A 55672-nucleotide genomic window follows, 5' to 3' on the forward strand; every position below is an offset into this window, starting at 1 on the left:
TTCAGGGCTATGATCATCTTCTGAAACATCCAGCATCGGATTGCTTTCAAGCGCTTCCTGAATCTCCTGCTGCAGATCCAGTGTCGAGAGTTGCAGCAATTTGATCGCCTGCTGAAGCTGCGGCGTCATTGTTAGCTGCTGACCAATTTTTAACTGAAGCGCTTGTTTCATATGAGATCTGATGTGATTCCGTTACTACTAATAATTCGCCTGATTCAGTATAGGATCAGAGTCGGAACTGATCACCCAGATAGGCATCTCGTACCGCAGGGCAGGCCAGTATTGTTTCCGGTGTACCGCTAGCCAGAATGGTTCCTTCGCTTACGATGTAAGCTTTTTCACAGATATCCAGAGTTTCCCTTACATTGTGGTCGGTAATCAAGATACCGATGCCGCGATCCTGCAAATGTTTAACGGTTTGCTTGATATCATTGACCGAAATCGGGTCAACGCCGGCAAAAGGTTCGTCCAGCAGAATAAATGAAGGTTCCATCGCTAATGCCCGGGCGATCTCGACCCGGCGACGCTCGCCCCCGGAAAGAGCCATACCCATGCTATCCCGAATATGGGTGATATGAAACTCTTCCAGTAACTCCTGCATCTTTTCCTGCTGTTGAGAGCGGTTAAGATCCTTGCGGTTTTCCAGGATAGCCAGGAGGTTGTCTTTCACGCTGAGCTTGCGGAAAATGGAGGCTTCCTGCGGCAGATAGCCGATGCCGCGCTTGGCCCGGCCATGCATAGGCAGTTTCGTGATCGCTTGCTCGTCAATCAACACCGAGCCTTTGTCAGCCTGTACCAGTCCTACGATCATATAGAAGCAGGTGGTTTTTCCGGCGCCGTTTGGTCCCAGCAGGCCAACAATTTCACCACGCTCTATGGAAAGTGAAACATCACGGATAACCTGCCGGCCCTTGTAGCTTTTTGCCAGGTTGCGGGCTTCCAGCTTACTCATTCCGTTTCCTTCTTCTTCGGCTGAATCACCATCTGGATGCGGCCGCCGCTGGCGGTTTCATCCTTGTCGCCAAAGGCGTCAACAATGGAACGTTTCAGGTCGTAGACGATTTTCTCGCCGCTAAAGGTGTCCTTATCGTTAATCACCTTGGCTTTCTCAGTGACGGTCAACAGATCCTTCTCAACCATATACAGGATAGTAGAGCCATAGGCATCGCTATAGGGGCCGCCTTTGCTGGTTTGCTGACGAAAATGGGCAGGCTCGCCTTTGGCTTTGATGCTCTCGACGCCGTCATTGCCGCGCTGGAGCTCTAGGGTCTCCCCCTCGATCAATATGCTTCCCTGTTTGATAATCACATTGCCACGGTAGATGGTGTGGCCGCTGGCTTCGTCAATCATGGCGCTGTTGGCGCTGATATGGATCGGCTGGTTGCGGTCATCCGGCAGGGCGCTGGCGCCCAGGCTCAGGCTGCAGAGCAGGATAAAAGCCAGGCCTTTGATAGATCTGTTAATCACGATAGATTCCCCGAACGTTAGAGAGCAGCCTGAGCTGACTGCTGTGCAGGTTTGCTTCCATACCAACGCTTCGCATGATGTTCTTGCCGACGGTGAACGTAACCTTCTGGTCAGTCTCCGCCAGGTCTTTTTCTGTATGGTATCGCAGTATCTCGGTGGTCATCAGGGCTGGTTGCTGGGCATTACGGTTATCCAGTACTCGTACATCCCCTGCCAGCATGATCAGGCCCCGGTCATCGCTCAGCTCGCCATGCAGTGAGGTGAGCACGATGGTCGAGCTGTCTTCCCGGATAAGAACGATATTGGGCTCATCCATCAGGCTCTGCCGGGCATAGGGGTCGTGCTCGATACGGGTAGCGACCATGGTCTCCGTAAGCGTGCCCTGGGCATTGAACTGACGAATGTCAGCCTGGTTTATAAAGGCATCTCTGGCCTGTCCAAGCGCTTCGGGTGGTGGCAGCCGGCGCTCGCTGGGCGCGGTGCCAAAGCCCCAGTAGAGCAGGATCGGCACCAGTACCAGTGCAGCCAGGAAGAGGCGAATGCGAGACTGCATATCAGAGGTAGCTTTCCTGAATGGCGCGGAGTTTTCCCTGAGCTTCCAGTATCAGTTCGCAGAATTCCCGTCCTGCACCACTGCCGCCCGTGCGACTGCTACACCAATCGGCATGTTCGATCACCAGTGGATGGCCGTTCGGGACAGTCGCGCCGAAGCTGACTGCGCGAATAGCAGAAAGATCGGGCCAGTCATCACCGATATAGGCGGTGCTTTCTGCGCTGTGGCCACTGCGTTGCCAGAGCTCCTGCAATGCGGTCAGCTTATCTTCGCGTCCCTGTTCCAGGTAGGTGATACCGAGCGACTTGGCTCTCAGTTCAACCTGAGGGGAGCGGCGTCCGGTAATAATTGCTGTTTCAATGCCGGCCTGCTGCAACAGTTTGATGCCAAGTCCATCTAGGGTATTAAACTGCTTCACTTCCTGGCCATCCGGCAGGAACAGCAGCTGACCGCTGGTCAGGATTCCGTCTACATCGAATACGGCGAGGCGCACAGGCAGTGCTTTCTGGCGAAGTTCCGGTGTCAGGTCGAATTTCCAGCTGCTCATTAAATCACCCCGGCTTTTAGCAGATCATGCATATTCAGGGCGCCAACTGGCTGCCTGTTCTGGTTTAGTACCAGCAACGCATTGATCTTGTGACTTTCCATGATCTGCAGGCACTCCGCAGCCAGTATGCCGGCGTCATTGATGGTGGTGCAGTTAGCGGTCATCACCTGTTCGATCGGTGTGTTCTTCAGGCTGACTTCGTGGTCGAGGGCACGGCGCAGGTCGCCGTCGGTGAAGATGCCGGTGATGGCGCCACTATCATCAACCACCGCGGTCATGCCCAGGCGCTTATTGGTCACTTCCAGCAGGGCTTCTCGAAGCGGAGTCCCCTGTTTGACCACCGGAACCTCGTCGCCGCTGTGCATAATATCTTCTACTTTAAGCAGCAGGCGACGGCCCAGGCTACCGCCCGGGTGGGAAAATGCGAAGTCTTCAGGGCCAAAGCCGCGTGCTTCAAGCAAGGCGATGGCCAGCGCATCTCCCAGCACCAGCTGTGCCGTGGTGCTGGAAGTAGGTGCCAGGTTCAGTGGGCAGGCTTCGTTTTCCACACCGATATGCAGGCTGGCGTCGGCGGCCTTGGCAAGTGTCGATTCCTCGCGGGCGGTGATGCTGATTAATGGCGCATTCATACGCTTGATCAGGGGCAGTATGGTTACCACCTCAGATGTTTCGCCGGAATTTGAGAGGGCAAGCACAACATCATTCTTAGTGAACATGCCGAGGTCGCCGTGGCTGGCCTCTCCCGGATGGACAAAGAAAGCCGGTGTGCCGGTACTGGCCAGCGTGGCAGCAATTTTCTTGCCGATATGACCGGATTTACCCATGCCGGTCACAATGATTCGTCCCTGACACTGATGCATCAGCTCGCAGGCGTGAACGAAGTCACCGTTGAGGTGTTCTTCGAGGTTCTGCACCGCTTCCGCTTCCAGTTTGATGGTTCGGCGACCGGATTTAAGGTAGTCGTTTTCTGTCTTCATTCGATATCGTGTCAGTAGAATCGGGTTTTTGTATAAACGTTAAATGGCCATATTGTATAGCAGCACCAAATAGCCTGCATACAGTGTCGCCAGAATTCCACCTTCATATCGACTGACGGAAGGCGGGCGCTGCCAGAGAGCGAACAGCAACAGCAGTACCGTCAGGGCCAGCATGACGGCATAGTCGCGCCAGATCACAATGCTGTCGAATTCAACGGTACCGAACAGTCCCGGTACAGCCATGACAGCAACCAGGTTGAATATATTGGAGCCAACCACGTTACCAATGGCAATATCATGCTGTTTCTTCAGAGCGCTGGCGACGCTGGCTGCCAGCTCTGGCAGGCTGGTGCCGATTGCAACGATAGTGAGTCCGATAATCAGCTCGCTGACCCCCAGTGACAGGGCGATCTCTGTAGCTCCCCATACCAGCAGGCGAGAGCTGCCCGCTAGCACGGTAAGACCGACAAGCAGCAATAAAGTTGCCTTGCCGCTGCTCATTTCCGGAATTTCATCCTCATCCTCAGCAATCGCATCGCCCGGGTCGGCATTACGCTGAAAGCGGCCAAAAAGGTAAAGGCTGACAATCAGGGCCAGTAGCAGGATAACTGAATCGAGTAGCCCGAGTGACAGGTTAAAGAGCAAAGCTCCCGCCAGCAGTGTTATGGCCAGTAGCAGCGGCATCTCTTTGCGCAGTACGCCCGATTTGACGGGCAGCGGGGCAATCAGGGCGGTAATCCCCAGTACCATTGCGATGTTGGCGATGTTAGATCCCAGTGCGTTGCCGACTGCCAGGGAGCCTGCCCCGGTCGAGGCGGCCATCACAGAAACCAGTATTTCCGGTGCAGAGGTGCCGAAGGATACTATGGTCAGGCCGATCAGCATGGGAGACATGCCCAGATTACGGGCGGTGGCGGCTGCGCCATTTACAAATTGGTCGGCACTCCAGACCAGTAGAATCAGTCCGGCGAGTAGGGCAAGAATAGGAAGTAGCATGGAATCGCTTTGTCGTGGTTTCTAAAGGCGCATATTAAAGCAGAATGCGATTTCAGTTTGAATCAGTCTTGATGATGCAACGAGGAAAAGGCCGGCTACGGCCTCTGTTTTTTGAATGATGTTAAGGTAGGATTAAGTGTTGCATATTTCTTGATCGCTGCAGTATTCCCGTTTTACTGGCGTGGTGGTATAGTCTCGCCTCTCAAAAATGCCGCAAGAGTCGTTAAAGAGAACATCCGGTCTCGGCTATGCTCTCTGTTTTTCCTATGAATCGTTTTGACGACGTAATCATTGATATCAAGCAGTTATCTTTTTCCCGAGGGGAACGTGCTATCTACCGAAACGTAGATATCCAGATTCCGCGTGGAAAAATTACTGCCATTATGGGGCCTTCAGGTACCGGTAAAACAACACTGCTGAAAATTATTGGCGGTCAGTTGCAGCCGGATGGTGGGCAGGTGCTGGTGGACGGGCAGGATGTCCCGCGTCTGGGGCGCAAGGATCTGTTCGATCTGCGCGAAAGGATGGGGATGCTGTTCCAGAGTGGCGCGCTGTTTACCGATATGTCGGTATTCGAAAATGTTGCTTTCCCGCTGCGCGTACATACGGACCTCTCTGAAGAGATGATCCGGGATGTGGTGCTGATGAAGCTGCATGCCGTCGGTCTGCGTGGTGCCCGTGACCTGATGCCCAGTGAGTTGTCGGGCGGAATGGCCCGTCGTGTCGCTCTGGCGAGGGCGATCGCGCTGGATCCTGATATCCTGATGTACGACGAGCCTTTCGCCGGACAGGACCCGATCGCAATGGGAGTCCTGGTCAATCTGATTAAGCGGCTTAACCAGGCGCTGAACCATACCAGTATCATTGTTTCACATGATATTCAGGAAACGATTGGTATAGCTGACTATGTTTACCTGATCGCTGATGCTGAAGTCATCGCTCAGGGAACACCGGAAGAGCTGACCCGTTTCAGTTCGACCAAGGTCAAACAGTTTATTGAAGGATTGCCGGATGGCCCTGTGCCATTCCATTTTCCGGCCGATGATTACCAGGCCGACCTGTTGCAAGGTAGCTGACTATGTTCGACTTACTGGCGTCTCTCGGGCGCTTTGGCCTGCATAAACTGGCGGCATTCGGCCAGGCAGGTATTATCCTGATGCAGTCTATTATTGCTCGGCCTGCGCCTCTGCAGATGCTGCCGTTGCTGGTGCGTCAGATCTATTTTGTCGGTGTGCTCTCGCTGATTATTATCATTGTCTCCGGACTCTTTATCGGTATGGTGCTGGGCCTTCAGGGCTATACCATACTGGTGGACTATGGTTCGGAGCAGGCTGTGGGCCAGATGGTGGCCCTGAGTCTGGTGCGGGAGATGGCGCCGGTCGTAACAGCGTTGCTGTTTGCCGGGCGGGCTGGATCTGCGCTGACCGCAGAGATTGGTCTGATGAAGGCAACGGAACAGCTTTCCAGCCTTGAGATGATTGGTGTCGATCCTCTGCGACGTATCGTGGCGCCGCGCTTCTGGGCCGGTTTCATCTGCCTGCCGGTTCTGGCAACAATATTTTCACTGGTTGGTGTCACGGGTGGTGCGCTGGTCGGTGTTGAATGGCTTGGCATATACGAAGGATCGTTCTGGTCCAATATGCAAAATTCGGTCGATTTCTACGACGACATTGTGAACGGGCTTATTAAAGCCGTGGTGTTCGGTTTTGTCGTGACCTGGATCGCCGTTTTTCAGGGTTATGATTGTGTGCCGACTTCTGAGGGAATCAGTCAGGCTACAACCAGAACCGTCGTTTACAGCTCGCTTTCCGTGCTGGGACTGGACTTTATTTTGACTGCTTTGATGTTTGGAGACCTCTGATATGCGCCTGAGGATTATGGAAATTAGTGTAGGGGCATTTTTGCTGATCGGAATATTGGCACTGATGACGCTGGCACTGAATGTAAGCGGACTCAATCTGGCTGAGAGTAAGTCAACCTATAAGATCTATGCCCGCTTTGAGAATATCGGTGGGCTGACGCCGCGAGCCAAGGTGACGATGGCCGGTGTGGTTATCGGCCAGGTCAGCAGCATCACTCTGGATAAAGAGCGCTTTGTTGCGGTCGTGGGAATGGATATCCATGACGATGTCGACTACCTCTCCAGCGACAGCTCCGTAGCGATCCTGACCGCCGGTCTGTTGGGCGAACAGTATATTGGCGTGACGGTCGGTGCGGATGAAGAGGTTATGAGTGCGGGCGATTTCTTTGAAGACACCCAATCTGCATTGGTTCTTGAGGAACTTATCAGCAAGTTTCTTTTCAATGAGGTTGGTGGATAACGACAGGAAACCTATATGAACAAATTTCTAAAGCTGGTATGCGCAATTGTACTGACCTTCTCGACGGCCGCTCAGGCGTCCTGGGAGGAGGCGAGTCAGGTTATCGATAAGACCTCTAATGAGATGCTGGCGCTGATGGCGCAGGATGGCCTTATGGGCGAGGACAACCTGCCTAAGCTGGTCGATGAGGTGGATGGTCTGCTGGTCGAGATAATCGACTTCGACTACGTTTCCCGTGCGGTGATGGGTAAGTACTTCCGTCAGGCAAACGATGCGCAGAAGGCGCAGTTCAGTAAAGTCTTCAAGACAACTTTGCTGAAAACCTACGCTAAGGGGCTGTCCAGTTTCCAGATTGAACGTTTTGAACTGGTCGCGCCACGCAAGCAGAGCCCTAAGCCGAACAAGCAGGTGGTTACTGTCTTTGTATTTGATGCCAAAGGTACCAAGTACACGGTTCACTACTATATGTTGCAGCGTAATGGCCAGTGGCAGCTGACCAATGTCAACCTGGACGGTCTTAACCTCCGCCAGACATTCCGCAGCCAGTTTGCTGACCTTGTACAGCGCTCTAAAGGCGACATCCAGGGCGCTATCGATGCCTGGCAGGATCATGTCACTAACAAGGCTGATGACCATGCCTGAGGCCCGTGCGACACGGGTCAGTGATCGTTGTCTGAAGCTGGAAGGGGATCTGACGTTTAATCAGATTATGGCTGTTAAGGTCGCCAGCGAGTCTTTGTTACTGAAGATGGACAATCAGATTGAAGTCGACTTTTCCGGTGTGACCAGAACCGACAGCTCTGCGCTGTCGTTCTGGCTGTGCTGTCTGCGCAGCGCAGACAGCAGTGGCCGCAGCCTGATCGCGAAGGCCGTTCCGGAGGAGCTTCTTGACGTTGCCCGGCTGGTTGGCCTGGGGCACTATTTCGGAGAAACAGCATAGGCGACGCATTGCGTCGCCTTTTTTTGCCTCATACGGTATCATTGGCCGCTTATATGTGCCTGCATCCAGCCCGCCGTGTGAAACCATCATTGCAATGTGTCGATCAGTCAGCAGTATCTCCTATGCTGTGGCTGCAATAGCGGTGGATGTTCAGGACAGTTTGTTAGTTAACGGGAGTCTCGCATGCAGGCAGAAGACGTAAAACGCATTATCGAGTCGGAACTGGAAGGTTGCGAGGTTATCACCGCAGGCGAAGGTTGCGACTTTCAGGTTACGGTGATCGGTGATGTATTTGAGGGCCTACGCCCGGTACAGAAACAGCAGAAAGTTTATGGTTGCCTGAACGAATATATTGCCAATGGCACCATCCACGCGCTGACGATCAAGACCTACACGCCGGAGCAGTGGGCTGCACTGCAGAGCAACTGAAACCTTTCAGGGCCTGATAAATTTCGATGGATAAACTTATTATCTCCGGCGGCGTGCAGCTGAACGGTGAAGTCCGGATCTCCGGCGCAAAAAATGCCGCACTTCCGATCCTTGCGGCGACCTTGCTGGCTGATGAGCCTGTCACGATTCGTAACCTGCCTCACCTGAACGATATCACTACCATGCTGGAGCTGTTGCGTCGCATGGGTGTGGAACTGGTGATTGACGAGAAGCTGAGCGTAGAGCTGGATGCTTCGACCATCAAGGAACTCTGTGCGCCGTACGAGCTGGTTAAAACCATGCGCGCTTCTATTCTGGTGCTGGGGCCTATGGTCGCTCACTTTGGTGAGGCTGAAGTCTCCCTGCCGGGAGGCTGTGCGATCGGTTCGCGGCCGGTGAATTTCCATATCCAGGGCCTGCAGGCAATGGGGGCGGATGTTCAGGTTGAGGGTGGTTATATCAGGGCTAAGGTCAATGGCCGTCTGAAGGGGGCCCGGGTCTTCTTCGATGTGGTAACCGTGACCGGTACTGAGAACATCCTGATGGCCGCGACGCTGGCAGAGGGCCAGACCGTTATCGAGAACGCAGCGCGCGAGCCTGAAGTGGTTGACCTGGCCGAGTGCCTGATCGCCATGGGGGCCGATATCAGCGGTCATGGTACGGATACCATCGTCATCAACGGTGTCGAGAAACTGCACGGCTGTTCCTATTCGGTACAGCCGGACCGTATTGAAAGCGGCACTTACCTGACCGCCGTCGCCGCTACCGGCGGTAAGGTTAAGCTGAAGAACACCCGCGCCGATATTATGGAAGCCGTGTTGCAGAAGCTGACCGAGGCCGGCGCCGATATTAAAACCGGTGATGACTGGATTGAGCTGGATATGCATGGCAAGCGGCCAAAGGCCGTTAACCTGACCACTGCGCCTCATCCGGCTTTCCCGACGGATATGCAGGCTCAGTTCTCTGCCATGAACGCCATTGCAGATGGCGTCGGTATTATTAAAGAAACCATCTTTGAAAACCGCTTTATGCACATGCAGGAGATGCTGCGCATGGGTGCCGATATTGATATCGACGGTAACACGGCGGTGATCAAGGGGATGGATACTCTGCAGGGCGCACCGGTTATGGCAACCGATCTGCGTGCCTCCGCCAGTCTGGTTATTGCCGCACTGGTGGCTCAGGGGGATACAACGATTGATCGCATCTACCACATAGACCGCGGTTATGAATGTATCGAAGAAAAACTGCAGCTTTTGGGTGCACGCATCAAGCGCGTTCCCGGTTGATTACAGGTAGTAAAGAAGAATGAAGCAGCAACTCACCATTGCTCTGTCGAAAGGGCGTATCCTCAAAGAAACTCTGCCGCTGTTGGCTGCCGCGAATATTGTGCCGGCTGAGGATATCCATAGCAGCCGTAAACTGATCTTCGATACCAACCATGACAACATTAAACTGGTTGTGATTCGTGCTACCGATGTACCTACCTACGTAGAGTATGGCGGTGCCGATATGGGTATCGCCGGTAAGGACGTACTGCTGGAGCATGGTGCTGAGGGGCTGTATGAGCCGCTGGATCTGGAAATCGCCAAGTGCAAGCTGATGGTTGCCGGTCCAAAAGATGCGCAGCCGGTTGAAGGGCGCATGAAGGTAGCCACCAAGTTCGTAAATGTCACCCGTGACTACTTTGCCCGTCAGGGCTGTCAGGTCGATATTATCAAGCTCTATGGTGCGATGGAGCTGGCGCCACTGATGGGACTGGCGGATCGTATCGTCGATATCGTAGATACCGGTAATACGCTGCGTGCTAACGGTCTGGAGCCGATGGAAGAGATGGCTGATATCAGTTCCCGCCTGGTGGTTGGTCATGCATCGATGAAGATGAAGCATCGTCAGATCCAGCCGATCCTTGACCAGCTGGCGATTGCCATCGCCGCGCGTCGGGAGGGTGAGCAATGAGCCGGAACCAAATCCTGAAGCTGAATTCGGCTCAGGAGGACTTCGCCCGGCAGCTGGATCAGCTGCTGGCATGGGAGTCTGTCTCTGATGAAAAGGTTAACCTGATCGTTAACGAGATTCTGGCGGCGGTAAAACAGCGTGGTGATGAAGCGGTGGTCGAATATACCAATCGCTTTGATCGCCTGTCTGCTGAGGCGATGGCTGATCTCGAGATGTCGTCTGAGCGATTGCAGCAGGCGCTGGAAAACCTGCCACAGGAGCAGCGACAGGCACTGGAAACAGCGGCCGAGCGTATCCGTATCTACCATGAAAAGCAGAAATCGGATTCCTGGCAATACACTGAAGCCGACGGCACTATGCTGGGGCAGAAGGTTACGCCAATGGATCGGGTCGGGCTGTATGTGCCGGGTGGCAAAGCCTCGTATCCGTCTTCGGTGCTGATGAACGCTATGCCCGCCAAAGTGGCAGGTGTCGCAGAGATCATCATGGTGGTGCCGACACCGGATGGCGAGGTGAATGAACTGGTACTGGCTGCAGCTGCGCTGGCGGGTGTGGATCGTGTTTTCTGCATCGGTGGTGCTCAGGCGGTGGCGGCACTGGCCTATGGTACTGAGACTGTGCCTAAGGTCGATAAGATTGTCGGTCCGGGCAATATCTTTGTCGCCACAGCCAAGCGCGCCGTATTCGGCGCTGTGGGTATCGATATGATTGCCGGACCATCGGAAATTCTGGTGGTCTGCGACGGTCAGACTGATCCCGACTGGATCGCCATGGATCTGTTCTCACAGGCGGAACATGATGAGGATGCCCAGTCGATCCTGCTCTCCCCTGATGCCGCGTTCATTGATGCGGTGGAAGCCAGCATCAATAAGCTGCTGCCGACCATGGAACGTGAAGGCATTATTGAGGTTTCTCTGCGAGAGCGTGCCGCACTGATCAAAGTCGCCGACCTGGATGAAGCGATGGAGGTGACAAACCGCATTGCACCTGAGCATCTGGAGCTTTCAGTCGAAGACCCGGAAGCGCTGGTGCCGCAGGTACGTCATGCCGGCGCGATTTTCATGGGGCGCTATACCGCTGAGGCTCTGGGTGATTACTGTGCTGGCCCGAACCATGTATTGCCTACGTCCGGCACTGCCCGTTTTTCATCACCACTGGGGGTTTATGACTTCCAGAAGCGTTCTTCACTGATTATGTTTTCGGCTGATGGCGCTTCAGAAATGGGTAAAGTCGCATCGGTTCTGGCACGTGGTGAAAGCCTGACGGCACACGCCCGTTCTGCGGAATACCGCATTAAGAAGTAATCCGCAGGCGTTGCGGATGAACTAAAAAAGGCTCCTGATGGAGCCTTTTTTGTTGCCTGGAAATGGCTTGGTCAGTCTCAGTTTCGGCTGCGGGGGCGCTCGCCAATGGTGACATTAATCCTTACCGGCGTACCGTTGCGCAGCAGTGAGATAGCGATCTGGGTGCCAGGGGCGTATTTGGCGATGCGGTTCATCGAGCTGCGGCCATCGGCAATAGGCTGGTCATCGACGGCGATCATAATGTCACCCGGCTGGATGCCTGCCAGGTGGGCGGGCCCGTCCCTGAAAATACCCGCAATAATCAGCCCCTGCATTTTGTTCAGGTTGAAGGACTCAGCCAGTCCGGGCGTCATCTCCTGAATCTCAATACCAAGCCAGCCACGGATAACCCGGCCATGTTCGATCAGGTCCTGCATTACTTTCTTCGACAGGTCTGAAGGGATTGCGAAACCGATGCCCTGCGAACCGCCGGATTTAGAGAAAATCGCCGTATTGATGCCGATCAGGTTGCCGTAGGCGTCGATCAGGGCGCCACCGGAGTTGCCCGGATTGATCGCCGCATCGGTCTGAATAAAGTCTTCGTAGGTATTGATGCCAAGGCTGTTGCGCCCCGTCGCGCTGATAATGCCCATCGTCACGGTCTGGCCGACGCCAAACGGGTTGCCGATTGCCAGTACGACATCGCCGACCTGCATCTGGTCAGACGAGGTGAGGGTTATGCTGGGCAGGTCCTGCAGGTTTATCTTGAGGACTGCCAGATCGGTCTCCGGGTCGGTACCTATCACCTCGGCCATGGCCTCGCGACCATCCCGCAGGGCCACGACGATACTGTCTGCGCCGGAAATAACATGGTTGTTTGTCGCGATATGGCCCTCAGGGGAAAGAATCACGCCGGAGCCAAGGCTTGACTGGATGCGCTCGCGCTGAGGCTGGTTTTCCAGATCGAAGAAATTGCGAAAGAACGGATCGCTGTACAGCGGGTGGGTTTTCTGGCGAACCACCGTCCGGGTATAAATGTTGACTACCGCAGGCGCGGCACTGCTGACCGCGTCGGCATAGGAAACCGGGCCGGACGAACGACTAAAGGCAGGGGCTGACGGCTGGCTGGTTTCTTTGAACTCAACGGTTGTAACCTGCGGGCTCAGGATATCAGGAAAAAACCGTAACAAAACCACCGCCGCGATCACACCGGTCAGCACCGGCCAGAGCAAAAAGGATAACTTTCGCATATATAGTTTGGCTGAAGACTAGGACGGGAATTAGAATTATACGGATAGTTCTAACGATTTGTGAATGAAAAAGCATTGATATGTCAGTAAAAACAGAAGAACTGATCGCTGCTCTGGATAACCTGCTGGAGCCGGGACAGTTTCGCGATTACGCGCCAAACGGGCTTCAGGTTGAAGGATGTCCGGAAGTGAAGCGACTGGTGTCCGGAGTGACTGCATCGCAGGCACTACTGGATGCTGCGGTAGAGTGGGAAGCGGATGCGATACTGGTGCATCATGGCTATTTCTGGAAAGGCGAAGACGCCTGTATCCGGGGAATTAAGCGAAAGCGCCTGAAGACCCTGCTGGACCATGATATCAACCTGCTTGCCTATCACCTGCCACTGGATGCCCATGCAACCCTTGGCAACAATGCCCGGCTGGGTGACCTGCTGGGACTTAAGGTAACCGGTGGCCTTGAAGTGGGAAATCCGCGCAGTATTGGCCTGGTCGGTGAGCTTGAAACTGCATTGACCGCGCAGCAACTGACACAACGGATCGCCACTGTATTGGGGCGGGAGCCGCTGCATATAGATGGTGGTCCCGAGCTGATCCGGACGTTGGGCTGGTGTAGCGGCGGTGCCCAGGGTTATATCGAAAAGGCGGTGGCGCTGGGGCTGGATGCATTTATCTCCGGCGAAGTATCAGAACCGACATTTCACAGCGCGCAGGAGAACGGAATTCACTATTTTGCTGCCGGCCATCACGCGACCGAGCGCTATGGTGCAAAGGCGGTGGGTGAATATCTGGCCGAGGCGTTTGCACTGGAGCATCGTTTTATCGATATTCCGAACCCGGTGTAAATGAATGAAAAAAGCCCCCGCTCAGTACTTAACTTCATTCCCGGGGGATGGCGTTAAGTGCGGAGCGGAGGCTATTTAACGAAAGCCTCAGGCTTGCTGCTGAGGTTTCTCGGTCTCTTTCAGCTCTGCCAGCGATGCCGGTTCCTGCGCAGTGCTCTCTTCTTCGGCTTCCTCTTTCAGGCCAAAGGTCTCGGACAGGGTGCCTTCTTCATCCGGTTTCTTTGGTGCATAGTCGCGCGGAGCTTCAGGTGATCCCGCAGCCTCATCGCTTGCTGTCGGCTCTGCGATGGTCTCGGCGACGACACTTTCCTGTTCTTCTGACTCCGGCAGTGCAGGCTGCATCGCGGCGGCCAGTGCTTTGCTGGCGGCGGGATCTTTGCACAACTCGCCGGCGCTCTGGGCCAGGTGCTTATGTACGGCGGCGTAGCTGCTGGTCAGGTCGTTAACCAGATCAGCCGTCTGTACGAAATTGGCGGAGACCTGCTCTTTATAGGTTTCCAGCTCGTGGCGGGCTTCATTCAACTGATCTGTCAGTTCCTGCTGCTGGTTGCTCTGGCCTCCGGAGCGGCCAAGCATAAATCCGATAGCTGCACCGACAGCCAGTGCAATAAGGGCGATTAGCCAAACGCTACTTTCTTCCACTTCTTTTCCTCTACATCCTGCTATAGAGATCCGGATACTGGCCGGACCATGTGTACACTCTGGGCCTTTGTGGCGCAGAGCTGATGGCGCTTTCCGGGTTCATCTGAACCGGCGGGGTTATGGTGCCTCAAACTCCGGATACTACAGGGTTGCGCACCTTTCACGGCCCCATAGGATAATGCAAAAAAACGGGAAAGCCTAAGCTTTCCCGAGTTGTACTTTGTTGTGTATCAATTTTTGAGTCTCCGGGGGTGTAACGCTAGCCATAGAGTCCATCCTTGCGAGGCCGGATCAGAATAGCGCTGTAGCGCACCAGAAACAGGATCCAGGCCAGTGACCATAATGTGCCCGCCAAGTGAAGCCCGGTCAGGTAGGGTAATGGCAGCCAGCTGATACTGACTCGCACTGCTGCAGCGGCGAACATCAGCAGGAAGGCAACCAGTACTACCGGTGTGACCTCCAGCGGTCGGGCGGTATGGCCCAGGGACACCCGTGCCATCATGCCCAGTGTCAGGCAGCCGATCGCCCCGGCGGCAAAGGCGTGGATGGCAATGGAGCCTGACAGCAGACTCGCCGCGGCAAGGGCTGAGAGGCTAAAGCCGAGTGCCAGAAAGGCATAGCCAAGGTGGAGTATCCACACCAACGGGACTTTGAACAGGCGGGCATGGAACCAGCCGGCAAGGCGTATCCAGTGCACGGCTGCAGCCAGTGCGCCGGTTACCACCATCAGGCTGTTCCAGTGCGTGAACTGTGCCACCAGCCAGATAACGGTGACCGGGATGACCGCTTTTTCGATCAGCGGAAAGCGGGTGCAGCTGACCTGTCCCAGCCCCCTTTCGGTAAAGAAGGGGATAACCCGGCCGCCGAGAATAGCGATCACCATCGCAGTGAGGTACAGCGCCAGATGCAGTCCGTTGATCGCGGTTGATTCGGTTACGCCGAGCAGTTCCAGGTGCACCAGCAGGTTGGCCAGGAAAAATGCCGCTAAAATTGGAATAAAGACCAGATTGCGATAGTTGCGCGACTTCAGAATGGGAATTGCCAGTGCGACGGCGACCACCGGGCTGAAGGCAAGATCAACGGCAGCGATCAGCCAGTGAGGTGTTGCGGGAACAAACGGCAATAGCCGGCCCAGCAGCCATAGCACGGTCAGTGCAATCAGTGACTTGCCGAAGGGGGTCTGTACTGAAGTCCAGGTCCGGGCGGCGGTTAGCAGGAAACCACTGATAATGGCAAAGGTATAGCCCAGCAGCATTTCATGACCATGCCAGTAAACACCGTAGCCATAGTAGGGCGGTTGGGTTCCGTTACTGTAACTGACCAGCCAGTACAGCATCATCACGGCCGCAGAGAGTGCCCCCAGCAAGAAAAAGGGTCTGAAGCCCAGATTAAAGAGTGCAAAAGGCCCGGTTTTGCGGGGTTCCTGTAATTGAATCATGGCGGTGACCTCCGGCCATTCAGGTGGCGGTGTATACTGTCGAGTCAGTGGGTGGTTGTATTATGTATAAAAAATACATCTTAATAAAGTTGTTATTGCTGCTCTTTTCTACGCCGCTATTGGCCTGGATCAATATCACCGATGACAGCGGCCGGCAAATCCGCCTGGAACAGCCGGCGAAGCGGATTGTCAGCCTGGCTCCCCATATTACCGAGAACCTGTTCCGTATCGGTGCCGGGCGCACGCTGGTTGCCGTCGTGGAGTACAGTGACTACCCATTGGTTGCGACGCAGATTGAGCGGGTGGGCAGTTTTAACAAGGTTGATCTGGAGCGCGTCGCCGAGCTGAAACCGGACCTGGTGGTGGCATGGGGGGAGGGGACTCCCGCGCACCAGCTATCCCGGCTGGAGCAGCTGGGAATCAAGGTATTACGTGAATCTCCCCGCAGTTTCAATGATATTGCCGCATCCCTGACACGGCTTGGTTCGGCGACCGGGTTTGAGCTCAATGCCCGACGCCAGGTTTCCCAGATGGAGCAGCGACTGGGCGTGTTACGGCGTCGCTACCGTGATGCCAGCCCGGTAAAACTGTTTTACCAACTGTGGCAACAGCCCCTGATCACCCTCAACCGGCAGCAGCTGATTCATCAGATGATCGAGCTCTGTGGGGCGGTAAACCCCTTTGCCGACCGGATTGAGATGGCGCCACGGATCGGCCTGGAGGGAGTGGTCGAAGCGAATCCCGATCTGATCGTCGCCGGATTGCAGAAGCGTAAACGCAGGATTGGGATTGATGAAAACTGGCGTAACTACTGGGCTCCCTGGCATCAGATTACGGCGGTGAGAGAGGATCTGCTGTTCTCTATTCCGGCAGACCTGACACACAGGCCCACCATGCGGGCACTGGATGGAGTGGAGCAGATGTGCAAAATGGTAGATCAGGCACGAAGTACACTGGCAGTGAGGCATTGATGAAACAATTGATTTTAGGAGGCGCGCGTTCCGGTAAGAGCCGTCTGGCTCAGGAGCGGGCTTCAGGCTGTGGCGCAGAGGTGATCTATATCGCGACAGCGACCGCAGGTGAGGACAGCAGTATGGCGCAGCGCATCGAGCGCCATCGTCAGAACCGGCCGCAAGTCTGGCAGGTGATTGAAGAGCCGCTCTATCTTGCGGATCAGTTACGGGAGCAGGCATCGGAGGGGCGGGTTATCCTGGTGGACTGCCTTACCCTGTGGCTGACCAACCTGTTGCTGAAGGATCGTCAGTTGATGGCTGAGCAGGTCGACAAGCTGCAGCGGCAGCTGCCTGAGCTGCCGGGACAGATTATCCTGGTAAGCAATGAAGTCGGCTTAGGCATTGTGCCGATGGGAGAGCTTAGCCGTACCTTCCAGGATGAAACCGGATTACTGCACCAGCGCCTGGCAGAACTCTGTGACAAGGTAACTCTGACTGTTGCCGGGCTGCCGCTGGAACTGAAAGGGGCAGACTTGTGATTGCCGCAGCGCTGGACAATCCGCGCTGGATTGAAGAGGCGGTGCAGCGGCCGGACAGCCGGGCTACTGAGGCTGCCCTGGAGCGGCAGCAACAGCTGACCAAGCCTGCCGGATCTCTTGGCCGGCTGGAGGCCGTGGCTGTGCAGCTGGCGGGTATGCAGGGATGCAGCAAGCCTCAGATCGAGCGGCTGAATGTGACGGTGTTCGCGGCGGATCACGGCATCGCTGCGGACGGTGTATCGGCTTATCCACAGGAAGTCACCGCTCAGATGGTGGCTAACTTCGCCAGCGGTGGTGCCGCTGTGACAGTACTGGCCAGGCATCTGGGCGCCGAGTTTGAAGTGGTCAATCTGGGGACTGTTGCAAAAGTGCCGGTCAGCGAAGGCGTGATCGATCGGATGATCGCCCCGGCAACGGCCAACTTCTGTCAGCAGCAGGCTATGACCACGATACAGCTGCAACAGGCGCTGGCGGTAGGAGCCGAACGGATCGATCGGCTGGCCGGGCAACGACCTGACCTGTTTATCGCCGGTGAAATGGGAATCGGCAATACCAGTGCGGCGACCGCGATTGCTGCCGCCCTGATGCAACGTAAGGCGCTAGAGTTGACCGGGCCGGGCACCGGCCTGAACCGGCTCCAGATACAGTCTAAGGCGCAGAAGATTCAGCAGGCGATCGACCTGCATGCCGTTGCAGCCGATAGGCCGCTGGAGGCTCTGAGCCGGATGGGCGGGTTCGAGATTGCTGCGATGGTTGGCGCTTACCTGCGCTGCGGGCAGCAGGCTATCCCGGTGCTGGTGGATGGTTTTATCAGTTCGGTGGCCGCACTGGTCGCCTGCCTGCTGCAACCTGATCTGCGCAGCTGGATGCTGTTTGGCCATCAGTCCGCCGAGCCGGGGCATAGGCTGGTGCTTGAGGCGCTTGATGCGGAGCCATTGCTGCAGCTGGATATGCGCCTGGGCGAGGGAAGCGGTGCCGTGCTGGCAGTGGACCTGTTGCGGGCGGCCTGTCGCTTACATGCCGAGATGGCGACCTTTGCTGAGGCAGGTGTATCGGACAGGGCAGAATGAAATCATTGACGATTGACCTTATGCGGCATGGAGAGCCAGCTCAGCGTGGCCTCTATCTCGGGCAGACGGATCTGGCATTGTCGGCAGCCGGACGGGCGCGGGCAGCTCAGGTACTGAGGCAAGCCGAAGGCTGGCAGGAGATATACAGTTCGCCGCTGCAGCGATGTCGGGAGAGTGCGGCGGAGGCTGCGCAGCGGCTGGGCGTTAAACTCAGTGTCGAACAACGCCTGCAGGAGTATGGCTTTGGTCAGTGGGATGGATTAGCAATCGAAGATATCTATCAGCGTGATGCCGCAGCCGTAAACGCATTCTGGCAGGATCCGGTGAATGCGCCACCGCCGCAGGCTGAGTCACTGGACGGGTTTCGCAATCGGGTTGTTGCCTGTCTGGAAAGCTGCCTGGCAGAAACCGATGCTGAGCAGGGGGAGCGGCATATTCTCTGGCTTTGTCACGGTGGGGTTATCCGGGCACTCATTGCAGACTGCCTTGGAATCCCTCCTGCCAACTGGCAGAAGATCACCATCGATTACTGCAGCCTGAGTCGTATTCGCTTCTTTGCCGATGGCGAACAATACTGGTCACAGCTGGAGTATGTTAACCTTCAGCGTTTTTGATTTAAGCCCCACTAAATAACAGGTTTATCAGCCCGAAAGGACAGTGCTTCAGGTGAAGGTCACAGATACCCTGCAACGGATACACTCCAAACTGGATCGGCTTGGCGATCTGCCGGTTTTCAGTGCCACGGTAAACCGTATTAATCAGGTCAGCAATTCGCAAGAAAGCGATGCGATGGCGCTGGCAATGGCGATTATGCGCGATGTCAGCCTGTCCGCACGCCTGCTGCGCCTGGCCAATGCGCCGCTGTTCAATCGCGGGCAGGGAAATATCAGTCATGTATCACGGGCCGTGGTGGTGCTGGGGTTTGATCGTATCCGAAACCTCTGCGTCACGCTGAAACTGGTCGAAGGCTTTCATCAGCAGCAGCCCGACCTGAATGTTCCCGGGATGCTGATGCGGGCATTTCTCAATGCCAATCTCGCCAGTGAGTTTATGCAGCGGGGTAAGCACCGGGGTGATGCCGAGGCGGCCTATATCAATGGTTTGCTGTATGGGCTTGGGGAGATAGTGGTCGCTTACTGTCTGCCGGATGATTACCGCAGAATGCAGCAGCATCGTGCAGCCAAAAAGCACAGCTGGGCGCATATTCAGCGTGAAGTGCTCGGGGCGGAGCTGTCTGATATTGGTCAGGAGCTGGCGCGTAGCTGGGGCTATCCATCCTCGGTTGCCAAGGCGATGCGTGAGCCGGATCAGGGATCTCACGCGCCTTCAGAGCAGGTGGCCGGGCTGGGCTATCATCTACTGGAGCAGCTGTACGGTTTTGATGAGCGGGATGAGTATCCGTTTGCTGAGACCATGAGCGAGTTGATGGACTGCACCGGCCTGGAAGAAAGTGATATTAATGAGGTGCTGGTTCAGGGCTTCAGGCAGGCGGGGCAGGTCGCTAAAGACTGTGGCTTACAGACCCGTCGCATGATCCCGCGCTTTGTCGATGGTGCCGGTGACGACAAGAATGAGTTGATCCGTCAGCTGGCCTTTACCACCCGTATGCAGCTCGATGCCGATGGTCCGGTGAATGATAGCTTCAGTGAAATGCCGCAGTCGGGGCCGCCTGCGACGGACGGTAATGAGCATGCCCGGCACCAGCTGGAAGCGCTGCAGGAGATCAATGAGATGATCGCCAGCAATGCGCCGGTACAGGAGATTTTGCGTAAGGTGGTGAATGCCCTGCAGCAGTTTACAGGCTTCGACCGGGTAATCTTCTGTCTGCTGGCTCCGGATGCCAAAGCGATGTCAGTACGACTGGGGCGGGGGGAGCACCTTAAAATGCTGGAACGATACTTCAACCGGCGCAGTAACGGCGGCCGCGATGATCTGTTCTTCAGGCTGGTCGAGCGTGGGGCAAACCTGCTGGTGGCCGATCTGGATGAAGAGGGCTGGCGCGAGCGCCTGCCGACGAATTATCTCAGCCTTTGTCGCAGTCAGGGCTTTGTAGCTTCACCGCTGAAATCGGGTAAGCGGACGATCGGTATGATCTATGCGGACAAACTGGCAGGAAACCAGGGAATATCTGCCGGTGAATTCAGGACCTTTAACCAGTTCGTCAGCCAGGTTCACTTTTCCCTGTCCCATCGTGCCCGCGATGTGGCGAAGGGGCCCGCAGGCTAAGCTGCAGCTTGGCTGGCTGGCCGTGCTGCGGTTGCGGCACGGCCAGTCAGGTTATTCGGTCAGTCCCTTGACGAAAGACTTGGTGCCTTCCCAGGCTTTCTTACCTGCATCGACGGCGGTATCGGCGCCTTTCTCGGCGGAGCAGGCGGCCCGTTCGGCAACGCACTTGGAGTTGCAGCCGGCTTCTGCCATCTCATCGCTCAGATGCTTTACCTTACACTGGGCTTCACAGAAAGTTTGTTTTGTAGAGCAGTCCGCGATTGCGCTGCCGGAAAAAATAAACAGAGACAACAGTAAGTAACGCATTCAGTATCGCCAATCCAAACGTTGGTTTAAAAATCAGATCGTTTAGTATACCGAATCAGCTGCGTTTATCACGCGGCCTCCACAGGACTTCGTCACCGCCATTATGGCGGGCGATGATGCGGCAGCAGACAAATAGCAGGTCTGACAGGCGATTCAGATAGGCAAGCGCCTCCGGGTTGATCTTCTCGCGGTCGGCGACTGCCGCGAGGCGGCGCTCTGCCCGGCGGCACAGGGTTCGGGTGACATGGCACTGGGCTGCGGCGGGGCTACCTCCGGGCAGGATAAACTCTTTCAGGGCCGGTAGTTGCTGATTCAGAGCATCGAGCTCCCGCTCCAGTTCAGTGGTCATCTCTGCGCAAATTACCCGGTAGCCTTCATCCGCCACGGCCAGTTCGCCGCCGAGATCAAACAGTTCATGCTGGCGCTGCATCAGCATCTGCTGTAGATCCCGTTGATCATCCAGTTGGCTCAGGAGTAAGCCCAGCTGGCTGTTGAGTTCATCCACGGTGCCGAGCGCTTCAATGCGTGCAGAGGTTTTGCTGACCCGGTTGCCGTTTGCCAGTGCCGTTGTTCCTTTGTCGCCTCCGCGTGTGTATATGCGGGTGAGTCGATTGCTCATAATGCCAGTCCTGTCGAAGTTTGGACTCAGCTTAGTTGAGGGGAGAACTGCAAGTCTATATCGCCGTGGAGGCTGGTTATCCAGGGTTGAATGAGAGTGCCGGGAAATGAGAGGGCAGCAATAAGGCGCTGCACAGCAACGCCTTGATCTGGTGTTAAAGCCGGAGTCGCTTTAGTTATCGAAATGCTCGGCAAAGTGGCGCAGGCCGTGGGCCAGCGACTCAACTTTATCGGCGGCCTTTTCCATCTCTTCCAGCACCGCGGTGGAGATTGCAGACTCAATCAGCAGTGACAGTTCATCAAAGTGTGCCTCACCGACACTGGCCACCTGTTCAGGGCTCAGTCTGGCTTTGAAGCTGGAAACGACGTTCTGGGCGTGGGCGGTTTGTTTCATAGTCATTGTTTATTCCCTCAAACTGGTTAAGCGTTGTTCGGTAAAAGCAGGTGCTCGTCGCGTTCATGTACATCCCGAGCATTGCCGACAATCAGTGGATCCGGAGTGATATCCAGTTCCGGATTCTTGTTCGGATACGGCATCGAAGACAGGATATAGCGCATGGCATTGATACGGGCACGCTTCTTATCGTTGGATTTGATAACAGTCCAGGGCGCGTCCGCTGTATCGGTATAAAAGAACATCGATTCTTTGGCTTCGGTGTAATTATCCCACTTATCCAGTGAGGCCAGGTCGATAGGTGACAGCTTCCACTGTTTCAGAGGGTCGGTGCGACGGGCCTGGAAGCGACGGAACTGTTCTTCACGGCTAACCGAGAACCAGAACTTGAACAGGCGAATGCCGCTGCGCGTCAGCATACGCTCGAGATCAGGTGTCTGGCGCATAAACTCCAGATACTCGGCAGGCGAGCAGAAGTTCATGACTTTCTCGACGCCGGCGCGGTTGTACCAGGAGCGGTCAAACATCACGATCTCGCCGGCCGTTGGCAGGTGCTGAACATAGCGCTGGAAGTACCATTGGCCCTTTTCCATATCGGTTGGCTTTTCAAGCGCTACAACCTTTGCTCCACGCGGATTGAGGTGTTCCATAAAGCGCTTGATCGTGCCGCCTTTACCAGCGGCGTCACGGCCCTCAAAGATAATGACCACTCGCTGTCCGGTATCGCGCACCCAGCTCTGCATCTTCAGCAGTTCAATCTGCAGCTCTTTCTTCCGCGCTTCATACTCCGCACGGGAGATTTTGTTGTCGTAAGGATAGTCTCCCTCACCGTCCGGCAGGCTCAGGTCGGGCTGGGTAGCTGCAGCGCTTGTTTCTGTTGCAGGGTTCGCGGCTATGGCCTCTTCTCGCGGGGAGATATCAACGATATTTTGGTCCAGGCTCATTAAGCGGCTCCTTTGCTTAGTTGGTTTTAACCTGAATTATCCTCCTTTCCCTGGCGGCAATGATGATCTGAATCAGGAAGCAGGCCGGTCGTGCCAAATGACTCTGTTTCCGCTTGTTTAGTCCTGATAAGATCCTTCGATTTTTTTGATTGCAGCCAGCAATGCCCGGTTATGGGGCACCTCGATTCCCAATTCCGTCGCCTGCCGACAAAGGTAGCCGGTAATGTAGTCGATCTCGGTATGGCGCTGATGCCGGGTGTCCTGCAGCATGGATGAATAGTTGGCAGCTGTCAGCTGTGCCACTTCCAGGGCTTTGGGATACAAACCATCGGGAAACAGTTTCAGGCCAAGCGCAGAGCTGACCTGATCGACCTCTTTGCAGACTGATTCCATCTGCGCAGATTTGACCGGGTCTGTGGCCAGGTCGCCATTCTGACAGCCGAGCAGTGCTGTCAGGGGGTTGATAGCGCAGTTGATCGCCAGCTTGCGCCACAGGCTCAGGTTAATATCCGGATCTGGCAGTATCTGCAGCTCTGCAGGGAGATATTCAGGCAGCCGGGCTGATGTTTGATTCTCGTCCAGTGTTCCGATCAGTGTTGATCCCCGTCCTGCCCAGACTACATCAAAAGGTGCGCGTAGCCAGGCGCCATCGGTCGTTGTTCCTGCCCTGATGCGCAGTGCCGGAAGGTGTGCCGCGATCTGTTGCTGAATACCCATGCCGTTTTGCAAAATCAACAGTTCAGCCGCATCATCCAGCTTCGGGCTGATGCTTGCCAGGGCTTCCAGGCTGTCGCAGGCCTTGGTGCACAGCAGCAGACGGTGGATCGTGCCACAGCACGCAGGGGTGACGGCCGCAGCAGGATGCCGGGTCGATTGTTCGCCCTCTGTCAGCTGGACTAGACCTTGTTGGCTGAACTGTGCCAGCCGCGCTTCGTTACGCAGTATCAGTGTGACCTGATGGCCGGCCTGCTGCAGCTTTGCCGCCCAGAGGCAGCCGATCGCTCCGGCTCCCAGAATATGCCACTGTTGATTCATAGGATCTGTTCTCATGTAGGACGCTGTCGGCATCATACCCTATCGCCTGCGCTATATAAGGTGAAATGGGGGCGTTGCTCGGCTAAAATCCGGCCAGGCTAATGTTTTATAAGGAGAGCGCAATGCCATCTTTCGACGTTGTATCTGAACTGGATATGCACGAAGTAACAAACGCAGTGGATCAGGCGAACCGCGAGATTCAGAACCGTTACGATTTTAAAGGTGTTGATGCCCGTATCGAGCGCAACGATGAACAGCTGGTGATGCATGCGGAAGTGGATTTTCAGCTGAACCAGATGCTGGAGCTGCTGAGTGGCCGTCTGACCGCCCGTAAGATCGATATCCGCTGCATGGAGATCAAGGATGTCGAAATGTCCAATCTGAGGGCGCGTCAGGTAATCGTGTTGCGTCAGGGGCTGGATCAGGCGATGTGCAAGAAAGTTACCAAGCTGATCAAAGATTCCAAGGTTAAGGTACAGACTCAGATTCAGGGCGAGCAGGTACGTGTCACCGGTAAGAAACGTGATGACCTGCAGCAGGCGATCGCGATGCTGCGTGAAGCGGATCTGGAACTGCCATTGCAGTTCAACAATTTCCGCGACTGAGCCGCTGTTCCGGGGCTGACATGGCGGTCAGTCCCTTTCCTTCCCCTGCGGCTCCGGGCCGCTCCCTCTGCTGGCCTGAACTGTTATTCTGCGCCGCTATCTAATTTGTTCTGATGTTCCCGCTGTGCTGTTAAGCTGGTGGCCATATGCACTTTGGCACCGTTAGCGCTCAGAGTGAGCACTGAAAAGAGGATGTTATGAACGAAGCTGCGGATAGAGATCTGACTGCCGGAGATGCAGCGAAACCGGCTGCGAACAGTGACCGTTCAGGCTGGATGGCTTCGGTTTTAAACCGCAGAACACTGATCTGCGCCTTTACCGGTTTTGCCTCCGGTATGCCGCTCTATGTATTGTTCCAGTTACTGCCGGCCTTCCTGCGGGAGCAGGGAGTGGGGTTAAAAGAGATCGGCCTGTTTGCGCTGGTGACCTTTCCCTATACCTGGAAGTTTATCTGGGCCCCGTTTATGGACAGCTACCGTTTGCCGTTTCTTGGGCGACGCCGTGGCTGGATGCTGCTGACTCAGTTGTTATTGCTGGGCTCTATAGCCACCCTGGGGATGTTCGATCCACAACAGTCTATCGGCGTGATCGCCTATCTGGCGCTGGCAGTGGCTTTCTTCAGCGCCAGTCAGGATATAGTGCTGGATGCCTATCGACGGGAACTGCTGCCGGATGAGGAGCTGGGCTGGGGTAACTCGGTGCATGTACAGGCTTACCGTATCTCCGGACTGGTGCCGGGGGCATTGGGACTGATTCTGGCGGATATACTGCCGTGGCAAACCGTGTTTGTCGTCATCGCCGCCTTTATGGTGCTGGGCATCGCGATGACTTTGGTGATCAAGGAGCCTGTCACGACAACCCCGCTGCCCACGTCACTGCGAGCAGCGGTGACAGAGCCTTTTGTCGATTTCCTGCGCCGTAATGGCTGGAAACCGGCCTTAATGGCACTGAGCTTTATGTTCCTTTATAAGCTTGGCGACAATATGGCGACCGCACTGTCGACGCCGTTCTATATCGATCTGGGTTTCGAACTCACTGAGATCGGCATTATTGCCAAGACCTCAGCCCTCTGGGCCTCGATTGTCGGTGGAGTACTGGGCGGCCTGTGGATGATCAGGCTGGGAATTAACCGTGCCCTGTGGATATTCGGCGTGGTGCAGGTGATCACTATCCTTGGCTTTGCCGCGCTGGCGGAGATTGGTCCGGATAAGCTGGCGCTGGCGGTGGTGATCAGCCTGGAGTATCTCGGAGTGGGCCTGGGAACGGCCGCCTTTACCGCCTTTATCGCCCGCTCGACCAGCGTCGCCTTTGCCGCGACACAGTTTGCCCTGTTTACCGCGCTGGCGGCCTTGCCTCGCACTTTTGCCAATGCCACTACCGGTTATATGGTGGAAGCTGTGGGCTGGACCGACTTCTTCCTGATATGTGCCGTGTTGTCGCTACCGGGGATGTTACTACTGGTAAAGCTGGCACCCTGGGGAGCTAGGCAGGGAGACTAGCGCAGGGAAGCGAAAGGCATATACAAAAAGAGACAGGCAAGCCTGTCTCTTTTTCGACTCAACGCTGTTGAATCAGATGCGCAGTGCGCCATCAACCTCAATGCAGCGGCCGTTGATGTAATCGTTTTCCATGATGAACGTTACCGTGGAAGCGATCTCCTCCGGCTTACCCAGGCGTTTGGCCGGGATGCCGGCAGCAATCTTGTCCAGGGCTTCCGGTTTCATGCTCATAACCATTTCAGTGCCGATGTAGCCCGGAGCAATGGAGGCTGCACGGATACCGTAGCGCGACAGTTCCTTAGCCCAGGTAACGGCCATGGCCTGCACGCCGGCTTTAGTAGCGGTGTAGTTGGTCTGGCCCATGTTTCCGTTGCGGGAGATGGAGGAGATGTTGATGATGCAGCCTTCAACGCCCAGATCGATCATCTTGGCAGCGGCTTCGCGACCGCAAAGGAAGGTACCGGTCAGGTTAACGTCCATCACCAGCTGCCACTGGTCCAGTGTCATCTTCTTGGTGACTTTGCCGGTCTCACGATCGACTTTCAGGAACAGACCATCGCGGGTAATACCGGCATTGTTGACCAGGCCGTTTACCGTTCCAAAATCTGCCACGACGTCATTAAACAATTTCTCGACATCGCCTTCGACGGAAACGTTGCACTCATAAGTGCGGGCTTCAACGCCTTTCTCTGCACAGAGTCCTGCCGTTTCGCTCAGGCCTTCCTGATCCAGATCTACCAGTGCCAGCTTGGCACCTTTGTCAGCCAGTTCCAGCGCCATTGCGCGGCCAAGACCCCGGCCACCGCCGGTGATGACGATCACTTTATCATTTAGTTGCATCGTGGATTACCTTAAAAATCTTTATGGAATTATTATTGTGCATTGCGTCATTGTGCGTATGCAAAATCTATCTCCAACCGCAAATAATGTCCAACCTAAAGCACCAATTGTAAGCAAATTGTCATGAATATATTGTAATAAAACCGGCGAAAGTGCTGGTAAAACAAGGTTAAGTTGCTGAAATCTATCCATAAATCCTTGTCTGGTTTGGGTGGGTGAAAATTGTGCTACTTTAGTCTTGTGTGCTGCACAATTGTGCATGTTGCACGATGAAGCCAATGATGGCGACGCTCAGCCTGGGCAATGGAAGCTGGTATGATGGGCTGGAGTGGTCATGGCCGTGTCGCTGGAGAGGGCGGTAAAGTGGCTTTTTAGTTGTCAGCAAAGGTAGGATTACCTCAGGCACTTGTAATCAGAGGTTGTTAATGCGCTTTCTTTTTTTGTTATTCATCATTGTTCCTATTATTGAGATAACCGTACTTCTGAAGGTAGGTGAGCTGATCGGTGGCTGGTATACCGTGGGGCTGGTTCTGCTTTCAGCCTTTATCGGCGTCAATATGCTGCGCTATCAGGGGCTTTCTACCCTGGCCCGGGCACAGCAGCGAATGGCGATGGGGGAGATGCCGGGGCAGGAGATGATCGAAGGTATTGTGTTGGCTGTCGGTGGCGCCTTGCTGGTTACTCCGGGATTTGTCACCGATGTGATTGGTTTCAGTTGTCTGATTCCGTTTACCCGCCAGGGCTTTGTCAGGTTACTGATGAGTCGTTTCACCATGGTAACAATGCAGCAAAACCAGAATCCGTTTGGCGCCTCGCCATTTGATGCCCCGGGGGCATCGCCGTTTGATCAGGCAGGCCAGCCGCCTTTCCATGATGATAAGCCTGCAGGCGGCGGAGACGTGATTGACGGCGAGTACAAGCGTAAGGATTAAGTCCCGAATACAGCTCACAGCAGAACAAAAGCGGCGCTGATGCGCCGCTTTTTGTCGTTTTGGGGCAGAAACAAAAAAATCTTAATTTTTTTTAGACTTTAGGTGTTGAAAAGAATTTGGCTGCCCCAACCTATGCAAACATCCGATGAGGCAATGGTCGCCTCCTCTAGTTACCTAAAACAATATGTTTTTCGATCAGATAAGATCAGGAGAATAACCAGATGAAAATTCGTCCGCTTCACGACCGTGTTGTGATTCGCCGCAGCGAAGAGGAAAAAACCACTGCTGCTGGTATCGTTCTGCCAGGTTCTGCTGCAGAAAAGCCAAATCAGGGTGAAGTTGTCGCTGTTGGTCAGGGTCGTGTTAACTCGAACGGTGATGTTCAGCCTCTGACTGTACAAGTGGGTGATAAAGTTCTGTTTGGTCAGTACGCCGGAAGCAACACCGTAAAAGTAGACGGTGAAGAGCTGCTGATCATGAGCGAGAACGAAATCTTTGGTGTACTGGAAGTCTGATTTCCGCTACCCAACTGATTTACTGAACGAATTTAACTGAGTTAAGAATACAGGATTTAGTGACAATGGCTGCTAAAGACGTACGTTTTGGAGATGATGCTCGTCAGGGCATGCTGCGCGGTGTAAACATTCTGGCTGACGCGGTAAAAACCACTCTGGGCCCTAAAGGCCGTAATGTTGTACTGGACAAAGCGTTCGGTGCCCCAACCGTAACTAAAGACGGTGTATCTGTTGCCAAAGAGATCGAACTGGAAGACAAGTTCGAGAACATGGGCGCGCAGATGGTTAAGGAAGTTGCTTCCCAGGCTAACGATGTAGCCGGTGACGGTACTACGACTGCAACTGTACTGGCTCAGGCGATCGTTAACGAAGGCCTGAAATCTGTTGCTGCCGGCATGAACCCAATGGATCTGAAACGCGGTATTGACAAAGCTGCTGCTGCAGTTGTTGCTGAGCTGGCTGAGCTGGCGGTGCCTTGTACTGATTCTAAAGCGATCGCTCAGGTAGGTACTATCTCTGCGAACTCTGATGAGCAGGTTGGCGAAATCATCGCAGAAGCGATGTCCAAAGTCGGTAAAGAAGGTGTTATCACCGTAGAAGAAGGTTCCGGCCTGGAAAACGAACTGTCTGTTGTAGAAGGCATGCAGTTCGACCGCGGTTACCTGTCTCCTTACTTCATCAACAACCAGGACAACATGAGCGCTGAAGTCGAGCAGCCATTCATTCTGCTGGTTGATAAGAAGATCTCTAACATCCGTGATCTGCTGCCTATCCTGGAGCAGGTTGCCAAGTCTTCCCGTCCTCTGCTGATCATTGCTGAAGACGTTGAAGGCGAAGCGCTGGCTACTCTGGTAGTGAACAACATGCGCGGTATCGTTAAGGTAGCAGCAGTTAAGGCTCCTGGCTTCGGAGATCGTCGTAAGGCGATGCTGGAAGACATCGCTATCCTGACTGGCGGTACTGTTATCTCTGAAGAAGTTGGTCTGAACCTGGAAACTGCGACTCTGGAGCAGCTGGGTCAGGCGAAGCGTGTTTCTATCACTAAAGAAAACACCACCATCGTTGATGGCGTTGGCGCTGCTGACACTATCGAAGCACGCGTTAACCAGATCCGTGCGCAGATGGAAGAAACAACTTCTGACTACGACCGCGAAAAACTGCAGGAGCGCGTTGCTAAGCTGGCAGGCGGTGTTGCAGTCATCAAAGTTGGTGCTGCGACTGAAGTAGAGATGAAAGAGAAGAAAGCTCGCGTAGAAGACGCGCTGCACGCTACCCGCGCCGCTGTTGAAGAAGGCGTTGTTGCTGGTGGTGGTGTTGCCCTGATCCGCGCGCTGAGCAAGGTTGCCGGTCTGGAAGGTGCTAACCATGACCAGACTGTTGGTATCGAGCTGGCTCTGCGCGCTATGGAAGCGCCAATGCGTCAGATCGTTGGCAACGCTGGCGACGAAGGTTCCGTTGTCGTATCTAAGGTACGTGAAGGCGAAGGCGCTTTCGGTTACAACGCCGGTACTGGCGAATACGGCGATATGCTGGAAATGGGTATCCTGGACCCAGCTAAAGTAACCCGTTCTGCTCTGCAGGCTGCTGCTTCTGTTGCTGGTCTGATGATCACGACTGAAGCGATGGTTGCTGACAAGCCTGCTGAAGCCGGTGCTGGCGCTGGTATGCCAGACATGGGCGGCATGGGCGGCATGGGTGGCATGGGCGGCATGATGTAATATCAAGCCGGTCATTCGGGAGGTAGCTGCTATGGCTGGCTGTTTCCCGCCGACCTTGCCGGCAGAATAGCGATTTAGTTATTCTGCATGAATGAGAGGGCTTAGGCCCTCTCATTTCGTTTGTTGCTCTGGCCGTATCTGATTAGTGCACTGAAGAATAGTCAGCCTGATACGACATTTAGTATTCTCCGCTTACCGCTTACCGCTTACCGCTTACCGCATCCCTGATGCTCGGCAGAATCTCTGCTCTATTCCCGAAATCTGATAATCGTTGCTTATCGGCAAAAGAAATTTTATAAAAAGTTTAATTTTTTTGGCTAAATAAGTGCCTTGAAAAACATCTCTGCGACTTTATATATTTTGTAACAGCAGGTCTCTTCGAGAATGCTGGATTGTCTGATTTTATTTTATATTGCTTCTTTTGGAGGATATACCATGAACTCAATCGATCTGACCCCACTGTATCGCAGTAGTATTGGCTATGACCGTCTGGCCTCTTTGCTAAACAGTGCATTAAATACCGATTCTTCTGCAGCGGCTTACCCCCCTTACAATATTGAAGTTCTGGATGAGAGCCGCTACGCAATTACGCTGGCAGTGGCGGGCTTCGAACAGGCTGAGTTAAGCATAAAGATTGAGAAGGGCGTGTTGAGTGTTTCCGGTGATAGGGCAAAAACTGAAGAGCGCAGGTACCTGCATCAGGGGATTGCTAACCGGGCATTTGAGCGTAAGTTCAATCTTGCTGAGCATGTGGAAGTAATCGGAGCGCAGCTGAATAACGGGCTACTCACCATAAACCTGGTGAAAGAGATACCCGAGGCGATGAAGCCTAAAACCATTGCTATCGATCAGGCCCCGAATGCATTGGAGCACAAAGCGGATCATCAGGCTGACGCCACAGACAGCAGCGCGGCCTGACAGCAGCGGGCTGTGGATTACCACAGCCCGCTTTTTTGTAGCAACGGCCGGTGCTTCAGCAGTGCTGCTGACTGCTGAGTCCGCCTCGGTTAGCGGTTTATCTGTCAGGCCGGGACTGTATGGCAGGCGGCGCTAAGAGGGTCATTTGAAGTGCTGTCGCTGGCTTTATACTACAGTCCGGTAAACAGACAGGAAAGGCCGAATAATTACTTTCCTGAAACAATATTAATACCTACCGAGCCTGGCAGGCTCGTATTAATAAGGGAGCGAGTCTATGAAAGGCAGGCTATTAAATGCATGTTTTCTGATGTTGGTTGTTTTATGCAGCCCCTATGCGGCAGCGGTATTGCCGGCTACAGACATATCAGGAAAGCCGTTTCCCTCTTTATCTCCGATGTTAAAGCAGGTGAGTCCTGCTGTCGTAAATATATCTACTTTTTCAAGGCAGCAGTACAGTTATAACCCGCTACTCAATGATCCGTTCTTCCGGCGGTTTTTTAATGTGCCAGAGCAGCGACAGTATTCTCAGCCCTCCAGAAAGAAGCAGCAGAGTGCTGGCTCGGGTGTAATTGTCGATGCGGAAGGTGGCATCGTAATGACTAACTACCATGTTATTAAAGGTGCCGATGAAGTCCAGGTCTCTCTGTATGATGGTCGCAGCTATCAGGCCCAGATTATTGGCGCTGACCCGGAACTCGATATTGCCGTGCTGAGTATTGAAAGTAACGGCCTTGTCGAGGTTGGCATCGCTGATTCCAATAAGCTGGAGGTCGGTGATTTTGTCGTTGCTATAGGTAACCCATTCGGTCTCGGTCAAACAGTGACTACCGGTATCGTCAGTGCGCTGGGACGTAGCGGGCTCGGGATTGAGGGGTACGAAAACTTTATCCAGACTGATGCCTCAATCAATCCGGGCAACTCCGGCGGGGCGCTGGTAAACCTGGCGGGTGAGCTGGTCGGTATTAATACCGCTATTATCGCGCCGTCTGGTGGCAATGTTGGGATCGGCTTCGCAATTCCGATTAACATGGCCCGGGCCAGTATGCAGCAGATCCTGAAGCACGGAGAGGTGCGCAGGGGCCAGATTGGTATCGGTATTCAGGAAATCACGCCGGACCTTCGCCGGGCCTTTAACCTCAGCAATGGCCAGACCGGGGTCTTGGTGAGCAATGTTGCCCAGAGCTCGCCGGCAGCAGATGCCGGGTTACAGTCCGGGGACATTATATTATCAGTTGATGGGCAGTCCGTTTCCTCTTCAGGGCAGTTGCGCAGCCTGATCGGCATCAAGGCGGTTGGGGAGCCGGTTACGCTGCTACTGCTGCGTGACGGTAAAAAACTGACCCGCCAGGTCAAGGTGGCTGAGCCACAGGCGTCTGCAGCTGCAAACGGCTACCTGCATGGGCTGCTTGAAGGCGTGGGTTTTGACAACGCTGCCAACAAGCAGGGGGTAGTCGTAAGCAACCTGGCACCGAACTCCGCAGCTGCTTTTCACGGTCTGCGTCCGGGAGACCTTATCGTGGCGGCTAACCGGCGCAGGGTTTATGACCTGGAGTCATTCCGCAAGGCGTTGCAGCGCAGCCCGAATTCGGTGTTGTTGCGGGTTGAGCGCGGCGGAGGCTCGTTCTTTGTGGTTATACGCTGATCGAATGAAGCGCTGTTTCGGTTGCAGTCTGCCGCTTCTTTTCGCACCTCCTGTCTGTGCTCCTGAGGGCGCTTTAACACCAGGCGTTGCCTGATCGACGGTAGCTTCCCGCTTGCGCGAGGGGAGGCTGCCGGGCGTGAAATATCACTGCGCGCTGATCTTTCTATATTTATTTTTACTGCCGCATTCTATTGCCTCTGCTCTGCAGGCCCCATATAGCGGGCCTTTTTTCTGCCTATACGCTCTGCGTATAGGCTCTTACGGAATTCCGATTGGTGTCTTTCTGGGCATCTATTAGTCTGATATCTCACCCTTGAGTGAAATCTCAAATCTAAAAAGAACAAACAAGAGACACCTGAAATGAACAAGACTGCTTCGCTTCTGGCTGGTGCTGTACTGAGTATGGGACTGGTTGCTGCTTCCCAGGCCGCTACGCTGAAAATGGCCTATGACGCTGACCCTGTATCCCTCGATCCCCATGAGCAGCTTTCCGGTGCTACTCTGCAGCTTTCCCACATGACTTTTGACCCGCTGGTACGCTGGGGACAGAATCTCAATATCGAACCACGTCTGGCTTCTTCCTGGGAGCGGGTTGATGATCTGACCATGCGTTTCCATCTGCGTGAAGGGGTTAAGTTCCACAGTGGAAATCCGTTTACCGCCAAAGATGTCGCTTTTACCTTCAACCGTCTGCGCGACTCTGCCGACTTCAAGGCGATCTTTGCTCCGTTCAAGGAGATCAAGGTTGTTGATGAACACACCGTTGACCTGGTGACCAACGAGCCGTTTCCGCTGGTATTGAATAACGCCACCTACCTGTTCCCGATGGACAGCAAGTTTTACAGCGGTGAAGATGCTAACGGTAAGCCGAAGGATCTGCTGGTTAAGCACGGTAACTCCTTTGCCTCCCGCAACCTGTCCGGTACCGGTCCTTACACCGTCACCTCCCGTGAGCAGGGTGTGAAGATGGAGTTCACCCGTAATATGGATTACTGGGACAAGCAATCTCCGGGCAATGTTAACAACATCGTGCTGACGCCAATTAAGGAAGCGCCAACCCGCGTTGCCGCACTGCTGTCCGGCGATGTGGACTTTATCGCGCCGGTACCGCCAACCGACCACAAGCGTATCGACCGCTCAGGCAAGGTGGAGCTGGTGACGATGGGTGGTACCCGTATCATCACTTTCCAGATGAACCAGAGCCGTGTTGAAGCCTTCAAGGATGTACGCGTGCGTCAGGCGATTGTTCATGCGATCAACCAGGAAGGTATCGTCAAGAAGATCATGAAAGGCTTCGCGACCCCGGCTGCCCAGTTCTCTCCGAAAGGCTACCTGGGTCACAATGACTCCCTCAAGCCGCGCTACGACCTGAAGAAAGCTAAGCAGCTGATGAAGGAGGCGGGCTACGAGAATGGCTTTACCGTTACGATGATGGCTCCGAACAACCGTTATGTGAACGATGCCAAGATTGCTCAGGCAGTTGCTTCCATGCTGTCCAAGATCAACATCAAGGTCGACCTCAAGACCATGCCGAAAGCACAGTACTGGCCTGAGTTCGACAAGCAGTCTGCTGACCTGATGATGATCGGCTGGCATGCAGACACTGAGGACTCCAACAACTTCTACGAGTTCCTCTCTACCTGCCGTAACAAAGACACCGGTGCTGGCCAGTACAACAGCGGTGAATACTGCAACACTGCTGTGGATAAGATGGTGGCCGAGGCGAACGCTGAGACCGACCAGGAAAAACGCGCTGCACTGATGCAGAAGATCGAAAAAACTATCTACGACGACGCGGGCTTCGTACCACTGCACTGGCAGAACCTGGCCTGGGCCGCACGTAAGAACGTTGAGATCCAGCCGGTTGTAAACGTGATGAACTTCCCATATCTGGGAGACCTGGTGGTTAAAGACTGATCACCCTGGAGTCCGGATGGATTGGATGATTCCCGGACTCCGGCTCTCTTTCTCAATGCAGGTTTAAATTGGGTTACCTTGGCGGTCGGCACCAGCCGGTGCGACCGCCTTTTTTAACCTGCAGAACCGTGCTTCCCTGTGCCCGTTACCTTAGAGTGTCTCCCCTGAATAGGCGGTGACGGCTTTGCCGAGGGTAGCCGGCAGCGATAATAATTTTAAGAAACAGAGTAATCCGGCAGGGAAATCCGGATCTACACAAGGCTGAGAAACCATGATTGCTTTTCTGATAAAACGCTTCTTTCAGGCTGTGGTAGTGATGTTTGTCATCAGTCTGATCAGCTTCTCCATTCAGGATAATCTCGGAGACCCACTGCGTGAGCTGGTTGGCCAGTCGGTCTCGGAAGAGGAACGCCAGGCGCTGCGGGATGAGATGGGGCTGAATGACCCTTTCCTGGTGCAGTATGCCCGCTTTGCTACCAATGCATTGCAGGGTGACCTGGGAACCTCCTATTTCTTTAAGGAACCGGCACTGGATGTAATACTCAATAAGCTGCCGGCAACGCTGGAGCTGGTTATTGGGGCGACCCTGATCATTGTGTTGGTCTCAGTGCCTACCGGTGTGTATTCGGCAATAAAGCCCAACAGTTTCTTCTCCCGGGCGGTGATGGGGATCAGTATCGTCGGCATCTCGGTGCCGGTATTCCTGACCGCAATCGGTCTTATCTATCTGTTCTCGATCGAGCTGGGCTGGATGCCATCCTATGGCCGCGGTGAAACCGTGCCGGTATTCGGCAGCTGGGAGACCGGCTTTGTTACCGGCGATGGCCTGGCACACCTGGTGCTGCCATGCTTTACCCTGGCATCGATCATGCTGCCGCTGTTTATCCGTCTGATCCGTGCCGAGATGATGGAAGTGCTGCAGTCCGAGTATGTGAAGTTTGCCTGGGCCAAGGGGATCTCCCCGACCCGGATCTATTTCCTGCATGCGCTGAAGAACACCATGCTGCCCGTGATCACCGTAGGTGGCGTACAGATTGGCACCATGGTGGCCTATACCATCCTGACTGAAACGGTATTCCAGTGGCCGGGTATGGGCTTCCTGTTCCTGGAAGCGGTTAACCGCGTTGATACGCCGCTGATTGTGGCCTATCTGATCGTTGTCGGCGCCATCTTCGTGATCACCAATACGCTGGTCGATCTGATCTATGGTCTGGTGAATCCAACAGTCAAACTGGCAGGTAAGTAGTGATGAGCAATCAGATTCTTGAAGCGGCTCCCGCTGCGCCGACGACCTGGCAGCGGATAAAGGACAGTCACCTGTGGCACAGCTTCAGCCGCGACCGCGTTGCCCAGTTCAGCCTGGCCGTGTTCCTCAGCTTTGTGGTGATGGCACTGTTTGCACCGGCGATTGCGCCGTTTGATCCATATGACGTGTCTCAGATCGATATCCTCGACTCCGAGATTCCGCCCAGCTGGAACGAAGATGAAGGTGATGCACGCTTCTGGCTCGGTACCGATGCCCAGGGACGTGATCTCTGGTCAACTATACTCTATGGCACCCGTACCTCATTGCTGATCGGTCTGGCGGCCGTCGCCCTGCAGGCGCTGTTGGGTATCTGCATGGGCCTGATGGCCGGTTACTTCGGTGGCCGGATCGACAGCCTGCTGATGCGACTGGCCGACGTGCAGCTCTCTTTCTCGACCATGATGGTGGCGATCGTAGTGCTGGCGGTATTCCAGGCCACTTTCGGTACCGAACTGTATCAGGAGCTGGCGATGTTTATGCTGATCATGGTGATCGGTATCGCCGAGTGGCCGCAATACGCCCGCACCATCCGTGCCTCGGTACTGGCTGAGAAGAAGAAAGAGTATGTGGATGCTGCCCGGGTGATGGGGCTGCGTTCGCCACGGATTATGTTCCGTCATATCCTGCCCAATACACTTTCGCCGATCCTGGTTATCTCCACGGTGCAGGTGGCCAATGCCATCATCTCCGAGGCCTCGCTCTCCTTCCTCGGGCTGGGTATGCCGGTGTCGGAGCCATCACTGGGCTCGCTGATCTCCAGTGGCTTTGAGTATATCTTCTCCGGCTCCTGGTGGATCACGGTGATTCCGGGTGCTGTGCTGATCAGCCTGGTGCTGGTGATGAACCTGCTGGGTGACTGGCTGCGTGACGTACTCAACCCGAAACTCTACAAGGGGTAATAACGATGGCTTTGTTAGAAGTAAAAGACCTCGAAGTAGGTTTCGGCCTGCGCAGCGGTGAAGTTAAGGCGCTGCGAAATATCAGTTTCTCCCTCGAACGCGGAGAGCGCCTGGGAGTGGTGGGCGAATCCGGTGCCGGTAAGTCGGTACTGGGCTTTGCCATCCTCAACCTGTTGTCCCGTCCGGGTTATATTTCCAATGGCGAGATCAGTTTCGAGGGTAAGAACCTGGCTGATCTGTCGGCGGCAGAACTGCGTTCGGTCAGGGGTAACCGCATCTCGATGATCTTCCAGGATCCGATGATGACCCTGAACCCGGTACTGACTATCGGTGAGCAGATGGTGGAATGCCTGCTGGCCCATCATAAGATCAGTAAACAGGATGCCCGCAAGATCGCCCTGCAGAAGCTGCAGCAGGTGTATATCCCGTCGCCGGAAACCCGTCTGGATCAGTATCCTCACGAACTGTCCGGCGGTATGCGCCAGCGTATCGTGATCGCCATCGGCCTGCTGATGGACCCGGATATCATTATCGCCGACGAACCGACCACCGCACTGGATGTGACCATTCAGGCGGAAATCATGGAGCTGATGCTGGAGCTGTGTGAACGTAACAACGTGGCACTGATCCTGATCACCCATGATCTGGGGGTTGTCTCCCAGGTAACACAGAAGACCATCGTGATGTACGCCGGCCGTATTATTGAGCAGGGGCCGACCAAAGAGATCATCAACGATGCCCAGCATCCTTATACCCAGGGTCTGATGAACGCACTGCCACAGATGGGCATCCCGGGCCAGCGCCTGAATCAGATCCGTGGTTCGATGCCTCCGCTGCAGCGCATCCCGACCGGTTGCGCCTTCAATCCGCGCTGTAACTATGTAATGGAAAGCTGCAAACACAACCTGCCGGAGTTTACCCAGTCCGGAGGCTGTCAGGTGGCCTGTCATATGGTGGCGGAGATGAAACGAGAAGAACAGGCGGCGCGTCTGCAGTCGCAGGAGGTAGGACAGGAATGAATAACATGACTGAACAGCATTCTGTGACGGCTGCCGAGGCCGCCGTAACGCAAAACAGCGAAACCGCACAGGAAAGCCTGGTACAGATCGATGACCTGTATAAGAAGTTTTCTATCTCCGGTGATTTCCTCGACCAGCTCAAGTTCAAGGGCGGCAAGCTGGTGCGTGAACAGGAGCATGTGCACGCCATCAACGGCGTCAGCCTCGAAGTGATGCGCGGCGAAGCACTCTGCGTGGTGGGAGAATCCGGTTGTGGTAAATCCACCGTAGCGCGTACCGTGATGGGGCTGCTGAAACCCTCCGCAGGTTCAGTCAGCTATCAGGGAGAGCGTATCGATAACCTGAATGATCGCCAGCTGATGCCCTATCGCCGCAAGATGCAGATGATCTTCCAGAACCCTTATGCCTCGCTGAATCCGCGTATGACCATTCAGGAAACCCTGATGGAGCCGGTGGCACTGCATAACCCGAACTGGAACGCCACCGAAGTACGCGACAAGGTGCATGAAGTGATGTTCTCGGTCGGTATCGATCCGAGCTGGGGCGAGCGTTACTCCCATGAGTTCTCCGGTGGTCAGCGTCAGCGTATCAGTATCGCCCGCGCCCTGGCGGTCGATCCGGAGTTTATCGTTGCCGATGAGCCGATCTCGGCACTGGACGTATCGATACAGGCGCAGGTGCTTAATCTGCTGATGGACGCCCAGGAACAGCGTAACCTGACCTACCTGTTTATTACCCATGACCTGTCGGTGGTCGAGCACTTTGGTACCCGGGTGGCGGTGATGTATCTCGGTACTTTATGCGAACTGGCACCGACCCGAACCCTGTTTGCCAAACCTCGACACCCCTATACTCAGGCACTGATGTCAGCGATTCCGCGACTGGAGGATGACCGCCCGCAGCATATTAAGCTGACCGGCGAAGTGCCGACCCCGGTTAACCTGCCGTCCGGTTGTGTTTTCCACGGCCGTTGCCCTTACGCCAACGACCGCTGCAAACAGCAGATACCGCAGCTGATCACCACCGATGAAGGTGGCCAGGTTGCCTGCCATGCGGTGGAAGAGGGGCGCATCTAGAGAACAGCGGCAAGTGAGAAGCCAGCAGCTGAAAGCAAAGCGGACAGCCTGGTCACTTGCCCTGAACTGATAACTTTCTGCTTGGAGCTTAAAGCTATTGTCTTGCAGCTCCGAGCGTAGCGAGGATTTTATGCTGAAGATCAGCAGTGGTTTTGATGCCGGTAACATCGAAGTGCTCGACGCCGGGCGTAGCGACGATATCCAGCTGGCGATTCGTAAGGATAACAACTCCGATTTCTTCCAGTGGTTCCATTACCGGGTGCAGGGGGCGATGGATCAGGCGCTGAAGATGCGCCTGTGCAATGCCTCAGAGGCCGCCTATGTGGATGGCTGGGATGATTACCAGGCCGTCGCCTCCTATGACCGCAAGTACTGGTTCCGGGTACCGACCCGCTATGACAACGGCGAGCTGGTGATTGAGCATGAGCCGGAACAGAACAGCATCTACTATGCCTACTTTGCCCCCTACAGCTATGAGCGTCACCTCGACCTGATCGGCTGGGCACAGCAGTCACCGCTGGTTGCCGTAGAGGATCTGGGGACAACCCTGGATGGCCGCGATATGAACCTGCTGCGGATCGGCGAGCCATCGCCGGAGAAAAAGGTGATCTGGCTGACCGCCCGCCAGCATCCGGGTGAAACCATGGCTGAATGGTGCATGGAAGGCTTTCTCGACAGTCTGCTGGATAGTACGAACGCCCAGGCCCGCCGTCTGTTACAGCGAGCGGTGGTCTACGCCGTGCCCAATATGAATCCCGATGGTGCTGCCCGCGGGCATCTGCGAACCAATGCAGTCGGTGCGAATCTAAACCGTGAATGGCAGACGCCGACGCCAGAGCGCAGCCCTGAGGTACTGGTAGTACGTGAGGCGATGGAGCGCAGCGGTGTTGACCTGTTTCTTGACCTGCACGGTGATGAAGCCCTGCCGGTGAACTTTATTGCCGGCCAGCTGGGCGTGCCAACCGCCAGTGAGGCTGTACTGCAACAGGAACACCAGTTTGAGCTGGACCTGATGGCGGCCAGTGCCGATTTCCAGATGGAACGCGGCTACGAGCCTGGCAAGTTTGGCGAAGAGACGATGACGATCGCGGCAAACTGGGTCGGCCATCGCTTCGATTGCCCGGCCATGACACTGGAGATGCCGTTCAAGGATCATGACCTGATGCCGGACCCCGAACAGGGCTGGTCTGCCGAGCGCTCCATGCGCCTGGGTGAGGCGTTGCTGTTCCCGTTGACGCGCTGGCTGGAACCTCAGTGAAACTGATGCCGGTGAACGCCTTTAACCGGCTGGGGGGATAATCCACTATGGAAATTCGCTGGCTGGATGACTTTATCGCCCTGGCGAAGACCCGTCATTTTTCGCGTGCGGCAGATGACCGCAACGTGACACAGCCGACCCTGAGCCGGCGTATCAAGCTGTTGGAAGATGAGATGGGGGTTACCCTGATCGACCGCAACAGCCTGCCACTGGCGCTAACCCCGGCCGGGGAGGTTTTTCTGGCCGGGGCAGAGCAGATCTCCCGGATTGCCAGGGAGACCAAGGCCCGCTGTGGTGAAATCCGTGAAAGTGAGGCCAACACCCTCAGTTTCGCCACCACCCAGACGCTCTATCTCAGCCTCTACCGCAGCTGGCTGCAGCCGCTGTCCGAGGCGCAAGGCATTGCTGTCGAGCTGAACCTTAATTCCACCGCCTGGGTCGGGGCCGATTTCGTCAGTGCCCTGCATCAGGGGCAGTGCGACCTGGCCCTGTTTTTCTGGCACCCGGCGATGGAAGCGATCCGCGAACTGGACGAAGACCGCTTCGAACACCTGGTTATCGGCCATGAAACACTGGTGCCGGTGTCCGCGCTGGATGATTCCGGCCAGCCGTTGTACCGCTTGCCGGGTGAGCACAAGACTCCGCTGCCCTATATCGGTTACAACGATGCCTCATTCCTGCGCCCGGTGATCGCCCAGAACCTGCAACAGCAGCTGGTGCCTCCGAACCTAATCACCATGAACGAGAATGTACACTCGGTCAGCGTGAAGGCCATGATCAAAGAGGGCTTTGGTTTTGGCTGGGTGCCGCGTCGGTTGGTGGAAGACAGCCTTAGCTATAACTCACTGGCACTGGCCGGAGGCAGTGAGTGGAATATTCCGCTGCAGATCCGCCTTTTCCGGGCCAGAGACAATACACATCCGAACCTGCAGGCGCTGTGGCAGTTGCTACAGGCTGAGGCGCTCAACAGTGGCGCTAATCCCCAGCTGCAGTCTGAAAAATAATAAGAGGATTCAATGGATCAGCGTTTCATTCGTCATATTGAACAGCTGCAGAACAGCAGCGAACAGCACTGCAGTGAATACGGCTTCGATGGTTTACTGATCGGCTCCGGAGCAATTCGCCATCGCTTCAGGGACGACACCCACTATCCGTTTCGTGCCAATCCGCAGTTTCTGCAATGGCTGCCATTCCTCGGCGAGCATCCGGACTGCTGGCTGCTGGTCCGCACAGGACGCAAGCCGCTGCTGCTGTATCATTTTCCGCAGGACTTCTGGCACATGACGCCGGAGCTGCCCTCTGACTGGTGGACGGATAGTTTTGAAATCCTGCCCTATAGTCAGCCCGCCGAGCTGCAGGCCGCACTGCCTGCCAGTCTCCGCCTGGCGGTATTGAGTGAGCAGTCACTGACTGAGATGGCCCCGCAATGGCAGCTCAACCCGGCTGAGCTGCTGGCTGCACTGGATTACCAGCGGGCAGTTAAAAGTGAGTGGGAGCAGCATTGCCTGCGTCAGGCCAACCGGATCGCTGTGACCGGACATCGGGCGGCAGAGCAGGCTTTCCTCAGTGGTCAGAGCGAATACCAGATCCACCAGAGCTACCTGAATGCGATTGACCATAACGAACGGGACATGCCCTACGATAATATCGTCGCACTCAATGAGCATGCCGCCGTATTGCACTATCAGTTCCAGCAGCGCCAGGCGCCGGAATCTGTTCGTTCCCTGCTGATCGATGCCGGTGCCAGCTATCTGGGATATGCCGCTGATATCACCCGTACCTTTGCCAATAAGGAAAGTCATGACGGGGGGCTGTTCGCAGAGCTGATTACAGGGCTGGACAAAGCGCAGTGCAGGTTGATGGATCAGGTCAGGGCCGGCGTTGATTTTGTTGAACTGCATCAGGCTATGCACCGGATGATTGCCGCTTTGCTGAACGACAGCGGGTTGGTGAGTGCTGACATTGATCGCCAGCTGGCGCAGGGTATCACCCGTACCTTTTTCCCCCATGGCCTGGGGCACTTTCTTGGCTTGCAGGTGCACGATGTCGGAGGCTGGCAGCAGGATGCTGCAGGTAATCAGCGCCAGCCGCCCGTGGAGCATCCGTTCCTGCGCCTGACCCGGACGCTGCAGGCGGGCCAGGTGATCACGGTGGAGCCGGGGCTCTATTTTATTCCGATGTTGTTGCAGCAGCTGCGTAACAGTGAGGCGTCGGAAACGGTGAACTGGGCGCTGGTGGAGAGGCTGCAGCCTTTCGGCGGTATCCGCATCGAGGATAATGTGCTGATTATGGCGGAAGGAAACGAGAACTTTACCCGGGATGCTTTTACGCAATAGCCTCGGCGTTTCAGGCCCGAACTCAGAGGCCTGACCGGACCCGATCCCCCGTCAGTCAAAGTGGCGCAGGGTCGGGTTTGCTGTACCTGCGAAAACTGTTAGTGTGATGCCACAATAGCGCCATCACTGACCGTTGGCGCTGAAAAGGATGCAAAGGTAACAACAGACAATGAGCCGCCGCGACGATTTCGAAATGCCTGATCTAGGCCCCGCTGAACCCGACCGGGCACCCCGCTATCAGGATAAGGGCAACAGTGCCGCAAAACCTGCCCCCCAGCTTCCCGTTCAACCCAGTGGCCCAGGCTGGATCTATTCCTTTGTAATGATTGTGCTGGTCGTTGCAATCGCGGGTATCGCCTACTGGAACCTGTTGCTACAGGAGACGCTGGATAAGCGCGAGCAACAGCTGAGCCAGATGCAGAGCAGCCTGACGGATATCAAACAGCTGATGAATATTGCCGAGTCCAGTGCCGAGCAGTCAGGCCAGACCATGCAACAACAGCTGAATAGCGTACGCGGAACGGCCGAGCAGAAGTATAAACACTTTGACTCCGAGATCGCCAAGCTCTGGACCATTGCCTATCAGCGTAACAAGCCGAAGCTGGAATCTCAGGATAAGACCCTTAAAGCACAGGATAAGACTCTCAAGGAGCAGGCGGACAGCCTGGCGGCCAATGCCAGTGCCATCAGCCAGCAGGCAAAAGTACTGGAGAGTCAGCAACAGGCATTGGCGCTGCAGGAAAAATCGCTGGCTTCTCTTGAGCGTCAGCTGAAAGCCAGTGAGAAGAAAAACAGCGCACTGGAGCAGAAGCTGGCCGCACTGGATAAATCACTGGGCAAGCAGCTCAGCTCACTGAAAAGCGAACAGCAGCAACAGCTTCAGGCTGCGGCGGCAAAACAGGACAGCCGCCTGAAAGATCAGTTGGCCAGGACGCAGACTCAGCTCAGTGCCGATGCCGAAGCAATGACCGAGCAGCAGAATGAACTGCTGAATGCCCAGCGTGAGCTGACCGATCGTCTGGCTGAGCTGGAACTGAAGCAGCGTGCCGCCAGCAGCGGTCAGTCCCTGGAGCGGCGGGTGAAAACCAACGAACAGGCCGTACAGGCGTTTGATAGTGCCCGCCGTCAATTGAATCGTGATCTGCTGCAGGTGCGTCAGAAACTCAACAATCTGCAGCTGAAAATCGAGCAGGCCAGAATCCGCTAAGCGCTGTCAGCCCAGGTCACCTCTTGCCTTGCGAACACGAGCAGAGGGTGGCCGGGGCTGCGTTTTCAGCATAGTGTTGTCGTGCCGGTGACTGGCATATTGGATTTTTGAATCCTATTCTGCAAAGCTTGAGAGACCGATAACCTTACAATTCAGGTAGAAATTATCCGCATGTCATTGTCAGGCAGGGCGCCAGGCGGCAAAATACACGGTTTGATTAATAATCAGGCGAATACACGTTAATGAAAATCCGTGCGTTTTTTGCACTGACTCTGCCGGACGCCGTGGTGCGCTGGCTGGCGGATCATGCCGATACCCTGTGTGAATTCGACCGTAAGATGGAAGTGCAGTGGGTGGATTCTGAAAACTACCACCTGACCCTCTCTTTTCTGGGAGATATCACGCTGGATCAGGTGGATCGTCTGGAGGCTGTAGCCCGGGAGCGACTGCAAGACGTTACCTCGCTTCAGATCCATATAAACGATACCCGCTACTATCGCGTTAACAAAAAGAATGCGCTGGTGGCGGCGATACCGCTGCACAGCGATGAGCTGATCCGCCTGCACGATGCGACGCTGGAAATTGCCGAAAGCGCCGACGTCGAGTGTGAAGACCGTGACTTTATGCCGCATATCACACTGGGCCGGATTCCGGGCAAGAAAAGCAACTTTCAGCCACCGGAGATGTGGCCTGAGGTTGATCTGATCAGCCTGGCAGACTCCGTGGTGCTGTTCCAGAGCAAGCCCGGAGAGCGTGGCTCCATCTACACGCCGCTATTTGAGATTCCGTTGCAAGACCTCGCCTGATACTCCCTGACTCCAACTGCTGAGACACCCATGCGTTCACCTGAATTGCTATCCCCTGCGGGAACACTGAAAAACATGAAGTATGCGTTCGCTTACGGCGCTGATGCCGTCTATGCGGGCCAGCCACGCTACAGCCTGCGCGTACGCAATAATGACTTCAATATGGATAACCTGGGCAACGGAATCGATCTGGCACACCAGCTGGGTAAGAAATTCTTCCTTGCCAGTAATATTCTGCCCCACAACTCCAAGCTGACCACCTATCTGGACGATATGCGTCCGGTGATCGAGATGGGACCGGATGCTCTGATTATGTCTGATCCGGGCCTGATCATGATGGTGCGTGAAGCCTTCCCTGATGTGCCGATCCATCTCTCAGTCCAGGCTAACACCATGAACTGGGCCTCGGTTAAGTTCTGGCACAGTGTTGGTGTAGAGCGGGTTATCCTGTCCCGAGAGCTGTCGCTGGACGAAGTGGCTGAGATTCGTGATCGCTGTCCCGAGATGGAGATCGAGGTTTTCGTTCACGGTTCACTCTGTATCGCATACTCCGGCCGCTGCCTGCTGTCTGGCTATATCAACAAGCGTGACCCCAACCAGGGAACCTGCACCAACACCTGTCGTTGGAAGTACGACGCCCATGAAGCTAAGCAGGATGAAAGCGGTGACCTGATTCCGGTGCAGCAATTCGATCCTCAGGCGCAGCCTGTAACGCCTGACCTGGGTATCGGTGAGCCAACCGAGAAGATGTACCTGCTGCAGGAAGAGACCCGCCCGGGCGAGCTGATGCCGGCCTATGAGGACGAGCACGGTACCTACATCATGAACTCCAAGGACCTGCGTGCCATCCAGCACGTGCACCGTCTGGCCGAGATGGGTGTTGACTCCCTGAAGATTGAAGGACGCACCAAATCCCACTACTACGTGGCACGTACCGCCCAGGTTTACCGCAAGGCGATCAACGATGCGGTGGCCGGTAAGCCGTTCGATATGCAGCTGATGAATGAGCTGGAGAACCTGGCGAACCGTGGCTACACCGAAGGTTTCTACCGTCGCCATGTGCACGACGAATACCAGAACTACGAAGCCGGAAACTCCATCGGTGTTCATCAGCAGTTTGTCGGCGAGATCCTCAACTTCGACAAGAACAGCGGCATGGTTCAGGTTGATGTGCGTAACCGCTTTGAGAAGGGCGATACGCTGGAACTGATGACCCCGCAGGGTAACCAGAAATTCGAGCTGAAGAACCTGGTCGACAAGAAGGGCCGTGATACTGATGCGGCACCGGGTTCCGGCCATGTGGTCAGCTTCCCGCTCGACTTCGAGATCGATCCGGACTATGCCCTGCTGATGCGTGACCTGCCCAACGCACCGAAATAATCTCAGGCTGACCCTGTGAGATAAAGGCGCTGCAAAGCGCCTTTTTTGCGGCCGAAAACTGAAGATGGATCTGATGATGTCTGTTGCAGTTATGGAAACTGATAAATACTGCTTGCGCCGGGCCTTAAGGCCCTTCTCCTTCAGCGTCGCGCTGATCACCTGCCTTACCGGTATTCTCACCGCCGCTGCCGATGGCTTTGGCGACCCATTGCGTATACTGGCTGTGCTGTGCGGTGGCGTCCTGCTGCAGGCCGGTGTGAACCTGATCAACGACTACAGCGACCTGGACGCCCTGCGCCAGCCTGATGCCGTACAGCAGGTGCAGCGTAACTTCCGCCTTGGACTCGGTTGCTTTGCCGTGGCGACGTTGATTGCATTGTGGCTGATTACCCAGGTTGGCAGCAGCCTGTTGCTACTTTGCAGCGTCGGGCTGGTGGGGGCATTGGGGTACACCCTGAAGCCGATCAACTACAAGGCGCGTGGCCTGGGGGTGGTGCTGGTGTTCTGGCTGATGGGGGTGTTGATGGTCACCGGCAGCCATCTGGCGATCAGCGGTGAATGGAGCCTGAAAGCAGCCGTTCTGTCATTGCCGCTCAGTGTGCTGGTGGCGCTGTTACTGCTGAGTAACGAGCTGCGTGACATTGAGTCAGACCGGGCCGATGGCATTGAAACCCTGACGGTCAGGGTCGGTTATCAGCATGCCGCCCGCTACTATCGCATTGCACTGCTGGCTGTCTGTATTCTGACCGCCGTGTTGCTCATCGCCGGTTATCTTGCATCGATCTGGCTGCTACTGCCGTCAATTCTGCTGCTGCCCGGTTTGCTGCGCCTGCTGCGCAGTAGCCCACAGGTGCGTCGCGCACTGACGCCGCGAACCGGCAGGCTGCTGCTGGTCTATGGCGTCGGCTATTGCCTGACTCTGGCTACAGCCCTGCTGTAGCCGTTCCTCTATATTGGGCTGACAGCGCCCGTTTCAAGCCGGTCAGATTAAAAAATTGTTAGAAATCAGATATTTCAACAAAGTTAAAAATAGTTGTTGAAATGTCTGTCAGGAGTGGTATTACTAATATTGCGAACGATAACTTTGCAGTAAGGATTCAAGATGATTTTAAATATCACAAACCGCAACGACAAAGTTTCACCGGCTGTTCGAGACAAGATTTCTGACTGGCTGAATAGCAGTCAGGATCGTTATGAAACAATTACCCGTGCACAGGTCACTTTTGATAAGGCTGTTCGTCAGGATTCCGTAGAAGCCACTATTCATGTAGCCGGGAAAGAAGTATTTGCAAAAGCCAATGGCGATAATCTATACGCCGCGCTGGATTCACTGAGTGAGAAGGTCGATAAACAGCTGGCAAAAATTCATCAGAAAAAAGTAATTAAGAAGGGATCTAAAAAACCTGAAGAGCCAGTACCGGCTGATCCGATTTCTGAAATGGATGATGAAGATACGGAGTATGAACTGAATTAAAATCCTTTTAGATTGTATTCGTTGGAATGCGAGTTTTAGTCTGAAAGGGTAGGTTGAGGTTAAAACGTTTGATTTAAACCCAACAGCGATTGAGGATGTGATTTCATAGGAAGCCCCGAAGTAAGGTGTCAGAGCCGGACTTCGGGGCTTTTTAGTGGGCCGATTTCAGCGAGAGGGTAATCCGAAAATGATCATCAGTTACAGAGTCGCCGTTGAAAGTGATCGTGACTCAGTCTCAGAATTACTGGCTCAGCTCGGCTATCAGGTAACGCCTGCCCAGGTGAGTCAAAGGCTGCAGGCTATTCGCCAGCGTCAGGGTGAGGTTATGGTAGCCTGCAAGGGCGACAGGGTGGTGGGATGTATAAACGCCATCCGGGATCTGCGACTGGCGGCCGGTGAAGTGGGGGAGCTGGTCAGCCTTGTGGTAGAACAGGGTCACCGTGGTGAGGGGATCGGGCGGGGACTGATATCTGAGGCCGTGCAATGGCTGGCCGATAATCACTGTGAAAAGGTCAGAGTGCGGGCAAATACCATTCGCGAGCAAGCACATCGGTTTTATACAGAGATGGGCTTTAATGAGGTTAAATGTCAGAAAATATTTGTCCTGAATATATCCCGGGATGACTAAAATAGATTAGAGCGGTGTAACCGGGTTAACGTCCAGCCAGAGCGTGGGTATCAGCGTGAAACAGTGTTTTCAGATCAAGCCTGTGCTTATAGACAGTTTTGATTTTGGGTTTTTCGAAAGAGACTGATCTTTGGGTTTACTACTGTATCGATAAATATGATCAGATTCAGGCTGGTCTGAAAGCTGAGTCGGCGACAGGTGTGGCGATCTGTTAAGCCATTACTGACTGATCGGTATTTAAATAGTCAGCTACAGTGCTGCCAGGCTCTTGGTTGACTACTTTTTGAAGTTTATTACTAATAGAGCCTTGTCATAAAGGCCGCTTAAATACCTGCTTGTCTGGTATTAGTATTAAATTCAATACGCGGGCCCGGGCAGTTTTTTGATTGGTTTGACTATTGAACCCCGACAGAAACGTCAGCTATCCGGGTTGAGTAATCTGTTCTGACGTAAGCACTCTGCTGTCAGTTCTATAAATGCCCGAACCCTGGTGGAAGCGTAGCGGCCTTCACGATGCACAATATGTATAGGCAATGGGGCGGGTTCAAACTCGGTCAGGACCCTTTCCAGCTGTCCGGCAGCCAGCTGCCCGGCGGCCTGGTAGGAGAGCAGGCGGGTGATGCCAAACCCTGAGAGTGCAGCTTCCAGTGCGGCGTCGTTGGTGGTAACCCGTAGCCGTGGCTTTACCTTAACGGAGCGTTCATTGCGGGTATGGCTGAATTTCCATTCCAATATCTGCGATGCCGGGCTGGAGGAGATGATCTGATGATCGATCAGCTGGTCTGGTGTTTCGGGCCGGCCCGCCACTTTCAGGTACTCCGGTGAGGCACAGAGTAGCAACCGCACGGCCCCGACCTTCAGTGCCCGCATGCTGGAGTCGGCCAGCTCGCCAATCCGTATGCCTACATCCAGCCCCTCCTCAAGCAGATTGACCACCCTATCCACAAACAGCGCATCCACCTCGGTTTCCGGATAACGTTGCAGATATTCCACGATGACGGGGGTTATATAGAGGCGGCCAAACATAGCCGGGGCCGTGATGGCCAGAGCACCGCGGGGTGCCGCATGGATTCCGGCGGCCGCTTCGTTGGCGGCATCAATCTGGGCAATGATGCGGCGGGCATCTTCCAGATAGTGCCTGCCTGCGTCTGTTACCCGGACATAGCGGGTTGTCCGGTTCAGGAGTTTTACTTTCAGGCGCTCTTCCAGTGCCGTGATAGCACGGGTGACCGCAGGTGGTGACATCGTCAGGCGCCGCGCGGCCCTGGTAAAGCCCTCTTCTTCGGCAACGGCCACAAAGACCTGCATCAGGTGTAGCTGATCCATAGATTATTCCATTTAGTGGAAGAATATATTGTTTTCTGCACGGATTCTTAAAGCAAGTGTGATTTGGCAAAGTAAGTCTATGCACAGTGTCGCACTCCACCGCGACCCTGAGCGTAACCCTTACTTTCAGAACCAGTGGAGAAGCATCATGAACAGAATCAATCTGGTAACCGATCATAACGCCACTCAGGAACAGCAGGGCCTGTTCGATGCGATTCAGGGACAGCTGGGCATGGTGCCCAACTTCCTGCGGGTGTTTGCCAACTCTCCGGCGGCCCTGCGAGGCTTTCTTGGATTGCACAGTATTGCCGCAGAGGGCGGGCTGGATCTCCAGACTAAAGAGCGCATCGCACTGACGCTGGCAGAACAGAATGCCTGTCAGTACTGCGTCTCAGCCCATACTGCTATCGGTCGAAAAGCGGGGCTGGATGCCGCAGAGATCGCCGCCAACCGGGCGGGCGGCAGTCGCGATGTAAAAGCGGATGCGGCGGTGAAGTTCGCCCGCTCGCTGGCACAGAACAGCGGCGGGGTGACCAATACAGAACTGCTGGCGATCCGCAATGCCGGTTACAGCGACGGCGAGATCGTCGAGATTATTACCCATGTCGGGATGAACATCCTGACCAATATGATCGGCAGGGCGAGCCAGGTGGCGATCGACTTTCCTAAAGTCGAGCTGCAAAGCGCCTGAGCAAGCCTGAGGGTAGCGATCCGGCAGGATCGCTACCGCATCCCGGAACCAGCCGGAGAAGAGAGCCATGGCACACCAATATGCGAAAATCGCCTATACCGACAGCGTGCGTCAGATCCAGCGCGAAATGGGCAGCCGCCAGGGCTACGCCGGTATGGATCGCGGTGAGGACACTAACTACCTGATGGGAGCGCTCGAGGCCGCCTTTATCGCTGCTCGGGACAGCTTCTATATGGCCAGTGTCAGTGAGACCGGCTGGCCCTACCTGCAACACCGGGGCGGACCGGCCGGGTTTATGCGGGTGCTGGATGCACAGACCCTGGCGTTTGCTGACTTCAGTGGCAACCGCCAGTACATCAGCAGCGGTAACTTCCGCAATAATGACCGGGTGGCGTTGTTCTTTATGGATTACCCTAATCGCACCCGGCTTAAGCTGCTGGGACGGGTGTCGCAGATCCCGCATGATGACTGGGAAGCCCTGGCGGCGCTGGAAGATGACAGCTATAGAGCACAGGTCGAGCGAGGCTATCGTATCCGAATCGAAGCTTTTGATTGGAACTGTCCGCAGCATATCAGGCCCCGCTACAGTGCCGAGCAGATCGATGAGTTGCTGGTGCCGTTGCAGCAGGAGCTGCAACAACTGAAAACCGGGGGCGCGCCGGGCCGTCACTGGCCTGCGCTGATCGGTGAGGGCGAGCTAACTCTGGTGGTCAGCGGGATGCGCCAGCTGACGCCAAGGATACGTGCCTTTGAGCTGCGACATCCGGACGCTGAGGCGTTACCTGAAGTAGAGGCCGGTGCACATCTGCAGATCCGGTTGCCGCTGGACAGTGGGGAAGAGGTCATTCGCCACTATTCGATCTGTTCCAACCCGGCGCGACGGGATATCTACGAGATTGCCGTACTGCATGAACCCGATGGCGGCGGGGGCTCGGCCGCGCTGCATCGTCACCTGAGCCTGGGGCAGCAGCTATGTTGTGATCTGCCTCAGAACCACTTTCCACTGCAGCAGGATAGGAGTCCGGTACTCCTGATTGCCGGTGGAATCGGTATTACGCCGATCAAGGCCATGGCGCAGGCACTGGACGCCCGGGGAACTGAGCTTCAGTTACACTACGCCGGTCGCAGCCTGAGGGAGATGGCCTTCGCCGACCGACTGCAGCGTCAGCTGGGCGAGCGTATCAGGCTCTGGCCCTCGGATCAGCAGCGAATGCCTCTGGCTCAGATCCTTTCCGCAGCACCGGGTAATGTCCGTATCTATACTTGCGGCCCGAGCCGGCTGATCGATGCGGTGGTGGCGGAGGCGGATCGACAGGGGATCGATCCGCAGCGTGTCTGCTTCGAACGCTTCGGCGCCGGTCCTGTCGATGCTGCCACACCGGTGCAACTGACCCTGGCGCGCTCCGGCCTGGAGCTGGCGGTCCCTGCGGAACAGAGCCTGCTGGAAGCAATAGTTGCGGCCGGTGTGGATCTGCCCCACAGCTGCCAGGCAGGCAATTGCCGCAGCTGTGCCGTTAGCATTCTCTCCGGGGAGGCGTTACACCGGGACTCGGCATTAACTCCCGATGAGAGGGAGGGGCAGGGGCTGTTCTGCCCCTGCGTTTCCCGGGCAAAAGGGACGCATCTCACGCTTGATCTTTAAGCCGGAATAGTCCGGTGTGGCAGGGCTTTATTTGCTAGAATGGCGTGCTTCATTCACTGCAGCGCGCCACTTCGCGCCTATTACCGAGACCTCTCTATGTCCTTTGCTTCACTCGGACTTTCCGAGCATCTGTTAAGCTCCCTTGATCAACTGGGTTACCAGACCCCCACCCCAATTCAGCAGAAAGCGGTTCCGGTGGTATTACAAGGCAGGGATGTGGTGGCAGCGGCCCAGACGGGTTCGGGTAAAACAGCAGGTTTTGGCTTGCCGATCCTGCAGCGAATCAGCCAGCAGCCGGCTAAGGGATACCGCCCGGTACGGGCACTGGTGCTGGTACCGACCCGCGAACTGGCGGCCCAGGTGGCTGAAGCGCTTAACCATTATGCGGCTCAGCTGCCTGAACGGCTGAAAATCGAAGCGGTGTTTGGCGGTGTCTCGATCAATCCGCAGATGATGGCCCTGCGTGGCGGTTGTGATGTACTGGTGGCTACGCCGGGACGATTGCTGGACCTGCTGGAAAACAATGCCACCGATCTGCGTGGCGTCGATAGCCTGGTACTGGATGAAGCCGACAGGATGCTCGACCTCGGCTTTGCCGATGAGCTGGGCTGGATACTGGAAGAGCTGCCTGCCAAGCGTCAGACCCTGCTGTTTTCGGCAACCTTCCCCGAAGCGGTGCTTAAACTGACCGAGCAGCTGCTGGATAATCCGGTTCATATCGAGGTTAAAACCGAATCCACCGTGGCAGAACTGGTCGAGCAGCGCGCGATCGAAGTGGACCGCACCAACCGCACCATGCTGCTGCGTCACCTGATCGATCAGGAAAACTGGTCCCGGGTACTGGTGTTTGTCGCCAGTCGCCGCGGTGCCAACAATGTCGCTATGAAACTGGCCAAATACGGTATCCGGGCCGTGGCGCTGCATGGCGAGCTGACCCAGGACGCGCGTACCAAAGCGCTGGCTGAGTTTAAGAAGAAGAAATTTCAGGTACTGGTCGCCACCGACCTGGCTTCCCGTGGTATCGATATCGCCCAGCTGCCCTGCGTGGTGAACTATGATCTGCCGCGCTCTCCGGCGGACTACGTCCACCGTATTGGCCGTACAGCCCGTGCCGGGGAAAGCGGACTGGCGATTTCATTTATCGACCATGAAAGCGATGCCCATTTTAAACTGATCGAAAAACGTTCCCGGCAGACACTGTCCCGTGAACAGATTGCGGGCTTCGAACGCTCACCTGAGCCACCGGCCGAACTGGAAAAGCCCAAAGGTCCGGTCAAGGGCAAGCGCAAGAGTAAAAAAGATAAGCTCAGGGAAGCGGCGGCACGCCAGCAAAAGTAGCACCTGGTCCCGCTATGCCCTGCATCAGGTATCTGTGAGTCAGCTTGCCTGCTTTACGGTGTGTATGCTCAACGACGGGGTAACGATATGACGTATCTGCAACTGGCTTACTTGCATCTGGCAACCGTGCTCCCGGCATTTGTACTGGGGCCTCTATTGTTACTCAGTCGGAAGGGTACCCCAGGCCACCGGCTGGCCGGGAAGGCCTATATACTCTGTATGTTGCTGACTGCGGTTATATCGCTGCTTATGCCTGCACAAGTCGGGCCGCAATGGCTGGGGCATTTTGGCTTTATCCATATCTTCAGTGTTTCGGTTCTGCTCTTTATTCCCCTGGCGCTTATCGCCATCGTTCAGGGAAAAATCCGCTTGCATCAACGGATTATGTTTTCTAACTATGTAGGGGGATTACTGATTGCCGGGGGCTTTGCCCTGGCCCCGGGACGTCTGCTCAATCAGTGGTTATTTAACTGACGAAACCTTAGCGGGAGAGGACTGTGCTCAAATCGATCCATCACGCGGCGATCATCTGTTCGGATTACCAGCGTTCACGCTATTTCTACAGTGAATTGCTGGGGCTGGAGATCGTGGCTGAGAACTACCGCGCAGAGCGCGACTCCTGGAAGCTTGACCTGCGGCTGCCGGATGGCGGGCAGGTCGAATTGTTCCCCTTTCCTGACGCGCCGGCCCGGCCCAGTTATCCGGAAGCCCTGGGACTGCGCCATCTGGCATTTTCGGTAGATAACCTCGATAAGGTCGCCGGTTACCTTAAGGCGCAGGGGCTGAAGGTTGAGCCGGTCCGAACTGATGCTTATACCGGCAGGCGCTTTACCTTCTTCGCCGACCCGGACGGGCTGCCACTGGAGCTCTACGAAACCTGAGTAAGGGGGTTGCTACCCATAGATCGGCTTAAGGTATCGATATTCGATACTTTAAGCGAACTGATTCTTGTCAGGTTGCATCCAAACCATACTTCTCCTCAGCTTCTAAAATGTCTATATATGCTGAGGTTGCCGCTATGTTGCGTTCTCTATTTAAATCAGATCCCCGCCTTGACCAGATTACCGCAGAGGTCAGTCGTCAGTTGTGTGAGGGTGATATTGTTTTTACCGCCATCGATGCCTTTCTATTCCATCAGGTAGCTCGGGGTACCGGTAGCTGGTGCTCCCATGTCGGCATCGCAGTACAGGAGAAAGGCGAGTGGTTTGTGCTGGAGAGTGCGGTGCCGGTGGTGAAAAAGTGCAGCCTGCGCCGCTTTATCGCCCGCAGCAAAAATTATCAGGTGGAGGTCAGGCGTCTGCCTCAGGTGCTGAACCCCGACCAGGTGGCACAGGTGAAACTGGCGGCGGCAAAACGAATGGGCACTTTCTACCATCTGGGATTTGATTATGATTCCGGCCGCCAGTACTGCTCCAAGTTCGTCTATCAGGTGCTGGAAGAGGCGGTGGGATTCGCACCCGGTAAGATCCAGACCCTGCAGCAACTGATTGAAGAGAACCCCCAGGCTAACCTGAACTTCTGGCGTGTCTGGTATCTGGGGTTTATTCCCTGGCAGCGCCGTGCGGTGACTCCGGCCAGTCAGCTGGATGATCCGCGTCTGATCACAGTGATAAGGCTGTCAGCTTGAAGTGCTGCTAGCTGACCGGTTCATCGACAATTTCCCGGGAGCCAGGAGGCGCGTTTTCCCGGACCTGATGGACCGGCAACCAGATGCTGAAACAGCTGCCCTGGCCCGGGGTACTGGCTACTTCGATGCGACCGTTATGTTCCTTGATAATTCCGGCTGAGACCGAGAGGCCCAGCCCGGTTCCACTGCCAACCGGCTTAGTGGTAAAAAACGGATCAAACAGCTTTGGTATATTCTCCGGCTCGATTCCGACGCCGTCATCCGCAAACTGAATACAGACCTCATCCCCCTGTTGGCGGGTACGGATAACCAGGGTACCGTTGCCCTCTACGGCGTGGCCGGCATTGACCAGCATATTCATAAAGACCTGGTTAAGCTGGGAAATCATACAGCTGATCTCGGGCAGGTCTCCGTATTCCCGCTTCAGATCCAGCTTGTACTTCAGTTCATTCCAGACCATGTTCAGGGTGCTTTCCAGTCCCTGATGGATATCCTGATAGCAGTATTCCTTTTCACCGCTGCGTGAATAGGTCAGCAGGTCTTTGACAATATCAGTGATGCGCCGGATTCCCTCCCGGGTGTCATCCATCAGGTTGTGGATATCGTTACGGATAAAATCGTAATCAATCTGCTGCTTCAGGGTTCTGATCTGGTCGGCAGCTTGCTCCGACAGCTCTTCCTCCAGTGACTGGTAACTGTCGAGTAGCAACGTCAGCTCTTTCACGTAGTCCTGCAGAGCGGAGGAGTTGGAGGCGATATATCCAATCGGATTGTTAATCTCGTGTGCAACGCCGGCCGCCAGTTGTCCCAGTGAGGCCATCTTCTCGGATTCCAGCAGCATGCCCTTGGCATTGACCAGCTGGTCGATGATTTTTTCCTGCTCCTGGTTAGTCTTTTCCAGCCTCTGCGACATCAGCTTGATGGCGGTAATATCATTGGCAGTAAACAGCAGGTTAGTGACGCTGGCGCTGCCTATCTGTACCCGGGAGAAAGTGACAGAGAGAAAGCGTTTGGTGCCGCTGAGGGTTCTGATCTGTAATTCTCTGGCATCGCTGGCGTCCCCGGGATGGCTGTGATTCAGGTCGCGCGACACCTGCTCCAGCGGAAATTTAGTAAACACCTGGCGGGCAAAGAAAGTGCCAGCCTGATCCTTGTCGTAGCCAGTCTGCAGTTCAAAGCTGGGTGAGCAGTAGATGATTTCACCGGCGTGACTGATGATGGCAGAGATCGAAGGGCTCTGTTCGACCGCCCGGCTCAGGTGAGTATTCATACTGCTGAGTTTGTCGTTGGCGTTGTGTAACTGCTGCAGTGTTTCGTCTAATTTGTGTTGCATCTCTTCGATGG

60 protein-coding genes (2 of these 60 running past the window's edge) are annotated in these 55672 nt (G+C 55.2%); 42 read left to right on the forward strand and 18 right to left on the reverse strand.

The genetic code is table 11. The annotated features are described in order from the left end of the window. The 7 genes in view from Q354_RS0121025 to Q354_RS0121055 are tightly spaced (at most 55 nt apart) and all read right to left on the reverse strand, a layout consistent with a single transcriptional unit that may run on beyond the window. Positions 1 to 171 carry the 5' end (the start) of an RNA polymerase factor sigma-54 gene (locus tag Q354_RS0121025; RefSeq protein ID WP_084332706.1) on the reverse strand. 1329 nt of this gene lie to the left of the window's left edge, so the window shows 171 of its 1500 coding nt (coding positions 1-171); its start codon is at positions 169 to 171; its stop codon lies off the left edge, out of view. Between the two features lie 55 nt (positions 172 to 226). Next, positions 227 to 952, reverse strand: a complete 726-nt coding sequence (gene lptB / locus Q354_RS0121030) for an LPS export ABC transporter ATP-binding protein (RefSeq protein ID WP_027859324.1) — start codon at positions 950 to 952, stop codon at positions 227 to 229. Next, on the reverse strand, positions 949 to 1467 hold the full coding sequence (gene lptA, locus Q354_RS0121035) for a lipopolysaccharide transport periplasmic protein LptA (RefSeq protein WP_051560496.1): 519 nt from the start codon (positions 1465 to 1467) through the stop codon (positions 949 to 951). The genes lptB and lptA overlap by 4 nt, the downstream gene beginning before the upstream one ends. After that, positions 1460 to 2020, reverse strand: coding sequence for an LPS export ABC transporter periplasmic protein LptC (lptC, locus tag Q354_RS0121040; protein ID WP_027859326.1), 561 nt, complete (start codon positions 2018 to 2020; stop codon positions 1460 to 1462). The genes lptA and lptC overlap by 8 nt, the downstream gene beginning before the upstream one ends. 1 nt (position 2021) lies before the next feature. Beyond that, positions 2022 to 2567, reverse strand: a complete 546-nt coding sequence (locus Q354_RS0121045; RefSeq protein WP_027859327.1) for a KdsC family phosphatase — start codon at positions 2565 to 2567, stop codon at positions 2022 to 2024. Continuing rightward, complete coding sequence (locus Q354_RS0121050; protein ID WP_027859328.1) at positions 2567 to 3544, reverse strand: KpsF/GutQ family sugar-phosphate isomerase; 978 nt, start codon at positions 3542 to 3544, stop codon at positions 2567 to 2569. The genes Q354_RS0121045 and Q354_RS0121050 overlap by 1 nt, the downstream gene beginning before the upstream one ends. Before the next feature lie 39 nt (positions 3545 to 3583). Next, positions 3584 to 4540, reverse strand: a complete 957-nt coding sequence (locus Q354_RS0121055; RefSeq protein ID WP_027859329.1) for a calcium/sodium antiporter — start codon at positions 4538 to 4540, stop codon at positions 3584 to 3586. A 266-nt stretch (positions 4541 to 4806) separates the two neighbouring features. On the opposite strand from Q354_RS0121055, the gene Q354_RS0121060 reads away from it, so the two are divergent. From Q354_RS0121060 to hisD, 9 genes are all read left to right on the forward strand, one after another. After that, positions 4807 to 5616: an ABC transporter ATP-binding protein gene (locus tag Q354_RS0121060; protein WP_027859330.1), complete on the forward strand. Its 810-nt coding sequence runs from the start codon at positions 4807 to 4809 to the stop codon at positions 5614 to 5616. 2 nt (positions 5617 to 5618) lie between these two features. Beyond that, on the forward strand, positions 5619 to 6401 hold the full coding sequence (gene mlaE / locus Q354_RS0121065; RefSeq protein WP_027859331.1) for a lipid asymmetry maintenance ABC transporter permease subunit MlaE: 783 nt from the start codon (positions 5619 to 5621) through the stop codon (positions 6399 to 6401). A gap of 1 nt (position 6402) precedes the next feature. Continuing rightward, positions 6403 to 6861 carry an outer membrane lipid asymmetry maintenance protein MlaD gene (gene mlaD / locus Q354_RS0121070; RefSeq protein WP_027859332.1) on the forward strand — a complete coding sequence of 153 codons (459 nt, stop codon included), beginning with the start codon at positions 6403 to 6405 and terminating at the stop codon, positions 6859 to 6861. A gap of 15 nt (positions 6862 to 6876) precedes the next feature. Further along, positions 6877 to 7503, forward strand: a complete 627-nt coding sequence (locus tag Q354_RS0121075; protein WP_027859333.1) for an MlaC/ttg2D family ABC transporter substrate-binding protein — start codon at positions 6877 to 6879, stop codon at positions 7501 to 7503. After that, a complete protein-coding gene (locus tag Q354_RS0121080) occupies positions 7496 to 7801 on the forward strand; it encodes an STAS domain-containing protein (protein ID WP_027859334.1) in 306 nt (101 codons plus the stop codon). Before Q354_RS0121075 ends, Q354_RS0121080 begins: the two co-directional genes overlap by 8 nt. A gap of 183 nt (positions 7802 to 7984) precedes the next feature. Beyond that, positions 7985 to 8230 (forward strand): BolA family protein, encoded by a 246-nt coding sequence (locus tag Q354_RS0121085; protein ID WP_027859335.1) that lies wholly within the window; start codon positions 7985 to 7987, stop codon positions 8228 to 8230. Between the two features lie 26 nt (positions 8231 to 8256). Then, positions 8257 to 9519, forward strand: coding sequence for a UDP-N-acetylglucosamine 1-carboxyvinyltransferase (murA, locus tag Q354_RS0121090; RefSeq protein WP_027859336.1), 1263 nt, complete (start codon positions 8257 to 8259; stop codon positions 9517 to 9519). Positions 9520 to 9538: 19 nt separating this feature from the next. Beyond that, the gene (gene hisG, locus Q354_RS0121095) at positions 9539 to 10189 is read left to right on the forward strand and encodes an ATP phosphoribosyltransferase (RefSeq protein WP_027859337.1); all 651 of its coding nucleotides are present in this window, start codon (positions 9539 to 9541) and stop codon (positions 10187 to 10189) included. Continuing rightward, entirely contained in the window at positions 10186 to 11493 is a 1308-nt protein-coding gene (gene hisD / locus Q354_RS0121100) for a histidinol dehydrogenase (protein ID WP_027859338.1), read from the forward strand. Before hisG ends, hisD begins: the two co-directional genes overlap by 4 nt. 77 nt (positions 11494 to 11570) lie before the next feature. Here hisD and Q354_RS0121105 read toward each other — a convergent pair whose 3' ends face one another. Then, positions 11571 to 12722 (reverse strand): Do family serine endopeptidase, encoded by a 1152-nt coding sequence (locus Q354_RS0121105; protein ID WP_027859339.1) that lies wholly within the window; start codon positions 12720 to 12722, stop codon positions 11571 to 11573. An 80-nt stretch (positions 12723 to 12802) separates the two neighbouring features. Here Q354_RS0121105 and Q354_RS0121110 point away from each other — a divergent pair, with 80 nt between their 5' ends. Continuing rightward, the gene (locus Q354_RS0121110; RefSeq protein ID WP_027859340.1) at positions 12803 to 13564 is read left to right on the forward strand and encodes a Nif3-like dinuclear metal center hexameric protein; all 762 of its coding nucleotides are present in this window, start codon (positions 12803 to 12805) and stop codon (positions 13562 to 13564) included. Positions 13565 to 13651: 87 nt separating this feature from the next. Here Q354_RS0121110 and Q354_RS26785 read toward each other — a convergent pair whose 3' ends face one another. Then, a complete protein-coding gene (locus Q354_RS26785) occupies positions 13652 to 14206 on the reverse strand; it encodes a YhcB family protein (RefSeq protein WP_051560497.1) in 555 nt (184 codons plus the stop codon). Between the two features lie 259 nt (positions 14207 to 14465). Beyond that, on the reverse strand, positions 14466 to 15644 hold the full coding sequence (locus Q354_RS0121120) for an NnrS family protein (protein ID WP_027859341.1): 1179 nt from the start codon (positions 15642 to 15644) through the stop codon (positions 14466 to 14468). 62 nt (positions 15645 to 15706) lie between these two features. Here Q354_RS0121120 and Q354_RS0121125 point away from each other — a divergent pair, with 62 nt between their 5' ends. From Q354_RS0121125 to Q354_RS0121145, 5 genes are read left to right on the forward strand one after another with little or no spacing between them, the layout of a single operon-like run. Beyond that, the gene (locus tag Q354_RS0121125) at positions 15707 to 16615 is read left to right on the forward strand and encodes a cobalamin-binding protein (RefSeq protein ID WP_036231007.1); all 909 of its coding nucleotides are present in this window, start codon (positions 15707 to 15709) and stop codon (positions 16613 to 16615) included. Continuing rightward, on the forward strand, positions 16615 to 17136 hold the full coding sequence (gene cobU, locus Q354_RS0121130) for a bifunctional adenosylcobinamide kinase/adenosylcobinamide-phosphate guanylyltransferase (RefSeq protein ID WP_027859343.1): 522 nt from the start codon (positions 16615 to 16617) through the stop codon (positions 17134 to 17136). Before Q354_RS0121125 ends, cobU begins: the two co-directional genes overlap by 1 nt. Next, a complete protein-coding gene (gene cobT, locus Q354_RS0121135) occupies positions 17133 to 18206 on the forward strand; it encodes a nicotinate-nucleotide--dimethylbenzimidazole phosphoribosyltransferase (protein WP_245601104.1) in 1074 nt (357 codons plus the stop codon). Before cobU ends, cobT begins: the two co-directional genes overlap by 4 nt. Then, on the forward strand, positions 18203 to 18820 hold the full coding sequence (locus Q354_RS26790; protein WP_051560499.1) for a histidine phosphatase family protein: 618 nt from the start codon (positions 18203 to 18205) through the stop codon (positions 18818 to 18820). Before cobT ends, Q354_RS26790 begins: the two co-directional genes overlap by 4 nt. A 52-nt stretch (positions 18821 to 18872) precedes the next feature. Beyond that, complete coding sequence (locus tag Q354_RS0121145; RefSeq protein ID WP_027859345.1) at positions 18873 to 20432, forward strand: HDOD domain-containing protein; 1560 nt, start codon at positions 18873 to 18875, stop codon at positions 20430 to 20432. A gap of 51 nt (positions 20433 to 20483) precedes the next feature. On the opposite strand, the gene Q354_RS0121150 is transcribed toward Q354_RS0121145, so the two are convergent. From Q354_RS0121150 to Q354_RS0121170, 5 genes are all read right to left on the reverse strand, one after another. Further along, positions 20484 to 20738 carry a hypothetical protein gene (locus Q354_RS0121150; protein ID WP_027859346.1) on the reverse strand — a complete coding sequence of 85 codons (255 nt, stop codon included), beginning with the start codon at positions 20736 to 20738 and terminating at the stop codon, positions 20484 to 20486. Positions 20739 to 20793: 55 nt separating this feature from the next. After that, a complete protein-coding gene (locus Q354_RS0121155) occupies positions 20794 to 21357 on the reverse strand; it encodes a cob(I)yrinic acid a,c-diamide adenosyltransferase (RefSeq protein WP_027859347.1) in 564 nt (187 codons plus the stop codon). 171 nt (positions 21358 to 21528) lie between these two features. Continuing rightward, positions 21529 to 21756 (reverse strand): hypothetical protein, encoded by a 228-nt coding sequence (locus Q354_RS26795; protein ID WP_027859348.1) that lies wholly within the window; start codon positions 21754 to 21756, stop codon positions 21529 to 21531. A gap of 20 nt (positions 21757 to 21776) precedes the next feature. Then, positions 21777 to 22694 carry a polyphosphate kinase 2 gene (ppk2, locus tag Q354_RS26800; protein ID WP_036231011.1) on the reverse strand — a complete coding sequence of 306 codons (918 nt, stop codon included), beginning with the start codon at positions 22692 to 22694 and terminating at the stop codon, positions 21777 to 21779. Between the two features lie 117 nt (positions 22695 to 22811). After that, positions 22812 to 23729, reverse strand: a complete 918-nt coding sequence (locus Q354_RS0121170; RefSeq protein ID WP_036231014.1) for a ketopantoate reductase family protein — start codon at positions 23727 to 23729, stop codon at positions 22812 to 22814. 122 nt (positions 23730 to 23851) lie between these two features. Here Q354_RS0121170 and Q354_RS0121175 point away from each other — a divergent pair, with 122 nt between their 5' ends. Together Q354_RS0121175 and Q354_RS0121180 are read left to right on the forward strand one after the other, a co-directional pair. Further along, entirely contained in the window at positions 23852 to 24334 is a 483-nt protein-coding gene (locus Q354_RS0121175; protein ID WP_027859350.1) for a YajQ family cyclic di-GMP-binding protein, read from the forward strand. Positions 24335 to 24531: 197 nt separating this feature from the next. Next, positions 24532 to 25833, forward strand: a complete 1302-nt coding sequence (locus Q354_RS0121180; RefSeq protein WP_084332711.1) for an AmpG family muropeptide MFS transporter — start codon at positions 24532 to 24534, stop codon at positions 25831 to 25833. A 72-nt stretch (positions 25834 to 25905) separates the two neighbouring features. Here the strand turns inward: Q354_RS0121180 and Q354_RS0121185 are convergent, their stop codons facing one another. Next, a complete protein-coding gene (locus tag Q354_RS0121185; protein WP_027859352.1) occupies positions 25906 to 26673 on the reverse strand; it encodes an SDR family oxidoreductase in 768 nt (255 codons plus the stop codon). A 425-nt stretch (positions 26674 to 27098) separates the two neighbouring features. Between Q354_RS0121185 and Q354_RS0121190 the strand changes: the two genes are divergently transcribed. From Q354_RS0121190 to Q354_RS0121280, 19 genes are all read left to right on the forward strand, one after another. Then, a complete protein-coding gene (locus Q354_RS0121190) occupies positions 27099 to 27605 on the forward strand; it encodes an FxsA family protein (RefSeq protein WP_027859353.1) in 507 nt (168 codons plus the stop codon). A gap of 221 nt (positions 27606 to 27826) precedes the next feature. Next, positions 27827 to 28120, forward strand: coding sequence for a co-chaperone GroES (locus tag Q354_RS0121195; protein ID WP_027859354.1), 294 nt, complete (start codon positions 27827 to 27829; stop codon positions 28118 to 28120). Between the two features lie 65 nt (positions 28121 to 28185). After that, the gene (gene groL, locus Q354_RS0121200) at positions 28186 to 29838 is read left to right on the forward strand and encodes a chaperonin GroEL (protein WP_027859355.1); all 1653 of its coding nucleotides are present in this window, start codon (positions 28186 to 28188) and stop codon (positions 29836 to 29838) included. Positions 29839 to 30273: 435 nt separating this feature from the next. Then, a complete protein-coding gene (locus Q354_RS0121205; RefSeq protein WP_027859356.1) occupies positions 30274 to 30756 on the forward strand; it encodes an Hsp20 family protein in 483 nt (160 codons plus the stop codon). A 394-nt stretch (positions 30757 to 31150) separates the two neighbouring features. Then, positions 31151 to 32398, forward strand: a complete 1248-nt coding sequence (locus tag Q354_RS0121210) for a DegQ family serine endoprotease (RefSeq protein WP_322786158.1) — start codon at positions 31151 to 31153, stop codon at positions 32396 to 32398. 360 nt (positions 32399 to 32758) lie between these two features. Beyond that, on the forward strand, positions 32759 to 34315 hold the full coding sequence (locus tag Q354_RS0121215) for an ABC transporter substrate-binding protein (RefSeq protein ID WP_027859358.1): 1557 nt from the start codon (positions 32759 to 32761) through the stop codon (positions 34313 to 34315). Between the two features lie 271 nt (positions 34316 to 34586). Continuing rightward, positions 34587 to 35561, forward strand: coding sequence for an ABC transporter permease (locus Q354_RS0121220; RefSeq protein WP_027859359.1), 975 nt, complete (start codon positions 34587 to 34589; stop codon positions 35559 to 35561). A 2-nt stretch (positions 35562 to 35563) separates the two neighbouring features. Next, the gene (locus tag Q354_RS0121225) at positions 35564 to 36520 is read left to right on the forward strand and encodes an ABC transporter permease (protein ID WP_027859360.1); all 957 of its coding nucleotides are present in this window, start codon (positions 35564 to 35566) and stop codon (positions 36518 to 36520) included. A gap of 5 nt (positions 36521 to 36525) precedes the next feature. Beyond that, positions 36526 to 37539: an ABC transporter ATP-binding protein gene (locus Q354_RS0121230; protein WP_027859361.1), complete on the forward strand. Its 1014-nt coding sequence runs from the start codon at positions 36526 to 36528 to the stop codon at positions 37537 to 37539. A 5-nt stretch (positions 37540 to 37544) separates the two neighbouring features. Further along, complete coding sequence (locus Q354_RS0121235) at positions 37545 to 38615, forward strand: ABC transporter ATP-binding protein (RefSeq protein WP_156948448.1); 1071 nt, start codon at positions 37545 to 37547, stop codon at positions 38613 to 38615. A 130-nt stretch (positions 38616 to 38745) separates the two neighbouring features. After that, positions 38746 to 39873 (forward strand): M14 family metallopeptidase, encoded by a 1128-nt coding sequence (locus Q354_RS0121240; RefSeq protein WP_027859363.1) that lies wholly within the window; start codon positions 38746 to 38748, stop codon positions 39871 to 39873. Positions 39874 to 39920: 47 nt separating this feature from the next. Then, positions 39921 to 40877 (forward strand): LysR family transcriptional regulator, encoded by a 957-nt coding sequence (locus Q354_RS0121245; protein ID WP_027859364.1) that lies wholly within the window; start codon positions 39921 to 39923, stop codon positions 40875 to 40877. 12 nt (positions 40878 to 40889) lie between these two features. Continuing rightward, on the forward strand, positions 40890 to 42209 hold the full coding sequence (gene pepQ / locus Q354_RS0121250; RefSeq protein WP_027859365.1) for a Xaa-Pro dipeptidase: 1320 nt from the start codon (positions 40890 to 40892) through the stop codon (positions 42207 to 42209). 169 nt (positions 42210 to 42378) lie between these two features. Further along, positions 42379 to 43416, forward strand: a complete 1038-nt coding sequence (locus tag Q354_RS0121255) for a coiled-coil domain-containing protein (protein ID WP_027859366.1) — start codon at positions 42379 to 42381, stop codon at positions 43414 to 43416. A 242-nt stretch (positions 43417 to 43658) separates the two neighbouring features. After that, positions 43659 to 44222, forward strand: coding sequence for an RNA 2',3'-cyclic phosphodiesterase (thpR, locus tag Q354_RS0121260; RefSeq protein ID WP_027859367.1), 564 nt, complete (start codon positions 43659 to 43661; stop codon positions 44220 to 44222). Positions 44223 to 44252: 30 nt separating this feature from the next. Continuing rightward, positions 44253 to 45602 carry a prephenate-dependent tRNA uridine(34) hydroxylase TrhP gene (trhP, locus tag Q354_RS0121265; protein WP_027859368.1) on the forward strand — a complete coding sequence of 450 codons (1350 nt, stop codon included), beginning with the start codon at positions 44253 to 44255 and terminating at the stop codon, positions 45600 to 45602. Between the two features lie 76 nt (positions 45603 to 45678). After that, positions 45679 to 46542 carry a prenyltransferase gene (locus tag Q354_RS0121270; RefSeq protein WP_169828924.1) on the forward strand — a complete coding sequence of 288 codons (864 nt, stop codon included), beginning with the start codon at positions 45679 to 45681 and terminating at the stop codon, positions 46540 to 46542. Positions 46543 to 46704: 162 nt separating this feature from the next. Beyond that, positions 46705 to 47076: a ribosome hibernation-promoting factor, HPF/YfiA family gene (gene hpf / locus Q354_RS0121275; RefSeq protein WP_027859370.1), complete on the forward strand. Its 372-nt coding sequence runs from the start codon at positions 46705 to 46707 to the stop codon at positions 47074 to 47076. Between the two features lie 187 nt (positions 47077 to 47263). Further along, positions 47264 to 47704, forward strand: a complete 441-nt coding sequence (locus Q354_RS0121280) for a GNAT family N-acetyltransferase (RefSeq protein ID WP_027859371.1) — start codon at positions 47264 to 47266, stop codon at positions 47702 to 47704. Between the two features lie 417 nt (positions 47705 to 48121). On the opposite strand, the gene Q354_RS0121290 is transcribed toward Q354_RS0121280, so the two are convergent. Further along, a complete protein-coding gene (locus Q354_RS0121290) occupies positions 48122 to 49030 on the reverse strand; it encodes a LysR family transcriptional regulator (protein ID WP_027859372.1) in 909 nt (302 codons plus the stop codon). A 148-nt stretch (positions 49031 to 49178) separates the two neighbouring features. On the opposite strand from Q354_RS0121290, the gene Q354_RS0121295 reads away from it, so the two are divergent. The 6 genes from Q354_RS0121295 to Q354_RS0121320 all read left to right on the forward strand — a co-directional run bounded on the left by Q354_RS0121295 (position 49179) and on the right by Q354_RS0121320 (position 54328). Beyond that, on the forward strand, positions 49179 to 49721 hold the full coding sequence (locus Q354_RS0121295) for a carboxymuconolactone decarboxylase family protein (protein ID WP_027859373.1): 543 nt from the start codon (positions 49179 to 49181) through the stop codon (positions 49719 to 49721). Positions 49722 to 49788: 67 nt separating this feature from the next. Then, on the forward strand, positions 49789 to 51363 hold the full coding sequence (locus Q354_RS0121300; RefSeq protein ID WP_027859374.1) for a 2Fe-2S iron-sulfur cluster-binding protein: 1575 nt from the start codon (positions 49789 to 49791) through the stop codon (positions 51361 to 51363). 96 nt (positions 51364 to 51459) lie between these two features. Next, entirely contained in the window at positions 51460 to 52701 is a 1242-nt protein-coding gene (locus tag Q354_RS0121305) for a DEAD/DEAH box helicase (RefSeq protein ID WP_027859375.1), read from the forward strand. 87 nt (positions 52702 to 52788) lie between these two features. Next, entirely contained in the window at positions 52789 to 53175 is a 387-nt protein-coding gene (locus Q354_RS0121310; protein ID WP_027859376.1) for a DUF2306 domain-containing protein, read from the forward strand. A 23-nt stretch (positions 53176 to 53198) separates the two neighbouring features. Then, a complete protein-coding gene (gene gloA2 / locus Q354_RS0121315; protein WP_027859377.1) occupies positions 53199 to 53582 on the forward strand; it encodes an SMU1112c/YaeR family gloxylase I-like metalloprotein in 384 nt (127 codons plus the stop codon). Positions 53583 to 53719: 137 nt separating this feature from the next. Further along, complete coding sequence (locus Q354_RS0121320) at positions 53720 to 54328, forward strand: YiiX/YebB-like N1pC/P60 family cysteine hydrolase (protein ID WP_051560521.1); 609 nt, start codon at positions 53720 to 53722, stop codon at positions 54326 to 54328. Positions 54329 to 54335: 7 nt separating this feature from the next. Here Q354_RS0121320 and Q354_RS27670 read toward each other — a convergent pair whose 3' ends face one another. Next, positions 54336 to 55672, reverse strand: partial view of an ATP-binding protein gene (locus Q354_RS27670; protein WP_051560504.1) — the 3' portion only. 667 nt of this gene lie beyond the right edge of the window; 1337 of the gene's 2004 nt are visible here — the last part of the coding sequence; the start codon falls outside the window, past its right edge; the stop codon is at positions 54336 to 54338.

Source organism: Marinobacterium jannaschii DSM 6295 (assembly GCF_000620085.1).
GTDB classification, from domain to species: domain Bacteria; phylum Pseudomonadota; class Gammaproteobacteria; order Pseudomonadales; family Balneatricaceae; genus Pontibacterium; species Pontibacterium jannaschii.

Bases quoted from the DNA above. Each gene is read 5' to 3' on its own strand.
- lptB (WP_027859324.1), bottom strand. From the start codon at position 952: ATGAGTAAGCTGGAAGCCCGCAACCTGGCAAAAAGCTACAAGGGCCGG.
- lptC (WP_027859326.1), bottom strand. From the start codon at position 2,020: ATGCAGTCTCGCATTCGCCTCTTCCTGGCTGCACTGGTACTGGTGCCG.
- Q354_RS0121045 (WP_027859327.1), bottom strand. From the start codon at position 2,567: ATGAGCAGCTGGAAATTCGACCTGACACCGGAACTTCGCCAGAAAGCA.
- Q354_RS0121050 (WP_027859328.1), bottom strand. From the start codon at position 3,544: ATGAAGACAGAAAACGACTACCTTAAATCCGGTCGCCGAACCATCAAA.
- Q354_RS0121055 (WP_027859329.1), bottom strand. From the start codon at position 4,540: ATGCTACTTCCTATTCTTGCCCTACTCGCCGGACTGATTCTACTGGTC.
- Q354_RS0121060 (WP_027859330.1), top strand. From the start codon at position 4,807: ATGAATCGTTTTGACGACGTAATCATTGATATCAAGCAGTTATCTTTT.
- mlaE (WP_027859331.1), top strand. From the start codon at position 5,619: ATGTTCGACTTACTGGCGTCTCTCGGGCGCTTTGGCCTGCATAAACTG.
- mlaD (WP_027859332.1), top strand. From the start codon at position 6,403: ATGCGCCTGAGGATTATGGAAATTAGTGTAGGGGCATTTTTGCTGATC.
- Q354_RS0121075 (WP_027859333.1), top strand. From the start codon at position 6,877: ATGAACAAATTTCTAAAGCTGGTATGCGCAATTGTACTGACCTTCTCG.
- Q354_RS0121080 (WP_027859334.1), top strand. From the start codon at position 7,496: ATGCCTGAGGCCCGTGCGACACGGGTCAGTGATCGTTGTCTGAAGCTG.
- Q354_RS0121085 (WP_027859335.1), top strand. From the start codon at position 7,985: ATGCAGGCAGAAGACGTAAAACGCATTATCGAGTCGGAACTGGAAGGT.
- murA (WP_027859336.1), top strand. From the start codon at position 8,257: ATGGATAAACTTATTATCTCCGGCGGCGTGCAGCTGAACGGTGAAGTC.
- hisG (WP_027859337.1), top strand. From the start codon at position 9,539: ATGAAGCAGCAACTCACCATTGCTCTGTCGAAAGGGCGTATCCTCAAA.
- hisD (WP_027859338.1), top strand. From the start codon at position 10,186: ATGAGCCGGAACCAAATCCTGAAGCTGAATTCGGCTCAGGAGGACTTC.
- Q354_RS0121105 (WP_027859339.1), bottom strand. From the start codon at position 12,722: ATGCGAAAGTTATCCTTTTTGCTCTGGCCGGTGCTGACCGGTGTGATC.
- Q354_RS0121110 (WP_027859340.1), top strand. From the start codon at position 12,803: ATGTCAGTAAAAACAGAAGAACTGATCGCTGCTCTGGATAACCTGCTG.
- Q354_RS0121120 (WP_027859341.1), bottom strand. From the start codon at position 15,644: ATGATTCAATTACAGGAACCCCGCAAAACCGGGCCTTTTGCACTCTTT.
- Q354_RS0121125 (WP_036231007.1), top strand. From the start codon at position 15,707: ATGTATAAAAAATACATCTTAATAAAGTTGTTATTGCTGCTCTTTTCT.
- cobU (WP_027859343.1), top strand. From the start codon at position 16,615: ATGAAACAATTGATTTTAGGAGGCGCGCGTTCCGGTAAGAGCCGTCTG.
- Q354_RS26790 (WP_051560499.1), top strand. From the start codon at position 18,203: ATGAAATCATTGACGATTGACCTTATGCGGCATGGAGAGCCAGCTCAG.
- Q354_RS0121150 (WP_027859346.1), bottom strand. From the start codon at position 20,738: ATGCGTTACTTACTGTTGTCTCTGTTTATTTTTTCCGGCAGCGCAATC.
- Q354_RS0121155 (WP_027859347.1), bottom strand. From the start codon at position 21,357: ATGAGCAATCGACTCACCCGCATATACACACGCGGAGGCGACAAAGGA.
- Q354_RS26795 (WP_027859348.1), bottom strand. From the start codon at position 21,756: ATGACTATGAAACAAACCGCCCACGCCCAGAACGTCGTTTCCAGCTTC.
- ppk2 (WP_036231011.1), bottom strand. From the start codon at position 22,694: ATGAGCCTGGACCAAAATATCGTTGATATCTCCCCGCGAGAAGAGGCC.
- Q354_RS0121170 (WP_036231014.1), bottom strand. From the start codon at position 23,729: ATGAATCAACAGTGGCATATTCTGGGAGCCGGAGCGATCGGCTGCCTC.
- Q354_RS0121175 (WP_027859350.1), top strand. From the start codon at position 23,852: ATGCCATCTTTCGACGTTGTATCTGAACTGGATATGCACGAAGTAACA.
- Q354_RS0121180 (WP_084332711.1), top strand. From the start codon at position 24,532: ATGAACGAAGCTGCGGATAGAGATCTGACTGCCGGAGATGCAGCGAAA.
- Q354_RS0121185 (WP_027859352.1), bottom strand. From the start codon at position 26,673: ATGCAACTAAATGATAAAGTGATCGTCATCACCGGCGGTGGCCGGGGT.
- Q354_RS0121190 (WP_027859353.1), top strand. From the start codon at position 27,099: ATGCGCTTTCTTTTTTTGTTATTCATCATTGTTCCTATTATTGAGATA.
- Q354_RS0121195 (WP_027859354.1), top strand. From the start codon at position 27,827: ATGAAAATTCGTCCGCTTCACGACCGTGTTGTGATTCGCCGCAGCGAA.
- groL (WP_027859355.1), top strand. From the start codon at position 28,186: ATGGCTGCTAAAGACGTACGTTTTGGAGATGATGCTCGTCAGGGCATG.
- Q354_RS0121205 (WP_027859356.1), top strand. From the start codon at position 30,274: ATGAACTCAATCGATCTGACCCCACTGTATCGCAGTAGTATTGGCTAT.
- Q354_RS0121210 (WP_322786158.1), top strand. From the start codon at position 31,151: ATGTTAAAGCAGGTGAGTCCTGCTGTCGTAAATATATCTACTTTTTCA.
- Q354_RS0121215 (WP_027859358.1), top strand. From the start codon at position 32,759: ATGAACAAGACTGCTTCGCTTCTGGCTGGTGCTGTACTGAGTATGGGA.
- Q354_RS0121220 (WP_027859359.1), top strand. From the start codon at position 34,587: ATGATTGCTTTTCTGATAAAACGCTTCTTTCAGGCTGTGGTAGTGATG.
- Q354_RS0121225 (WP_027859360.1), top strand. From the start codon at position 35,564: ATGAGCAATCAGATTCTTGAAGCGGCTCCCGCTGCGCCGACGACCTGG.
- Q354_RS0121230 (WP_027859361.1), top strand. From the start codon at position 36,526: ATGGCTTTGTTAGAAGTAAAAGACCTCGAAGTAGGTTTCGGCCTGCGC.
- Q354_RS0121235 (WP_156948448.1), top strand. From the start codon at position 37,545: ATGACTGAACAGCATTCTGTGACGGCTGCCGAGGCCGCCGTAACGCAA.
- Q354_RS0121240 (WP_027859363.1), top strand. From the start codon at position 38,746: ATGCTGAAGATCAGCAGTGGTTTTGATGCCGGTAACATCGAAGTGCTC.
- Q354_RS0121245 (WP_027859364.1), top strand. From the start codon at position 39,921: ATGGAAATTCGCTGGCTGGATGACTTTATCGCCCTGGCGAAGACCCGT.
- pepQ (WP_027859365.1), top strand. From the start codon at position 40,890: ATGGATCAGCGTTTCATTCGTCATATTGAACAGCTGCAGAACAGCAGC.
- Q354_RS0121255 (WP_027859366.1), top strand. From the start codon at position 42,379: ATGAGCCGCCGCGACGATTTCGAAATGCCTGATCTAGGCCCCGCTGAA.
- thpR (WP_027859367.1), top strand. From the start codon at position 43,659: ATGAAAATCCGTGCGTTTTTTGCACTGACTCTGCCGGACGCCGTGGTG.
- trhP (WP_027859368.1), top strand. From the start codon at position 44,253: ATGCGTTCACCTGAATTGCTATCCCCTGCGGGAACACTGAAAAACATG.
- Q354_RS0121270 (WP_169828924.1), top strand. From the start codon at position 45,679: ATGTCTGTTGCAGTTATGGAAACTGATAAATACTGCTTGCGCCGGGCC.
- hpf (WP_027859370.1), top strand. From the start codon at position 46,705: ATGATTTTAAATATCACAAACCGCAACGACAAAGTTTCACCGGCTGTT.
- Q354_RS0121280 (WP_027859371.1), top strand. From the start codon at position 47,264: ATGATCATCAGTTACAGAGTCGCCGTTGAAAGTGATCGTGACTCAGTC.
- Q354_RS0121290 (WP_027859372.1), bottom strand. From the start codon at position 49,030: ATGGATCAGCTACACCTGATGCAGGTCTTTGTGGCCGTTGCCGAAGAA.
- Q354_RS0121295 (WP_027859373.1), top strand. From the start codon at position 49,179: ATGAACAGAATCAATCTGGTAACCGATCATAACGCCACTCAGGAACAG.
- Q354_RS0121300 (WP_027859374.1), top strand. From the start codon at position 49,789: ATGGCACACCAATATGCGAAAATCGCCTATACCGACAGCGTGCGTCAG.
- Q354_RS0121305 (WP_027859375.1), top strand. From the start codon at position 51,460: ATGTCCTTTGCTTCACTCGGACTTTCCGAGCATCTGTTAAGCTCCCTT.
- Q354_RS0121310 (WP_027859376.1), top strand. From the start codon at position 52,789: ATGACGTATCTGCAACTGGCTTACTTGCATCTGGCAACCGTGCTCCCG.
- Q354_RS0121320 (WP_051560521.1), top strand. From the start codon at position 53,720: ATGTTGCGTTCTCTATTTAAATCAGATCCCCGCCTTGACCAGATTACC.